57 protein-coding genes, 1 pseudogene and 1 other annotated feature (2 of these 59 only partly in view) are annotated in these 57,671 nt (G+C 38.2%); of the genes and pseudogenes, 15 read left to right on the top strand and 43 right to left on the bottom strand.

What is annotated here, in order from left to right; all coding sequences use genetic code 11:
* From AB1H92_RS06015 to AB1H92_RS06005, 3 genes are all read right to left on the bottom strand, one after another.
* Positions 1 to 1,270, bottom strand: the 5' portion of a protein-coding gene (locus AB1H92_RS06015; protein WP_166739485.1) for a sensor domain-containing diguanylate cyclase. 482 nt of this gene lie to the left of the window's left edge; the window shows 1,270 of its 1,752 coding nt (coding positions 1-1,270); its start codon is at positions 1,268 to 1,270; its stop codon lies beyond the left edge, outside the window.
* A gap of 16 nt (positions 1,271 to 1,286) precedes the next feature.
* Entirely contained in the window at positions 1,287 to 2,990 is a 1,704-nt protein-coding gene (locus AB1H92_RS06010; RefSeq protein WP_134268487.1) for a sensor domain-containing diguanylate cyclase, read from the bottom strand.
* Between the two features lie 114 nt (positions 2,991 to 3,104).
* Positions 3,105 to 4,325 (bottom strand): folylpolyglutamate synthase/dihydrofolate synthase family protein, encoded by a 1,221-nt coding sequence (locus tag AB1H92_RS06005; protein ID WP_166739484.1) that lies wholly within the window; start codon positions 4,323 to 4,325, stop codon positions 3,105 to 3,107.
* Positions 4,326 to 4,385: 60 nt separating this feature from the next.
* Between AB1H92_RS06005 and AB1H92_RS06000 the strand changes: the two genes are divergently transcribed.
* On the top strand, positions 4,386 to 5,252 hold the full coding sequence (locus tag AB1H92_RS06000) for a RimK family alpha-L-glutamate ligase (RefSeq protein WP_115364096.1): 867 nt from the start codon (positions 4,386 to 4,388) through the stop codon (positions 5,250 to 5,252).
* Positions 5,249 to 6,043, top strand: a complete 795-nt coding sequence (locus AB1H92_RS05995; protein ID WP_115361520.1) for a RimK family alpha-L-glutamate ligase — start codon at positions 5,249 to 5,251, stop codon at positions 6,041 to 6,043. The genes AB1H92_RS06000 and AB1H92_RS05995 overlap by 4 nt, the downstream gene beginning before the upstream one ends.
* A 73-nt stretch (positions 6,044 to 6,116) precedes the next feature.
* Here AB1H92_RS05995 and AB1H92_RS05990 read toward each other — a convergent pair whose 3' ends face one another.
* The 28 genes from AB1H92_RS05990 to AB1H92_RS05855 form a co-directional block, all read right to left on the bottom strand.
* Complete coding sequence (locus tag AB1H92_RS05990; protein ID WP_115361522.1) at positions 6,117 to 7,145, bottom strand: type II secretion system protein; 1,029 nt, start codon at positions 7,143 to 7,145, stop codon at positions 6,117 to 6,119.
* A gap of 15 nt (positions 7,146 to 7,160) precedes the next feature.
* Positions 7,161 to 7,571 (bottom strand): type II secretion system protein, encoded by a 411-nt coding sequence (locus tag AB1H92_RS05985; RefSeq protein ID WP_115361523.1) that lies wholly within the window; start codon positions 7,569 to 7,571, stop codon positions 7,161 to 7,163.
* Positions 7,568 to 7,957: a prepilin-type N-terminal cleavage/methylation domain-containing protein gene (locus tag AB1H92_RS05980; RefSeq protein WP_115361525.1), complete on the bottom strand. Its 390-nt coding sequence runs from the start codon at positions 7,955 to 7,957 to the stop codon at positions 7,568 to 7,570. The genes AB1H92_RS05985 and AB1H92_RS05980 overlap by 4 nt, the downstream gene beginning before the upstream one ends.
* 325 nt (positions 7,958 to 8,282) lie before the next feature.
* A complete protein-coding gene (locus tag AB1H92_RS05975) occupies positions 8,283 to 9,146 on the bottom strand; it encodes a glycine betaine ABC transporter substrate-binding protein (RefSeq protein ID WP_243835732.1) in 864 nt (287 codons plus the stop codon).
* 2 nt (positions 9,147 to 9,148) lie between these two features.
* Entirely contained in the window at positions 9,149 to 9,997 is an 849-nt protein-coding gene (locus AB1H92_RS05970) for a proline/glycine betaine ABC transporter permease (RefSeq protein WP_115361527.1), read from the bottom strand.
* The gene (locus AB1H92_RS05965; protein WP_115361529.1) at positions 9,994 to 11,217 is read right to left on the bottom strand and encodes a glycine betaine/L-proline ABC transporter ATP-binding protein; all 1,224 of its coding nucleotides are present in this window, start codon (positions 11,215 to 11,217) and stop codon (positions 9,994 to 9,996) included. Before AB1H92_RS05965 ends, AB1H92_RS05970 begins: the two co-directional genes overlap by 4 nt.
* A gap of 35 nt (positions 11,218 to 11,252) precedes the next feature.
* On the bottom strand, positions 11,253 to 11,723 hold the full coding sequence (locus tag AB1H92_RS05960; RefSeq protein ID WP_115361531.1) for a thioesterase family protein: 471 nt from the start codon (positions 11,721 to 11,723) through the stop codon (positions 11,253 to 11,255).
* A gap of 27 nt (positions 11,724 to 11,750) precedes the next feature.
* Positions 11,751 to 12,716, bottom strand: coding sequence for an L-carnitine dehydrogenase (locus AB1H92_RS05955; protein ID WP_115361533.1), 966 nt, complete (start codon positions 12,714 to 12,716; stop codon positions 11,751 to 11,753).
* The gene (locus tag AB1H92_RS05950) at positions 12,713 to 13,609 is read right to left on the bottom strand and encodes a 3-keto-5-aminohexanoate cleavage protein (protein WP_115361535.1); all 897 of its coding nucleotides are present in this window, start codon (positions 13,607 to 13,609) and stop codon (positions 12,713 to 12,715) included. The genes AB1H92_RS05955 and AB1H92_RS05950 overlap by 4 nt, the downstream gene beginning before the upstream one ends.
* A gap of 177 nt (positions 13,610 to 13,786) precedes the next feature.
* Positions 13,787 to 14,323, bottom strand: coding sequence for a TetR/AcrR family transcriptional regulator (locus AB1H92_RS05945; RefSeq protein WP_115361537.1), 537 nt, complete (start codon positions 14,321 to 14,323; stop codon positions 13,787 to 13,789).
* 164 nt (positions 14,324 to 14,487) lie between these two features.
* Positions 14,488 to 17,133 carry a valine--tRNA ligase gene (locus AB1H92_RS05940; RefSeq protein ID WP_115361539.1) on the bottom strand — a complete coding sequence of 882 codons (2,646 nt, stop codon included), beginning with the start codon at positions 17,131 to 17,133 and terminating at the stop codon, positions 14,488 to 14,490.
* 47 nt (positions 17,134 to 17,180) lie between these two features.
* Positions 17,181 to 17,434 (bottom strand) — a binding site (T-box leader).
* Positions 17,435 to 17,680: 246 nt separating this feature from the next.
* Positions 17,681 to 18,523 carry a hypothetical protein gene (locus AB1H92_RS05935; protein ID WP_115361543.1) on the bottom strand — a complete coding sequence of 281 codons (843 nt, stop codon included), beginning with the start codon at positions 18,521 to 18,523 and terminating at the stop codon, positions 17,681 to 17,683.
* Positions 18,524 to 18,646: 123 nt separating this feature from the next.
* The gene (hemL, locus tag AB1H92_RS05930; RefSeq protein WP_115361545.1) at positions 18,647 to 19,939 is read right to left on the bottom strand and encodes a glutamate-1-semialdehyde 2,1-aminomutase; all 1,293 of its coding nucleotides are present in this window, start codon (positions 19,937 to 19,939) and stop codon (positions 18,647 to 18,649) included.
* Entirely contained in the window at positions 19,940 to 20,920 is a 981-nt protein-coding gene (hemB, locus tag AB1H92_RS05925; RefSeq protein ID WP_115361546.1) for a porphobilinogen synthase, read from the bottom strand.
* A 1-nt stretch (position 20,921) separates the two neighbouring features.
* Entirely contained in the window at positions 20,922 to 21,683 is a 762-nt protein-coding gene (locus tag AB1H92_RS05920) for a uroporphyrinogen-III synthase (protein WP_115361548.1), read from the bottom strand.
* On the bottom strand, positions 21,670 to 22,608 hold the full coding sequence (hemC, locus tag AB1H92_RS05915) for a hydroxymethylbilane synthase (RefSeq protein ID WP_115364098.1): 939 nt from the start codon (positions 22,606 to 22,608) through the stop codon (positions 21,670 to 21,672). Before hemC ends, AB1H92_RS05920 begins: the two co-directional genes overlap by 14 nt.
* A gap of 52 nt (positions 22,609 to 22,660) precedes the next feature.
* Positions 22,661 to 23,491, bottom strand: coding sequence for an inner membrane protein YpjD (locus tag AB1H92_RS05910; RefSeq protein WP_115364099.1), 831 nt, complete (start codon positions 23,489 to 23,491; stop codon positions 22,661 to 22,663).
* A 99-nt stretch (positions 23,492 to 23,590) separates the two neighbouring features.
* Positions 23,591 to 24,961: a glutamyl-tRNA reductase gene (gene hemA / locus AB1H92_RS05905; RefSeq protein ID WP_115361550.1), complete on the bottom strand. Its 1,371-nt coding sequence runs from the start codon at positions 24,959 to 24,961 to the stop codon at positions 23,591 to 23,593.
* A gap of 602 nt (positions 24,962 to 25,563) precedes the next feature.
* Entirely contained in the window at positions 25,564 to 26,145 is a 582-nt protein-coding gene (gene yihA / locus AB1H92_RS05900; RefSeq protein ID WP_115361552.1) for a ribosome biogenesis GTP-binding protein YihA/YsxC, read from the bottom strand.
* A complete protein-coding gene (gene lon / locus AB1H92_RS05895; protein WP_115361554.1) occupies positions 26,142 to 28,466 on the bottom strand; it encodes an endopeptidase La in 2,325 nt (774 codons plus the stop codon). The genes yihA and lon overlap by 4 nt, the downstream gene beginning before the upstream one ends.
* 110 nt (positions 28,467 to 28,576) lie before the next feature.
* The gene (gene clpX, locus AB1H92_RS05890; protein ID WP_115361556.1) at positions 28,577 to 29,839 is read right to left on the bottom strand and encodes an ATP-dependent protease ATP-binding subunit ClpX; all 1,263 of its coding nucleotides are present in this window, start codon (positions 29,837 to 29,839) and stop codon (positions 28,577 to 28,579) included.
* 150 nt (positions 29,840 to 29,989) lie between these two features.
* Positions 29,990 to 31,276, bottom strand: coding sequence for a trigger factor (tig, locus tag AB1H92_RS05885; RefSeq protein ID WP_115361558.1), 1,287 nt, complete (start codon positions 31,274 to 31,276; stop codon positions 29,990 to 29,992).
* Positions 31,277 to 31,376: 100 nt separating this feature from the next.
* A complete protein-coding gene (locus AB1H92_RS05880) occupies positions 31,377 to 32,357 on the bottom strand; it encodes a tetratricopeptide repeat protein (RefSeq protein ID WP_115361560.1) in 981 nt (326 codons plus the stop codon).
* A gap of 591 nt (positions 32,358 to 32,948) precedes the next feature.
* On the bottom strand, positions 32,949 to 33,281 hold the full coding sequence (locus tag AB1H92_RS05875; protein WP_134268486.1) for a hypothetical protein: 333 nt from the start codon (positions 33,279 to 33,281) through the stop codon (positions 32,949 to 32,951).
* A gap of 184 nt (positions 33,282 to 33,465) precedes the next feature.
* The gene (locus AB1H92_RS05870) at positions 33,466 to 34,569 is read right to left on the bottom strand and encodes an N-acetylmuramoyl-L-alanine amidase (RefSeq protein WP_279587537.1); all 1,104 of its coding nucleotides are present in this window, start codon (positions 34,567 to 34,569) and stop codon (positions 33,466 to 33,468) included.
* A 214-nt stretch (positions 34,570 to 34,783) separates the two neighbouring features.
* Positions 34,784 to 36,268, bottom strand: a complete 1,485-nt coding sequence (locus tag AB1H92_RS05865) for an MDR family MFS transporter (RefSeq protein ID WP_115361563.1) — start codon at positions 36,266 to 36,268, stop codon at positions 34,784 to 34,786.
* Between the two features lie 485 nt (positions 36,269 to 36,753).
* Positions 36,754 to 37,167 carry a universal stress protein gene (locus tag AB1H92_RS05860; RefSeq protein ID WP_115361565.1) on the bottom strand — a complete coding sequence of 138 codons (414 nt, stop codon included), beginning with the start codon at positions 37,165 to 37,167 and terminating at the stop codon, positions 36,754 to 36,756.
* A 12-nt stretch (positions 37,168 to 37,179) separates the two neighbouring features.
* A complete protein-coding gene (locus tag AB1H92_RS05855) occupies positions 37,180 to 38,589 on the bottom strand; it encodes a SulP family inorganic anion transporter (RefSeq protein ID WP_115361567.1) in 1,410 nt (469 codons plus the stop codon).
* A gap of 90 nt (positions 38,590 to 38,679) precedes the next feature.
* Here AB1H92_RS05855 and AB1H92_RS05850 point away from each other — a divergent pair, with 90 nt between their 5' ends.
* A complete protein-coding gene (locus AB1H92_RS05850; RefSeq protein WP_115361569.1) occupies positions 38,680 to 39,219 on the top strand; it encodes a recombinase family protein in 540 nt (179 codons plus the stop codon).
* A 48-nt stretch (positions 39,220 to 39,267) separates the two neighbouring features.
* On the opposite strand, the gene AB1H92_RS05845 is transcribed toward AB1H92_RS05850, so the two are convergent.
* From AB1H92_RS05845 to AB1H92_RS05835, 3 genes are all read right to left on the bottom strand, one after another.
* Positions 39,268 to 39,666 carry a hypothetical protein gene (locus tag AB1H92_RS05845; protein WP_115361571.1) on the bottom strand — a complete coding sequence of 133 codons (399 nt, stop codon included), beginning with the start codon at positions 39,664 to 39,666 and terminating at the stop codon, positions 39,268 to 39,270.
* A 138-nt stretch (positions 39,667 to 39,804) separates the two neighbouring features.
* Positions 39,805 to 40,569, bottom strand: coding sequence for a YibE/F family protein (locus AB1H92_RS05840; RefSeq protein WP_115361573.1), 765 nt, complete (start codon positions 40,567 to 40,569; stop codon positions 39,805 to 39,807).
* On the bottom strand, positions 40,566 to 41,690 hold the full coding sequence (locus AB1H92_RS05835; protein WP_115361575.1) for a YibE/F family protein: 1,125 nt from the start codon (positions 41,688 to 41,690) through the stop codon (positions 40,566 to 40,568). The genes AB1H92_RS05840 and AB1H92_RS05835 overlap by 4 nt, the downstream gene beginning before the upstream one ends.
* Before the next feature lie 174 nt (positions 41,691 to 41,864).
* Between AB1H92_RS05835 and AB1H92_RS05830 the strand changes: the two genes are divergently transcribed.
* The 3 genes from AB1H92_RS05830 to thpR all read left to right on the top strand — a co-directional run bounded on the left by AB1H92_RS05830 (position 41,865) and on the right by thpR (position 43,821).
* Complete coding sequence (locus AB1H92_RS05830) at positions 41,865 to 42,272, top strand: iron chaperone (RefSeq protein WP_115361577.1); 408 nt, start codon at positions 41,865 to 41,867, stop codon at positions 42,270 to 42,272.
* Positions 42,273 to 42,336: 64 nt separating this feature from the next.
* Complete coding sequence (locus AB1H92_RS05825; RefSeq protein ID WP_115361579.1) at positions 42,337 to 43,152, top strand: MBL fold metallo-hydrolase; 816 nt, start codon at positions 42,337 to 42,339, stop codon at positions 43,150 to 43,152.
* A gap of 126 nt (positions 43,153 to 43,278) precedes the next feature.
* The gene (gene thpR, locus AB1H92_RS05820) at positions 43,279 to 43,821 is read left to right on the top strand and encodes an RNA 2',3'-cyclic phosphodiesterase (RefSeq protein ID WP_166739483.1); all 543 of its coding nucleotides are present in this window, start codon (positions 43,279 to 43,281) and stop codon (positions 43,819 to 43,821) included.
* Positions 43,822 to 43,851: 30 nt separating this feature from the next.
* On the opposite strand, the gene AB1H92_RS05815 is transcribed toward thpR, so the two are convergent.
* Positions 43,852 to 44,700, bottom strand: coding sequence for a neutral zinc metallopeptidase (locus tag AB1H92_RS05815; protein ID WP_115361583.1), 849 nt, complete (start codon positions 44,698 to 44,700; stop codon positions 43,852 to 43,854).
* 193 nt (positions 44,701 to 44,893) lie between these two features.
* Here AB1H92_RS05815 and AB1H92_RS05810 point away from each other — a divergent pair, with 193 nt between their 5' ends.
* Positions 44,894 to 45,076 carry a gamma-type small acid-soluble spore protein gene (locus tag AB1H92_RS05810; RefSeq protein ID WP_115361585.1) on the top strand — a complete coding sequence of 61 codons (183 nt, stop codon included), beginning with the start codon at positions 44,894 to 44,896 and terminating at the stop codon, positions 45,074 to 45,076.
* 60 nt (positions 45,077 to 45,136) lie between these two features.
* Here AB1H92_RS05810 and AB1H92_RS05805 read toward each other — a convergent pair whose 3' ends face one another.
* Positions 45,137 to 46,096 carry an alpha/beta hydrolase gene (locus AB1H92_RS05805; protein WP_243835730.1) on the bottom strand — a complete coding sequence of 320 codons (960 nt, stop codon included), beginning with the start codon at positions 46,094 to 46,096 and terminating at the stop codon, positions 45,137 to 45,139.
* 156 nt (positions 46,097 to 46,252) lie between these two features.
* On the opposite strand from AB1H92_RS05805, the gene AB1H92_RS05800 reads away from it, so the two are divergent.
* A complete protein-coding gene (locus tag AB1H92_RS05800) occupies positions 46,253 to 46,438 on the top strand; it encodes a hypothetical protein (RefSeq protein WP_115361589.1) in 186 nt (61 codons plus the stop codon).
* A gap of 66 nt (positions 46,439 to 46,504) precedes the next feature.
* Positions 46,505 to 46,639: a small, acid-soluble spore protein L gene (gene sspL, locus AB1H92_RS05795; RefSeq protein ID WP_115361591.1), complete on the top strand. Its 135-nt coding sequence runs from the start codon at positions 46,505 to 46,507 to the stop codon at positions 46,637 to 46,639.
* 52 nt (positions 46,640 to 46,691) lie between these two features.
* Here the strand turns inward: sspL and AB1H92_RS05790 are convergent, their stop codons facing one another.
* Entirely contained in the window at positions 46,692 to 47,702 is a 1,011-nt protein-coding gene (locus AB1H92_RS05790; RefSeq protein ID WP_115361593.1) for an acyltransferase family protein, read from the bottom strand.
* Between the two features lie 263 nt (positions 47,703 to 47,965).
* Between AB1H92_RS05790 and AB1H92_RS05785 the strand changes: the two genes are divergently transcribed.
* Positions 47,966 to 48,271, top strand: a complete 306-nt coding sequence (locus AB1H92_RS05785) for a monooxygenase (protein ID WP_115361595.1) — start codon at positions 47,966 to 47,968, stop codon at positions 48,269 to 48,271.
* Positions 48,272 to 48,356: 85 nt separating this feature from the next.
* On the opposite strand, the gene AB1H92_RS05780 is transcribed toward AB1H92_RS05785, so the two are convergent.
* Entirely contained in the window at positions 48,357 to 49,298 is a 942-nt protein-coding gene (locus AB1H92_RS05780; protein ID WP_115361597.1) for an MBL fold metallo-hydrolase, read from the bottom strand.
* A 255-nt stretch (positions 49,299 to 49,553) separates the two neighbouring features.
* On the opposite strand from AB1H92_RS05780, the gene AB1H92_RS05775 reads away from it, so the two are divergent.
* On the top strand, positions 49,554 to 50,033 hold the full coding sequence (locus tag AB1H92_RS05775; RefSeq protein WP_115361599.1) for a DUF1456 family protein: 480 nt from the start codon (positions 49,554 to 49,556) through the stop codon (positions 50,031 to 50,033).
* A 39-nt stretch (positions 50,034 to 50,072) separates the two neighbouring features.
* Here AB1H92_RS05775 and AB1H92_RS05770 read toward each other — a convergent pair whose 3' ends face one another.
* Positions 50,073 to 50,732: a reverse transcriptase-like protein gene (locus tag AB1H92_RS05770; RefSeq protein ID WP_115361601.1), complete on the bottom strand. Its 660-nt coding sequence runs from the start codon at positions 50,730 to 50,732 to the stop codon at positions 50,073 to 50,075.
* A 195-nt stretch (positions 50,733 to 50,927) separates the two neighbouring features.
* Between AB1H92_RS05770 and corA the strand changes: the two genes are divergently transcribed.
* Together corA and AB1H92_RS05760 are read left to right on the top strand one after the other, a co-directional pair.
* Positions 50,928 to 51,890 (top strand): magnesium/cobalt transporter CorA, encoded by a 963-nt coding sequence (corA, locus tag AB1H92_RS05765; protein ID WP_115361603.1) that lies wholly within the window; start codon positions 50,928 to 50,930, stop codon positions 51,888 to 51,890.
* A gap of 156 nt (positions 51,891 to 52,046) precedes the next feature.
* Complete coding sequence (locus AB1H92_RS05760) at positions 52,047 to 52,628, top strand: protein-L-isoaspartate(D-aspartate) O-methyltransferase (RefSeq protein WP_115361605.1); 582 nt, start codon at positions 52,047 to 52,049, stop codon at positions 52,626 to 52,628.
* A gap of 81 nt (positions 52,629 to 52,709) precedes the next feature.
* On the opposite strand, the gene AB1H92_RS05755 is transcribed toward AB1H92_RS05760, so the two are convergent.
* The 3 genes from AB1H92_RS05755 to AB1H92_RS05745 form a co-directional block, all read right to left on the bottom strand.
* Positions 52,710 to 53,363, bottom strand: coding sequence for a plasmid pRiA4b ORF-3 family protein (locus AB1H92_RS05755; protein WP_115361607.1), 654 nt, complete (start codon positions 53,361 to 53,363; stop codon positions 52,710 to 52,712).
* Positions 53,364 to 53,498: 135 nt separating this feature from the next.
* Complete coding sequence (locus AB1H92_RS05750) at positions 53,499 to 53,870, bottom strand: VOC family protein (RefSeq protein WP_115361609.1); 372 nt, start codon at positions 53,868 to 53,870, stop codon at positions 53,499 to 53,501.
* A 191-nt stretch (positions 53,871 to 54,061) separates the two neighbouring features.
* Positions 54,062 to 54,817, bottom strand: coding sequence for a SurA N-terminal domain-containing protein (locus AB1H92_RS05745; protein ID WP_115361611.1), 756 nt, complete (start codon positions 54,815 to 54,817; stop codon positions 54,062 to 54,064).
* Between the two features lie 304 nt (positions 54,818 to 55,121).
* Here AB1H92_RS05745 and AB1H92_RS05740 point away from each other — a divergent pair.
* Together AB1H92_RS05740 and AB1H92_RS05735 are read left to right on the top strand one after the other, a co-directional pair.
* Positions 55,122 to 56,216, top strand: a pseudogene (locus AB1H92_RS05740) (glycosyltransferase).
* A gap of 86 nt (positions 56,217 to 56,302) precedes the next feature.
* A complete protein-coding gene (locus tag AB1H92_RS05735; RefSeq protein ID WP_166739482.1) occupies positions 56,303 to 56,971 on the top strand; it encodes a collagen-like protein in 669 nt (222 codons plus the stop codon).
* Positions 56,972 to 57,082: 111 nt separating this feature from the next.
* Here AB1H92_RS05735 and AB1H92_RS05730 read toward each other — a convergent pair whose 3' ends face one another.
* Positions 57,083 to 57,671 carry the 3' portion of a 3-oxoacid CoA-transferase subunit B gene (locus AB1H92_RS05730; RefSeq protein WP_115361613.1) on the bottom strand. It continues 68 nt past the right edge of the window, so 589 of the gene's 657 nt are visible here — the last part of the coding sequence; its start codon lies off the right edge, out of view — the gene reads right to left on this strand; it ends in the stop codon at positions 57,083 to 57,085.

The raw sequence follows: 57,671 nt of genomic DNA, 5'->3' as shown, positions 1-57,671 counted from the left end.
TTTGCAAATGAAAAGAGACGACATTTTCATCCAATTTACGGTCTAAATAACGATAATTATGAAGCTTTGTTAATCCGCATCGTTCAGATTTTCGAAGTTTATTTTCAAAATATCTCGCCTTCTCTAATGAAACTGCAAAATAGCCAGTTAATATTTCAATCATGTCTATAAATGATGTACTACAAGCATTTCTGTTCTTCGATGTAATGATTAAAAAGCCTTCAGTTATCTTGTTTCGAATTATAGGCGCAGTCAGGACTGTCTCGACTTCATCCGAAAATTGAATCGTCTGTAAGCCTTGCATCTCTTTTTTATTAGTATAAATGCGTATATGCTCCATATTCAAACCATCATCTTCCGTCTTTTCTTCTAAAAAAACGATTTCTTTTACATGCTTCGTAATTTTCCCATGCTCATAACCCATTAACGGAAATAGTGAGCGTTCGCTTCTAAAATCGACAATATATGCTTGATGGTATGGAACCACGTCTTTTAGTTTTTCTAGAAAAGTTTGAATCACTTCGTCGAATAATAATTGATCGGCAAGTTCATGGCCGATTTCCGCCGCAGATGATAGTTGATCGTACAATGAGTTTGAATTCGTGTACATTCGAATCGTTAAGAGCACGATTAGTATAGGAATACCAATCAGTAACAATGATTGGTTACCAAAATGGTTATCTAAAAAATAATGCGAAATACTAAACGGAATCATGATGAGCGTTAACATATAATCCCAAGTAGCTTCTTTAGAATAGAGTGAATAGGTTCGTTTGTTTAAAGCAAAGTAAATTTTCAGTAAAAGATTATTCACAATGGTGTAAATCACCGCGTATAAAAGCGCATACATAATCGTTTCTTTAAATTTCAAGGCATCAATAGTTCCACCAGATGCATAAAAAATATACGCACTTACGAACGAAGTAATTGAAAAAATGATGGAGTTCACAAAAAATTTATGATTTATCGGCAACGAACTCTTTTCAGCAAATAATAGAAAAAACATTGCAGCTTGAATAAATACAAATTCAACAAACAGTCCGTATTGAAAAAAGATTGTAAACGTAATCCATCTTTCAAAGGAGACGCTTACATTTCGAAACTTTATCGGTAATAACATCATGATAAGCAGCAATGCAAATAACAATATAAGGTTAGTCCAGTTAATCTTATTGATTAGAAATGAGCTATAGGAAATATAGGATACGAGGGGAAAAATGACAACCCAAAGTAAGCCCATGAGTACTTGTTGCTTTTTTGAAACAGCCATTTCCCTTCTCTCCTTCCTACGATTTTCCATACACAGCAACCCGGTTACGCCCCGCCCGTTTTGCACCAAGGTAAAGCGCCCGGTCAGCATAACGCACTAAGTTTTTAACATCATCCGTATCATTCGGAAGTGCTGCAACACCAATACTAACAGTAATGTTTACCTCAATTGATTTTGCTGAATCATTCAAGTTAGAAGCGATTTGAAATCGATGAGATGCGATCACTTCACGCAAATTCTCAGCAAAGCGATTGGCCTCTTTTTTACGCATATCCGGTAATACATAGATGAATTCTTCTCCACCATATCGGCCAACAATTCCATTTTTCGGTACATGATTTTCAAGCAGTATTGCCAATTCACTTAAAATATCATTTCCACTTTGATGTCCATAAGAGTCATTCACTTTTTTGAAATGATCGATATCTAAAATAACGACCGCGAGTTCATGTAAATTGCCTTGTTGCGTTCTCATCCCTTCAAAATCGAGCCGCTCCTTTAAATAAGCATAATTATATAGCTTCGTCAGGCCACAACGCTCGCTTTTCCGCACAGTTTCCTCTATGTTTCTTACCTTCTCAATTGAAACAGTAAAATAGGAACATAATATATCTAATATTTTTAATTGATATTCATTGAAAGCATCTCGTTTTATCGATGCAATAAATAATACCCCGACAATTTCTTGATTCCGAGAAATCGGAATCGTAATGACACTTTGCATCTCATCTGGTGCGTAATCACTTGATGATGTTATCCAATCTTTTCTTTTCGCAAAAATGGCAGGTCGATTATCTTTCAGCACCATCCCTGCTATTCCTTCACCAACGGAAAGCTGATTCATTTGAATATCCATGAACGCCCCATGCTCATAAGAGCGAATAAGTTCTAACCATCCATCATGATGGTCGAATAAGTAGGTGAATTCTGCATTAAACATTTTCGCTACTTTTTCAACAAACTGATTGATTACTTTTTCTTCATTCAGATGATTGGAGAGCCCTTGGCCGATGTCAACTGCTAACTGTAAATCATGATTTATTCTTTCTGTATTGTTATACAGCCTATGAATAGAAATCATAAAGAAAAAAGGAATCCCTAATAAAACAAACGCGCCAATTCCAATAATCTTGATTAAAAAATAAATTGTAAGTGCAAATGGAATGATACAAATGACTAATGCATTCTCTAGTAATACGTCTTTTGTGAATTCATTTAGTTTACCTTTTTTAAAGTAAGTATAAGCTATTTTAACTACAATGTATAAACCTCTATGCACAAGTTGGTAAACGGCAACCGAAAGAACGATTGGCCAAAAATCAACAGAACCGATTTCACCACTTACAAAATAAAAGGCTTGTGCTGAGAGGATTGATAACACAAAAAATAAAAGCGAATTCAAAAAAAATCGATCCGCTGTTTCGGATTGTTCTTTTTTAAAGAATGCGGTTCCGAGAATAGAAATTTGCATCAGTAAGAGTTCAAATAATAAGCCGTATATTAAAAACGCTGGGATTGTGACCCATGAGACTAGATTAAGAGACTTTCCGTTTATTTTAATTGGATACACTAAAGTAAGAACCCCAAAAACTGCAAATAATAACAGATATGGCCATTCAATCACTTGAGAATCATGCGTTAACAACATATAGGTCAAGCTAGTTGGAACAATAAGCAACCAAGAAACAAACAAAATCACAGTATATTTATTGAGTAACATCAACCTTATGCTCCACCCCCTCGACCTATTTTCTCTATTTCTACCAACATCGAGATCCTAATGAATACAAACGATTTTGTCATATAATTATATAAAAAGCTACTAAAAGGATAATTATACCATATACTTTAATCCTGAAAGCAAGTAAAGCGAACCAGTGACTATTTTCTTATTTTCAGATGCACCACCTAGCATTATAGACCCAACATTAATGGTTGTCACGCTTTTCCTTGGATGATGACATTTCGCTAGAAGTCTTTGTCCTGTCGCAGCATCAGAATGATCAAAAGTTAAGAAAGTAAATGATTCTGCAACTGGGATAAGTTCATTCAATGTACCTTCGATATCTTTTCCTTGTAGCATGCCGATAAAAAAATCAACCTTTTCACCAGGAAACTCACTTTGAATTGTTTGCGCCAAAGCCGCAGCAGCAGCTGGATTATGGGCACCATCGAAAATGACCCCTGGGAAGACTTCTTGAAAGCGATAATGCAGTTGTGCTGTAGCAACTGCCACCTGCAATTTTTGTTCGTGAAGCTTTACGCCAGCTATGGATAATGTTTCAATCGCAACCGCCATATTTAGTTTTTGGTGTGCCCCTTTCATTTTACGCTTAGGTATCGAAAAAGATTTCGCTCCTTCAAAGATTTCAACTCGCTTTTCCACTACAGAAAAATGTTCCCCATAAATTTTTAACTGTGCATTCTTTTGTTCCGCTGTTTTACAAACAATTTTCAGTGCTTCCTCCGGCAATGTACCTACGACGACTGGTACGTCCTTTTTAATGATTCCAGCTTTATGTTTCGCCACTTCTTGAATCGATTCCCCAAGAAATGACCCATGATCGAGTGCAACTGATGTAATAACGGATACAGTTGGTTGCACGATATTTGTGCTATCTAATAACCCGCCCATTCCTGTTTCAACTAATACATAATCTGGTGCTTTTTTTTGGAATGTCACAAACGCTGCCACGGTTAGCAACTCAAAATCTGTTAATTTACCGCTCAGCCCTGCTTCTTTCATTGTTTGAAAAGATGTTTCTAATACCTCAGGCGATATCGGACTCCCATTAAGTCGAATTTGATCATGAATATCAATGAGCGCAGGTGAGGAAAAAACGCCTGTAGAATATCCATGCTCTTCTAAGATAGCTTCCATAAATCGAATCGTAGAGCCTTTCCCGTTCGTTCCTGTGACATGAATAACTTTTAATGATTTTTCAGGATTTCCAATTAAAGTCAATGCTTCCTCAATTGCCGTCAACCCGGGTTTGATCGATTGATCGCTTTCGATTTGCCAACGTTCTTTATATTCCTCTAATTTTGGAATCATTTCTGTCCCTCCATATGGTAAACTACACATAGAAAGTATAACATGACCGGGGGAATTTCTTTGTACAGTTGTTGGGTAATTTATAATGGCAGTTTGACAAGCGATAAATTTTATGATCAAGCATTTCTTATAAAAGAAGCGGCAGAACGTACTGGTGTCCATGCAGTTATTAAGAAAAATTATGAAGTGATGATGGATTTAACAAAGGGCTTATCTAAAAAACCAAACTTCGTCGTCTTTCTAGATAAAGATATTTTGTTGGCACGTTTTTTAAAAAATCAAGGCATACCTGTTTTCAATGATCCCGAGGTAATTGAAACATGTGATAATAAAGCAAATCAATACATTCAATTGGCGAAACATGGTGTTCCAATGCCGAAAACCATTATCGCGCCGAAAGTATACCCTTCTTTTACAATTCGAACATCTAGTTATTATGAAATGGTGTTAGAACGATTAGGGTTGCCAATGATTATTAAAGAAGGACGCGGTTCATTTGGCATGAAAGTGTACTTAATTGAAACAGAAGAGGCTTTCTATGAAAAAGTAGAAGAATTACGCGGAGTCGATTATTTATTTCAGCAGTTTATAGCATCTAGCCGTGGTCGCGATCTTCGAGTGAATATTGTGGGCGGTGCAGTAGTCGCGGCCATGTACCGCCACTCTGAAACGGATTTCCGTGCAAATATTACAAATGGTGGAACAGCAGAAGTTGTGGAATTAACTAGCGCCCAAAAATCGTTGGCTATAAAAGCAGCAAAAGCTGTTGGTGCTGAATTTGCTGGGGTAGATTTACTTTTTGGAGAAAATGAAGAACCGCTCGTCTGTGAAGTGAATGCTGCGGCGCATATCCGTAATATACTAAACGTGACTGGCATTAATGTTGCAGATGCAATGATTAAGTACATATTGGAGGAAATTCAATGAAAGGCTATTTGTATTACGAAAGAGAAGATGCACAAAGAAATGAAAAATTTATTGATGAATTACTGGTTGAAGCAAAGAAATGTCGTATTGATTTGCAATTAATTGTAGACGATGAAAGACCAGATGAGGATGCACGATTTGTCATTTTCCGAGGACGTGACTACAGACTTGCACAAAAGTTTGAAGCTGACGGGCTTCGTGTGTTTAACCGCAGTGAAGTTAGTCGCATTGCAAATAATAAGCTGGGCACATTTGAACTCGCTATTATGCTTGGGATACCTACAATTGAAACACATAAGCTTTACACACCAAAGCAAATTGAAAAATATCCAGTTGTTGTCAAAACAGCAGATGGTTATGGCGGACAAGAAGTGCATTTATGTAAAGAAGAAATAGATGTTGTAAAAGTCCAAGAAAAATACGCCGATCGACTACTTGTTGTACAACCTTATATTGAAACCAATGCAACTGACGTACGTATTTTTGTATTGGGCGAAGAAATCCTCGGTGCTGTCAAGCGATCAGGAGTAGACTCGTTTAAATCGAATTATACGTTAGGTGGAAAGGTTGAAAAGTATAAACCTTCTAAAAGAGATCAGTTAATGGTAGAAAAAATTACAAGTGCACTGCATAGCGATTATATCGGCATAGACTTTCTTGTTCTGCCAAATGGACAGTTAGTTTTAAATGAAATTGAAGATCCAGTTGGCGCAAGAAGTTTGTATGGAACGCATGATTTTTCGGTTGCAGAGAAATTGATGGCGTATATCGCAGATAGTTTAACAAAATAAGGTTATTACAAGAGAAAAAGTCAATTTATGGGGTGACTTTCCCCTATAAATTGACTGTTATTTTTACTACTGCTTATTCATAAATAGGATTTAATTCGTCTTCCAACTTCCATTGATATAAAGCTCTTTCTGGTTCGTATGGTTCTTTAAAATCGTCGGGCTCTTTACATTCCTTAAAAATTGGGATAGATTTGTATTCAGTCGTTTTTTCAGCAGGGGACCCCAAAAATGTATTCCCCGCTACATAAATTTGCGCATTTTCGTTTTGAAGTTCTGGTTTAATTTTAAAATAGGCGTTTCCGTAGACAATTACCACTGTTTTATTACCTAAATAACTTTCCCCTTGTATTGTTAAATTCCCCCTAACTAAAATACAGGCATGGTTTTGCGAATCCAAATCTCCTCCAATATAAAAATCTTTATCGACTGTTAGATTATAGCCATTTCCCCCATCTACTCTAAAGGTTGGATCTTTCGCAGCATGATTAATAACTAAAGAGCCTTTAAAATGCTGTGTTTCTTTCTTAGTAAAAATAGGTCCGGTTACTTCTACATCGCCCTCTGAATAGTCTGGTAAATCAGGCAACGGTTCTCCTGGTATATTAGGCTTTGCTGGAATGTCGTCAATCTCTATAACAGTGGGAGGTATAAAAGTAGCTGTTGCCGTTATTCTTTTTAATGTTTCATTGGATTTTCCTTGGCTAGAAAGTTTTAATTTCATTTTCCCTTCAGAGTTTTTTTCACAATTGCCATCCGGTATAGCTTGGGCTATATATTCCTTACTATTATGTAATGGATATTCTATTTCTAAATCCAACATCTCACAAAGTTCTAATTGACTTCTCTTTAATGCATCTTCTGTGGTTTCGTGATCATCTTTTTGAAATGTATATGCTGTTAATTGATCTTTAATTTCTGACTTATAATGTAGTAATCCCATCTCGGCCAGATGCCTTGCCTGTACTTGTTCTTCTTTTTTATTAAACTGCTTTGACGCAGAGATGTTCATTGAAAGTAATCCAACCCCTAGAATGGAAAATACGACGATAAGCATCAATACGATCAATAACGTGCTTCCCTGCTCATTATTTCTAACTTTCATCAACATCCCCCCTCCTTAGCGCAGCTTACTAAACGTCGTTTCAATATTATAGGATAAGTTTTCTATTTTCAGTTCTAATTTAAATTGTTGATTTTCATTTCTGTTAATCATAAACACATGTTCATTGCTGCAATGATTATTATAACAATACGTAAAACCTTTCGAAATAATATCTCCATCCATTTTTAAATATTGATTTTCGTTATCAATGATGAATTCAATCGAGTCGTCTTCTAGCTTCAAATATTCATTGCGAATCATTTCAGTAATATAATTTGCTTCTTGTTGCAGTCTTTGATTTGTCGAACTCCGATCAGATGCTTTCAATCCATTAATTAGAACTGAACCAATTAGGGTTGTAATCAAGCCAATAATTGCAAGCACCGCGAGCAGTTCAATCAAGGTTAGACCTTTTTCATTTTTCATGGCGAAACCTTATCCACTTCAAAATACATTTCTGTTTCAAAAGATGACTTTTTGGTTTTTGCTAATGAATTCACTGTAATCTTAGCTAACTTTAAATTGGAAGGGCCATCAGATATGTGTATGCTAACTTCAAACTTTTCGTCGCCCAAGGAAATATACGCTTTCGTTTCCCCATCCATTGAATAATCACCATTTCTAATCTTGGCTACTATATCCTCGGCCACTTGAACAGCTGTCAATTTCTCTTTATTATATTTTGTATGTTTGGTAGATTGTAATAATAAACTTGAAAAACTAATAAGTACAATAGACAATATTACAATGGATGCCAAAACCTCTATAAGTGTCAAACCACTTTCTTTTCGATTGACGTTTATTCTCTGCATCACTGTCACCCTATTCGTGTCGTATGTATACCTGTTACTCTTTATCCTACTGAAATAAATAGTCTAATATGTATATGCCTATTTTACCACACTAATAATTTAACTGTCATAAAATCTTTACAAGAAGAGCTATATTACCTAATAACACTGATAATCTTATCAAAATGTTTTTCAGATTCCATCAAATATAAAGTATACTTGTTCACTATCAGACCGCGGACTTGGTGGCATAATCATTTTACCTATCATCTATTAAACAATTTCAATAAAAAAGTCTTGTGCTACCGACAAATTATGTCAGCCAACACAAGACTTTTATCGATTTTTACTTACCGATCATTTCATTCACTTTATCCTGATTATTGTCAATCCACTCACGTGCAACAGCTTCTGGGTCGGCATTCTCGTCCTCAATTTTTACAATCATCTCTTCGACCTCATCGAGCGATATGTGCCAATTACTTAAAAACTGATGAACGTCAGGCGCGTTTTCTTTCAGTTCATTATTCGTGATCACATGAACAGCTGCTGTTTCAAAGAAGTTTTGTTCATCAGCTAATACTTTAAGGTCATATTGATTAAACATTGTATGTGGACGCCATCCGAAAAAGCTCACAGGGTCCTCATTTTCCATTAAACGCCTTGCCTGGGCGAGCATGCCGCCTTCGGATGAATTCACTTGTTTTAAATCCAATTCATAACTCTCTAGTAGTTCATTAATAATACCAGTTACATTCGCTCCGCTTTCTATTCCATATACTTCATTACTGAATAAGTCTTCTTTTCCTTTTAAGTCATTGACTGAATTAATGTCTTCCATATATGTAGGTACTACTAATCCTGTCTCAACGTCATCATAGCTAATTGCAGTATCTTCTACTTGATCTGCATATTTTTCTAAAAGATTTTCGTGAGCAGGCAACCACGAATCCATAAACACGTCAATGTCACCACGCGAAAGGCCAATATATACGTTTGTTGCATCCGCACTAATTTCCTCTACATCGTATCCCATATCTTGGATAATTAGACTTGCGATTTTTGTCGGTGGAACAGTACTTGTCCATGGCGTAACGCCAAAAGTAATCTTTTGATTTGCTGTTGTCTCTTTTTCTCCTCCGTCTGAAGCGCAACCAGCGACAAATGCTAATAGTAGAACAATCATCAAACCCAATGAAAATTTCTTCAAGATTATCTTCCTTTTGTTTTAATATTTTTATCCCCTAAATTTTGCGTAATTCGATCCAACATAATGGCTAACACAACAATTCCCAATCCGCCTGTTAATCCGAGTCCAACGTTAACGGTTGAAATTCCTGATAATACAGTAGAACCAAGTCCGGGTGCACCAATCATTGAAGCAATTACCGCCATAGATAATGCTAACATCATTGTTTGGTTTATGCCAGCCATCACAGTTGGCATTGCGAGTGGAAACTGTACTTTAAAGAGCAATTGCCACGGAGTAGAACCGAAAGCTCTAGACGCTTCAATGACATCGCTTGGAACTTGTTTAATTCCTAGGTTTGTCATACGAACGGCTGGTGGGGTTGCAAATACAAAAGTAGCAATCACAGCCGGTACACCGCCAAGTCCAAATAATAGAATCGCAGGGATTAAATATACAAAACTAGGCAACGTTTGCATGAAGTCTAAGATTGGACGTACCATTTTATCTACTGTTTTGTTTAATGCACTCAAAATACCGACAGGAATGCCAAACATAATCGAAATAACAGTTGAAACAATTACAATGGCAACTGTTTGCATAGCTGCCTCCCAAATATCGACTGCACCTAGATAAACACACCCGATAAAAGTGAAGAGGGCTAATCCTTTCCCGCCAACCTTCCATGCTAAAATAATTAGGAGAAGTGCCAAGATTTCTGCAGGAACTGCACTTAGTCCGTTCGTAACAACATCTATAAACCACCGCAACACTTCACTAATTCCATCAAAGAAACCACCCATGTTTGGAATTAACCAACCATCAACAAAACGGTTGGTCCAATCCTCCAATGGAAATTTAAAATAATTCATACCAATACCACCTCGTCCTCTTCAACTTCGTTTTCCTTGTCTTTTTCTTTACCAAGTACAAGTCCCGAAAGAATCGAGGCACGCGAGACGATTCCAAGCAGTTTTCCACCTTCAATTACAGTAATTGGATATCTTGCTTCAACTGCAATTTCAATCAGTTCGCTTAACGGAGTATTCGGAGCTGCGGTATGTATTTCCTTAATTAAAAGTTCTTGCAACGGAATATCTTCTTTGTATGCTTTAATCGCTTCGTCAATTGTGAGTAACCCTTTAAAATTATTCTCTCGGTCTACCACAAAAATACTTGATGCGCCTACTTCATTCATTTTACGAATAGCCATTCGCGGACCATCACGATGCGTCATCAATACTTCAGGACGTTTCATGACATGGGAGGCTTCTAAAACTTTGGAACGATCTACATCTTTTACAAAATTAGACACATAATCGTTTGCCGGATTTTCCAAAATTGCCTCCGATGTTCCGATTTGAACAATTTGGCCGTCCTTCATAATCGCAATGCGATCGCCTAACTTTAAAGCTTCGTCTAAGTCATGGGTGATAAATAATATTGTTTTCCCTAACTTCCTCTGTAAATACATCAGTTCATCTTGCATTTCTTTACGAATAATTGGGTCTAATGCACTAAACGCTTCGTCCATGATTAATATATCTGTATCATTGGCAAGGGCTCTTGCGATTCCAACTCGTTGCTGCATGCCCCCACTGAGCTCGTGAGGATAACTATCCTCGTACCCTTTTAAGCCTACATCTTTTATCGTTTGGAGTGCTTTCGCTTCTCGTTTTTCTTTTTGTACACCTTGAATTTCAAGACCGTACGCAACATTACTCAAAACAGTACGGTGTGGTAGTAAGCCAAAATTTTGAAACACCATACCAAGCTTTTTTCGTCTCGTTTCAATGAGTGCTTTTTGATCCATCTTTGTAAAGTCTTCTCCGTCAATCAGAACTTCTCCGCCTGTAGGCTCGATTAATCGGTTGACCAATCTTATTAATGTAGACTTTCCGCTTCCTGACAAGCCCATGATGACGAAAACCTCTCCTGTTTCAACCGAGAAGGTGGCTTGATTTACGCCAACCGTCATGCCAGTCTTTTGAAGTATTTCATCCTTTTGTTCCCCTCTTTTGAGGCGATCTAAACCTTGTTGTGGGTGGGATCCAAATACTTTTGTCAGGTTATTGACTTCAATCTTATACATGTAAACTCTCCTTTGGTATTCATCAACTATGGCGCTTATCGCCTAATACCGATTTTCCTACCTACTTGCTTTGGAGTTTCTAACTGTTTATGCGCCTTCCATAGTGTTTCGACGATTGATGCAATCGCTTTCGGAAACGCTGCTGCTTTTCCTTGCGCCGTATCAATACCCATAAGCATTTGCTCACTTGTTGAAACGATTTCGCCGTTACCATTTTTCATAACGAAAAATATGTGCAAACGTTTGTCATCTACATCTAATAGTTGTGCTGTTACGGCAAGCATTTCCCCTTCATTTGCTTCGCGTAAGTAACATAAATGCGTTTCTAATGTAAAGATTGTATATTCATGCTTGTTTATGCCCTTTTCATCTAGTCCAATATGCGCCATGAAGGCATCTACTGCTAAGCTAAAAACACGGGCATAAGCCGCATCGTTCATATGCCCGTTATAATCTACCCACTCAGAACGTACATGATCTTCATAGTTAAATGATACGTGTTCCATTTTAATGCTCCCTTTTTATGTTTCTATCTAACTAGAAACTTTATTTGGCTCATGCCAATATTCTTCAACTAAATCTAGTAACTTCACTAAAAACTCGTTACGCTTTACTTCCAATTCAGCAATGGGTACGTCTCCTGCATGAACTTCACATCCTGAAATTACTTTTTCTTTTAAGTCATTTGTCAATTCAGGTGCTTCTAATTTTGTCCATGGTAGCTTAAGTGCAGGGCCAAATTGCTCTAGCATATGACGCATTCCTTTATCGCCGCCGGCTAAATGGAATGTTAAAAATGGTCCCATTTGTGCCCAGCGTAACCCGGCGCCGTATATAATCGCCGCGTCGATTTCTTCAGTCGTTGCAATCCCATCGTTAACTAAATGTAAAGACTCACGCCAAAGCGCTTCCATTAACCGATCTGCGACATGACCTTCAATTTCTTTTTGAATAATTAGTGGTTTCATCTCGATGGATTGGTAAAACTGGTTTGCTCGCTCCATGATTGATGATGTGGTCGCTTCACCGCCTACTAGTTCAACGAGTGGTAAGATATAAACCGGATTAAATGGATGGGCCACGATTAATCGTGCTGGATGTTGTAATCCTTCTTGTAATGTACTCGGCTTAATTCCCGACGTACTAGATGCTATAATTGCTTCCGGTTTTGCGTATTGATCAATGCTTTTTAATACATTTTTCTTTAATTCTTCTCTTTCTGGCACGTTCTCTTGAATTAAATCTGCATTTTTAACTGCTTCTTCAATTGTCGGTACAAAAGTAACCCGCGCAGTTGATGCACCTTCCGCAAGCCCCATTTGCTCTAAGGAAGGCCATGCACGCTCTATAGCTAAACGAGTTCGCTCTGCTGCACCTTCTGCAGGATCAAAGGCAACCACGTCGTATCCCATCGCTAGAAAGCGAGCAATCCAACCATTCCCAATGACACCAGTTCCAATGACAGCCAACTGCTCAATCTTGTTCATCTTGGAATTCATAGTTGATTTCCTCCGTGTGGGTTTCTTAATTCAAAATGAACACGTGCCTCTTCAGGTGTCATCACTTCAATTCCATTCGCGTGTAACATTTCAACTGCCTTATCTACGAGTTGTTCATTCGTTGCAGGTACCCCTCTCGTGAGATATAAATTATCTTCTAAACCTACGCGGATGTTCCCACCTAACATGGCTGTTTGCATCGCAATTGGTAATTGCATACGTCCAATTCCAAACGCAGACCAATGTGCATTTTCGGGTAGGCGATTTTTTAAGTACATAATTGTTTCTACATCTGCTTCTGCTCCCCAAGGGATACCAAGACAGAACTGAAACATCGGATCTCCATCGATCAGTCCTTCATTTATTAATTGCTTCGCGAAACGTAAATGTCCAGTGTCAAAACATTCAAGTTCAGGCTTCACACCACTTTCTTGAATTAGCTTCGCATGTTGTCTAAGCCAATCTGTTGGACTCATATAAATCATGTCGCCAAAGTTGACACTTCCGCAGTCAAGCGTACAGATTTCTGGTAGTAATTGGCCAACCGGAGCATGGCGTTCTTCAGGCGTTTGAATCCACGTTCCATCTCCACCGGCTGCTGGTGTATCCAGACTAGGGATAAAGTCTCCACCGCCTCCTGCTGTAATATTGATGACAACATCGGTTTCAGAATCTCTTATCCGATCAACAATTTCACGGTAATGTTCGATATTGTGGCTAATTCCACCTGTTTCCGGATCACGTGCATGCACATGCGCAACTGTAGCACCCGCTTTTGCAGACGCAATTGCTGATTCCGCAATTTCTTTCGGCGTAACAGGTACATGTTCATTTATTTTTGTTGTATCCCCTGCGCCTGTTACAGCAGCTGTTAATAATACTTTGTTCTTCATTTTATCTCCTCCAAAATGTCCTAATGCATTTACTATACCGTCTGGACGGTTTTGAAACATTAAATAACACTATACTATGTGAGTCGTCTTGATTTCAACCCCTAAAAAAAGAAAAAAGGCATACCAGCATGACTTTTGAATTACAAATTCATCGTCAAAATACTGTTATGCCAAGCTCTATTCGTTCGTCCATTTCCTCAAGGTTTCGTAAATTAATTCTTTTTGCTCATTTTCAATCGGATTAATCCCAAAAAGATCTGCTAGCCATATTCCATCCGTCGCTAAACGAACAATCGTTGCCATAATTGGATCAAGGCCATCGTCTTCAATTTCCTGCTGCCATTCCGAATAAGCTTCATGAATTGGATTGAGTAATGCTGGATTCACTGCCTTTGCTGCAAGTAAACCAGAGTGCATATCTTTATTCTTATATGCTTGTTTAAAAGTGACATCTAAATAAGCACGTGTCCACTTTCCTTTGTCTTCATTGTCTTCAGCTGCACTTTTAGCAATTTTACTTCTGTAATTTGTCGCCAAATGCTCTACCATTTTTTCAACTAATACTTCTTTTGATCGATAATGATACAGTAATCCGCCTTTACTGATACCGGCTTCTTCTGCTACTGCATCTATCGTTAAATCAAAAATTCCTTTTTCTGCCACGATTTTCGATGCAGCATCAAGAATTTCAATCCTTCTAGAGTTTCTATTCATTGCAGTCACCTCAATTTCGCCTATTTTCTTTGACTATACTATCCAGACGATCCTATCTCAATTAGATGAGCATAAATATATGCTTAATAGGCTCTTCTTTGTTTCTTTTCATTTCTCCGATAAACAACCCCCACCAACATTGGCGGGGGCATTAAACGGATCATTTAAATGTCTTTCAATTCCTTCATACGCTTCTCAACCGTCGCGTATTTTTCGAGGTAGTCTCTTTCTTTTTCACGCTCTGCTGCAACGACCGCATCTGGTGCGTTCGCTACGAAGCGATCGTTAGATAATTTACCTTGAACGCGTTTCACTTCGCTGTCCCATTTTTTTAGTTCTTTCTCTAAACGGGCAAGTTCTTCTTCAATATTAATAAGTCCTTCAAGTGGCAAGAATAGCTCAGCACCTGTAATCACAGCAGACATGGACTTGCCTGGTGATTCGATTCCTTTTCCGATTGTTAGTGTTTCCGGGTTACAGAATCGCTCAATATATTTGCGATTCGCTTCTAGAATTTCAGTCGTTTTATCTTCTCGCGTTGAAATATATAGATTCACTGGCTTACTCATCGGCGTATTTACCTCCGCACGAATATTTCGGACAGAACGGATAATATCCATCAATAGTTTCATTTCTGTTGCACGTGCTTCATTAGAAAGTGATGCATCCACAACTGGCCATGAGGCAATTGTAATAGATTCACCTTCATGCGGTAAGTTTTGCCAAATCTCTTCTGTAATAAACGGCATAAATGGATGTAATAGTCGCATTGTATGATCTAACACGTATGCAAGTACAGAACGCGTCATTTTCTTTGCAGCTTCATCATCACCATAAAGTGGTAATTTAGCCATTTCAATATACCAATCACAGAAATCGTCCCAAATGAAGGAGTACAACGCACGGCCAACTTCACCGAACTCATATTTATCAGCAAGTCGTGTCACTTGTTCAATCGTTTCATTTAGACGTGTTAAAATCCACGTATCTGCGACAGATTTCTCACCTGTCAAATCAATTTCATCATAGGTCATGCCATCCATATTCATGAGCGCAAAACGTGATGCGTTCCAAATTTTATTCGCAAAGTTCCAGTTTGACTCAACACGGTCCCATGAGAAGCGAATGTCTTGACCTGGCGAAGCACCCGTTGAAAGTGTGTAGCGAAGCGCGTCTGCACCGTATTTCTCGATAACTTCCATCGGGTCAACGCCGTTATCTAGTGATTTCGACATTTTACGCCCCTCTGCATCACGTACAAGTCCGTGAATTAAGACGTCTTTAAATGGACGCTCTCCCGTAAATTCGATTCCTTGGAAAATCATGCGGGATACCCAGAAGAAAATAATATCATATCCTGTAACGAGCGCATCTGTCGGATAGTAACGTTTAAACTCTTCGTTGTCAACATCTGGCCAACCAAGTGTTGAGAACGGCCACAATGCAGAAGAGAACCAAGTATCTAAAACGTCTTCATCTTGTCTCCAGTTTTCAATATCTGCAGGCGCCTCTTTCCCGACATATACTTCGCCTGTTTCATTATGATACCAAGCCGGGATACGATGGCCCCACCAAAGTTGACGTGAAATACACCAATCATGAATGTTTTCCATCCAATTTAAGTATGTGTTTTCAAAACGTGATGGAACGAAATTTACTTTGCCTTCCCCTTTTTGTAACTCAATTGCAGCTTTCGCTAGTGGTTCCATATTTACGAACCATTGCGTTGATAAATATGGCTCAACAACGGCACCGCTTCGCTCTGAATGTCCAACCGAGTGTAAGTGTTCTTCAATTTCAAATAAAACGCCCATCCCTTGTAAGTCTATTACAATTTGTTTACGGCATTCAAAACGGTCCATCCCTTGATACTTACCAGCTAACTCGTTCATAGAACCATCCTCATTCATGACGAGCACGCGTTCTAAATTATGACGATTTCCGATTTCAAAGTCATTTGGGTCATGGGCAGGCGTAATTTTTACCGCACCGCTTCCAAATTCCATGTCGACGTAGTCATCCCCAACAATTGGAATTTCTCGACCGACGATTGGAAGTGTAACTGTTTTTCCAATTAAATGTTTGTATCGCTCATCTTCCGGATGAACCGCAACTGCTGTATCACCTAGCATAGTTTCTGGGCGAGTTGTCGCAATTTCGATACTTCCAGTACCATCTGTGAGTGGGTAACGCATATGATAGAATGCACCTTGCACATCTTCATGGATTACTTCAATGTCTGATAATGCGGTTTTCGTTGCAGGATCCCAGTTAATAATGTATTCACCGCGGTAAATTAAACCTTTGTTATACAGTTTAACAAAAACTTCTTGTACTGCTTTCGATAAGTTTTCATCTAGTGTGAAACGTTCACGGGAATAATCAAGTCCTAGTCCTAATTTGCCCCATTGTTCACGGATATGGGAAGCATATTCTTCTTTCCAGTTCCAAGTCGCTTCAAGGAATTTTTCACGACCTAAATCATAACGTGATTTTCCTTCTGAACGTAGACGTTGTTCAACACGTGCCTGTGTCGCTATACCTGCGTGGTCCATTCCTGGTAACCATAGTGCATCATAGCCTTGCATACGTTTCATTCGAATAATAATATCTTGCAATGTCGTATCCCAAGCGTGTCCTAAGTGTAAAACGCCCGTCACGTTCGGCGGTGGAATCACAACTGTGTATGGTTCTTTGTCACTATCAGGCTGAGCTTCGAAGTACTTTCCTTTCAACCACCATTCATAACGGCCATCTTCGATTGATTGTGGTTCATATTTTGTCGGCATTGATAATTGATCTTTTGACATATTCGTGTCCTCCTTTAATTTTCAGCAATAAAAAAACTCCATTCGCCTAAAAGGACGAAGGAGCTATTCGCGGTACCACCTTTATTTATGTACACTAAAAAAAGCTGTACATCTCAATCAATCATAACGGCTTCAAACCGGCTTTCGCTACTGTTTTGGAATTAATCATCGACAACCAAAAAACATGTTCACGAAAACTGCTCACGGGTGACATTCAGTAGGTTGTTTACAGGGCTTTTTCACCGGTAGCCCCTCTCTTTAGAAAACAAGTATTACTTACTATCCCGTTCATCGCATCTATATGCAGTTATTCTTAGTATAACGGAATAGCCTTTCATTCGTCAAGGTCAATGGTTGCTTTTCAATACCTTTAAGAAAGGATTTTGTTATGAGAAAAGGATATAACCCGTATCTCCTTCCCCCTTGGCTTCGGAAAACGCGATGTTACTGTAAATCGATTATTATTCCTATCGCGGCATTTCAATTAATTCGAATGATCATCGTTCCCACAACTGGAGACTTTATTTTGCTTTGTATCCTTTGCGCATTAGCTTTCGCCTTGCACAAGGACATCATTTAGGCGGAATCCAGTCGTTGAAATGCCGTCTTCTAATTCAGAAATAAATGAGAGCACTTCATCTTCAGTAAAAGAAGCGGTTTCGACGACTACTTGTGAAGTATTTCTGACTGATTCGCTTTCATGACTAGCTACGGCCACCTCGGTTTCGGTTTGGGGAGTAGTAGATTGTCTTGTTTCAGAAACTTCTTTTTTAGCACTAGCCGCCGCTTGTTTATGTTCATTCGACTCTTTGGTTGCTTTCACTTCGGTGACAGCTTCTTTTTTTTCAGCTTTTGTTTGTTGCTTTTCGGCGACTTCTTTTTTGGTAGTCTGTGTTTGTTTTTCTTCAGCAACAGCTTCTTTTTTCTTAGCTTCGGCACTAGCAGTTTTGGCCGATTGGTTTTCTTTCTGTTCTTCGCGTGTTTGATGAATGCCAACTTCTTTGTATGTGCATTCAACGTCCCAAATAATCGACAGACATCCGTTTTCATCAATTTCATGTGTCGTATTCATTGTTTTAATATCAATAGGGTCATCCGCTTCAGGTGGGAAATCAATATTAAATGGTACTGCATATTCAAAATACCCTGTTTTTCCGTCAATATCTAGATCATCAATTAAAATAGCTTCATTAATCTCACTATTGTCGTTCTTTCTTTCCTCTAAATTAACATTTACAGCAAGATGGTAAATCCCTGTTAACTTGGGCCGTCCTTCTACTTTTTCTAATGTAAACCTTGGTGTCACTTTAAGTTGATCGGCAGATGCTGGAAAACCTATTTCTGGTGAGAAGGCAAAGTTCTCTTTCATTTGCCATTTTACATTTTTCATACGATCTCTCCTCCTATTCCTTCACAGACAATTGTATGCATCGATCTAGTTACTTAGAATAGAGTAGCTGTAAGTTAATCGAAAAGCCTTTCCCCATCAATTGTGGAGAAAGGCTTTGTTTGATTATCTTGCCAGCTTTGCAAATACTTTATGGAAAGCTTCAACTGTTTTTGCAATATGTTCTTCTGTATGCGCTGCAGATAAAAACATCCCTTCGAACTGTGAAGGTGGAAGGAAAATGCCTTCTTCTGCCATTAAGCGATAATACTCTGCAAACAACTCAAGGTCAGATGTTTTCGCTTTATCGTAGTTCACAACTTTTTCATTGGTAAAGAAGAAACCAATCATAGAACCTGCGCGGTTAACAGTATGTGGAATATTATATTTTTCTGCTGCTTCACGGAAACCTGCTTCTAACTGGTCGCCCAGTTTATTGAAGTATTCGTATGATGCTGGTGTTAACTTTTTCAATGTTTCAATTCCCGCAGTCATTGCAAGTGGATTCCCCGATAATGTTCCTGCTTGGTAAACCGTTCCTGCTGGTGCAATATGACTCATAATTTCTTTTGATCCACCATAAGCGCCTACCGGTAAACCGCCACCGATTACTTTACCAAGACAAGTTAAGTCTGGTTGAACCTCGAAGTATCCTTGTGCACACTCATAGCCTACACGGAAGCCTGTCATCACTTCGTCAAAAATTAGGAGTGAACCATTTTCAGTTGTCAGTTCACGTAAACCTTCTAAGAAACCTGGCTGTGGAGGAACAACACCCATATTGCCTGCTACAGGTTCAACAATTAATGCAGCGATATCATATCCGTATTCCTCAAAGGCTAGCTTTACGCTATCTAAATCATTATAAGGCACTGTGATTGTATTGCGTGCAATTGATTCAGGAACGCCTGGACTATCTGGTAGACCTAGTGTCGCAACACCCGAACCTGCTTTAATTAACAAGGAGTCGCCATGTCCATGATAGCATCCTTCAAATTTCATTATAATATTACGACCCGTATAGCCTCGTGCTAAACGAAGTGCACTCATTGTCGCTTCTGTCCCTGAAGAAACCATACGCACCATTTCCATCGATGGTACACGCTCAATCACAAGTTCTGCTAATTCATTTTCAGCTAATGTCGGTGCGCCAAAACTTGATCCTGTTTCTGCTACACGTTGAATGCCTTCTACAACGTCTGGGTCAGCGTGTCCTAAAATAAGTGGTCCCCATGATAAGACGTAGTCAATGTATTCATTGCCATCAATATCTTTAATCATTGCCCCTTTTCCACTTTCCATAAAAATTGGGTCCATGTTTACCGATTTAAATGCACGCACAGGTGAGTTTACACCGCCCGGCATATGGTCTACTGCTTTTTCAAATGCTTGTTTTGAGTTCTTATAATGTTTTTCCAATTATTTACCCTCCAACCAACGTGCTGCATCTTTTGCATGGTACGTCATAATTAAATCAGCACCCGCACGTTTCATACTCGTTAATGTTTCAAGTACAATTTCTTGTTCGTTAATCCAACCGTTTTGTGCAGCGGCTTTGATCATTGAATATTCCCCACTTACGTTATACGCAACGACTGGTAATGTAAAATTATTTTTCACATCCCGCATAATATCTAGATAAGAGAGTGCTGGCTTCACAATTAAAAAGTCTGCACCTTCCTCTACATCTGCTTCCGCTTCACGTAGTGCTTCAAGACGATTTGCAGAATCCATTTGGTACGTTTTACGGTCTCCTGATTGCGGTGAGGAATGGGCTGCATCGCGGAATGGCCCATAATAGGACGACGCATATTTAACTGCATACGACATGATAGGAATGTTGACAAACCCTGCTTCATCCAATCCTTGGCGAATCGCAGCAACAAATCCATCCATCATGTTTGATGGAGCGATAATATCTGCGCCTGCTTTCGCTTGGCTCACTGCCGCTTTCGTTAATAGCTCAAGTGACGCGTCATTCACGACATAACCGTCTTCTACTACTCCACAATGTCCGTGGTCCGTATATTGACATAGGCAAGTATCTGCAATAACAACGAGATTTGGATGACATTCTTTTGCAAGTCGCGTCGCCCTTTGAACGATGCCTTCCTCTGCATAAGCTTGGGAACCTACAGTATCTTTTTCGTTCGGTACACCAAATAAAATAACCGATGGAATCCCTAATGAAACAACTTCGTCAATTTCTTTTTCAAAATGATCAAGTGAAAGTTGATACACGCCAGGCATTGAAGCGACTGGATTTTTAATGTTTTCTCCTTCAACTACGAAAATCGGATAAATGAAATCTTCTTTTCGTAAAACAGTTTCGCGTACCATTTTGCGTAGCGTATCTGTATTTCGTAAACGTCGATTGCGACGAAAATGTAATTGATTCAATCTAAACATCCTTTCGACTTGCCAACTTATCGACAAGATCTTTCAATGTGTATGTATTGGGTCGAACGTGAACATTTGCGCCCACTTTTTCCAACGCTTTTTCAGTGATATGTCCGATAGCACCAATTGTATAGCCTTTCCAACCTACTACGGGAACCACTTCTTCCGCAAATACTTCTACTGCAGATGGACTAGCAAATAAAACAGAGGTTTTTTCTGTCTCTTTTAATAACTGAACAAGCTTTCCCGCGTTATCAGTTACTCTTTCGGTCTTGTAAATCGTCCATTCATCCACTTCAAACGGCAGTTCTTCCCGTATTGTAGGACCTGCGATGGATCCGCGTAAAAATAAAAGCCTGCGTGCTTCATTCTCCGCTGGTTGAAATTGCTTTACAAAAACATCTGCACTGAATACGGTCGGAATAAACTCTACAGTAAAACCAAGCTTTTCGAGTGCCGCAGCTGTTCTTGATCCAATCGCAGCAATATGCGATGGAATCGTTTCAACAGACACATTAAAACGCTCTAGTTTTTCTTTAAATGCGGCAACCGCACTTTGGCTCGTAAAGATGAGCCAATCGTACGTTGCGCAAGCTTCCAAACGAAGTTGGTCTGTCGATTCTACCAATTCCGCCACTTGAATAAGCGGCAATGAAACCGGTGTTCCACCGTATTCTTCAACTAAGCTAAATACATCTGTTGCCCTTGGCGTTCCGGTAAAAATAATCGTTTCACCATTGAGTGGTGGTTCACTTGTTCTCATTGTCTAAATCAGCCAACACTTTCTCGATTACTTCGCTAGCACCTTCTGCACGCAATACTTTTGCTACTTCTTTTCCCGCCTGTACAGGATCCGCATGGACAACCGTATGTTTGAACACTTGTTTTGCGTCTGGTGATGCAATAAAACCTGTAAACTTAACGTTGGATCCTTCTAATTGTGCATAACCTCCGATTGGCACTTGATCCGAGCCATCCATTTCAGATAAGAATGTACGCTCTGCTGTTACTTCATCCCAAGATTTCGGATCATTTACTTTTGCCAGTTCATCGAGTAACTCCTTATCATCCGAACGACATTCAATCCCAAGTGCACCTTGTCCCACTGACGGAATGACATCTTCAGCCGAGAAAAATTCTGTGACAATATCATCATCCCATCCAACACGTTTCATCCCTGCAGCAGCAAGTATGATTGCATCGTACTCACCTTCACGCAATTTTCCTATGCGCGCTTCAATAGTTCCACGAATCCATTTGACTTCAAGGTCAGGACGCATTAATAATAGCTGTGAACTACGACGTAAACTCGAAGTTCCTACAACTGAGCCAGCAGGTAAATCCATTAACTTCACATGGTCAGTAGATATGAGTGCATCTCTTGCATCAACACGTGGTGGGATACATCCAATCATTAATCCTTCAGGCAACTCAGCAGGCATGTCTTTCATGCTGTGTACCGCAAAATCAATTTCTTTATTAAATAAAGCATCTTGAATTTCTTTTACAAATATACCTTGCCCACCTACTTTAGAAAGCTTCACATGAAGGTTTTTATCACCTTTTGTCATAATTTCTTTAATTTCAAACTCAAATGGTGCACCTGCTTCTTTCATTTGCTCAATAAACCACTTTGTTTGAGTCATTGCTAGATTACTTCTTCTTGAACCAACAACAATTTTTCTCAATGCATTCAAACCCTTCCTAATGAACTCTTTCCTCTCTCAGAATCCTTTTGTACTATATCCAAAAATGAAATCCGGATAGAGTACTCCCAAGAAAAAAATTAATAATGACAAATAAAAAAGCAAATATATTTGCCCACATATGATTATTCCCTCGTAATCTTCCAGTTTGAATCCCAAACAAGAGAAAACTATAAACAATTAATATGAAAAATGAGCCGACAATTTTCATATCAAAAAATGACCATTCTGATAGGACGATATGCGCCCATTGCATGCCCAGGACTAAACTAATAAATAAAAAAGGGATCCCAATAATTATCCCCGTTTTCATGCCTGTGGCAGTTTGTTGAAGCGATGGTAATCGACCAAATTGCTTTGTCCATTTTTTCTCTTTCAAATTACGATAGAGGAGTAAATACAATACCGAACAGACAAACGATATCGCAAATGCAACGTAAGACAATATCGCAAAAGTAATATGGATAAATAGTAATTCTGAGATTAACGCATCCCCTATTGTGGACTGCTTAATTTGTACAGGGGCAAACGTATGGATGGTCATAAAGATAAAACCAATTATATTTAAAAAAAACACCGCATAGCCGAGTTTTGTAAAAAGATGAAGGACAATTGATATTGTAATTAATAGCCAAGCATAAAAGTAAATCCCTTCAAACAAGGACAATACAGGGAAACGTTTCGTTTCAATTATAAATAGTACAAGAAAAATCGATTGCATACTAAAGACGAGCATTAATAAGCTAAAAGCATTGCGGTGTGCGATGCGATCTTTATTCAAATAATCTATGAAATAAAATACTAGACTGACCGCGTACAAGACGACCATCCATTCATGCAATCTTGACATTGTAATATCAGTCATCATGCCACTGCCTTTCTAAAACTATCAAGTATAGCGGAAAAACAAAGGAATTTCCGTATTTTTCATATAGCATTCAAATGCGGAAATTCCTTATTCGCTTTAAAATGTCCACTCAGGTTTAGGCACCGGATTATTCTTCGCACGAACTTTTAGTCGTTTTTTCGCTAACTTTGCAATTGCTTCTTTTTCTTTCTCTCTTTCTACTTCTTCCTCAATTCCGAAAATCTTTTGGAATAACTCTAGTTTTTCAGCAGAGTTAGGTTCCATTGCAAGTTCTTTTGCTTCTCGGATAGGTTCTCTAATTAATTGGTTAAGAATCGATTTCGTATGCTTACTTAATACCTTTTTCTCACGTTCTGTTAAGTCAGGAATTTTATTTAATATGCTTTCCATTGTCGTCCGTTGGATTTGCAAGCCTTTTTCACGTAGCGCAGTAATTACAGGAACGACGCCAAGCGTTGCAAGCCATTCGTTAAATTCTATAATTTGACCTTCAATCATATAACCAATTTTTTCGGCAGCTCGTTCACGTTCTGCCAAATTGGCATCCACAATACTTTGTAAATCATCAATATCATATAGAAATACATTGGAGAGTTCACCAATACGTGGGTCTAAATCACGCGGAACAGCAATGTCAATTAAAAACAAAGAATTGCCTTTACGCATACGCTCTACATATTTCATTGTCTGATAATCAATGACATATTCGGTTGCGGCCGTAGAACTAATTAAAATATCCGCCTCTACAAGCGCACATTGTAATTCATTCATTGGCTTTGCGACGCCGCCAAATTTCTGAGCCATCTCTTCAGCCGTCGAAAAGGTTCGGTTCACAACTGTTACTTTTTCTGCACCGCTACCTTGTAAATTTTTAAGTGCCAATTCACCCATTTCGCCGGCACCTAAAATCAACACATGTTTATGATTTAAGTTTCCAAAAATTTGTTTTGCTAATTCAACTGCTGCATAGGAAATAGATACGGCATTCGCACCGATGTCCGTTTCTGAATGCGCTCTTTTCGAAAAAGTAATTGCCTGTCTAAATAGTTGATTGAAGACAGTACCGGTTGTTCCGATAGATTGCGCCTCTAGAAAACTATCCCGAACTTGCCCTAATATTTGAGTTTCTCCAAGGACCATAGAATCCATGCCAGCCGAAACTTTCATTAAATGTTCAATCATGTCATCATTCTCGTGAATGATTAAATGATTTTCAAATACTTTTATCGGAATCGAAAACCATTCCGATAAAAAGCGCTTTATATAATAACGTCCAGTATGTATCTGATCGACAACTGCATAAATCTCTGTTCTGTTACAGGTTGAAATAATAATGTTCTCTAAAATACTTTTTTGTTGTTGAAGTAATCGCATTGCTTGCGGCAGTTCTGATTCAACAAACGACAGTTTTTCTCTTAATTCTACAGGTGCCGTCCGATGGTTAACACCTACTACAATTGTATGCACTTTGGTGCTCACACCTCTCAACGTTCTTATATTTCATTATGATTAGTATAACATATATCAATCCCCATGGGTTCACCAAATGTGAACACCTTATGAAATGCATAGGTTTCTAGCTTGTTTTTATAATTGTTCTAATATAAATATAACCAGTTATATAATGTAGTTCAAAGATTATGTGTTTTTAAACTTAGCCTATCTCATTTTTGTTATATATACAATAAAACGGATGATCTTTTGATGATCAACCGTTTCATTGTTTAGAAAAGCGAATGCCTTTAATTTTATTATATGTGTTAATTTCACAGGTAGAAGACTTTTTCTGTCGAGGCTAAGCAGCGCTTTCCACTTTTGATTACATCCAGTTCCAAGCGCTAGTCTCTCGGGTCGTTTCGGTCTTTCCGAAAAGGCACAAAGTACGTGCCTTTTACGGCAAGCCCTCCAACGCCTGTCGAGGCTAAGCAGCGCTTTCCACTTTTGATTACATCCAGCTTCGGGGGATAGATGCTCGGGTCATAAGTCAAGCTGACACTGCGGCAAAAAAACGCCGCTGTTTCAGCCTGCCTTATGCCTGTCGCATCTAGGCAATCCCCCTCAGCTTTTGTTTACATCCTTTTTTTGATTTCTTTCCAGGTTTCTTCCATGCCTGTTCCTTTTTCAGAGGAGAATAAGATTAATGGATCGTCTGGTCGCATATTTAACTGGTCGCGGACAATTTTTAAATGTTTATTTACTTTCCCTTTAGGAATTTTATCGGCTTTTGTTGCAATAATGATTGCTGGAATTTCAAAATGGTTTAGAAAATCATACATTAACCGATCGTCTGTCGTTGGCGGATGACGAACATCAATGATTTGAATCACTGCACGCAATTCTTCACGTGTCGTTAAATATTCTTCAATCATTTTTCCCCAGGCTTCACGTTCGGTCTTTGAAACTTTTGCATATCCGTATCCAGGTACATCGACAAAAAACAACTGTTCTTCAATTTTATAAAAGTTGAGTGTTTGTGTTTTTCCTGGTTTAGAAGATGTTCTTGCCAAACTCTTTCGTGCAATCATTCGATTAATAAAAGAAGACTTTCCTACGTTGGAACGTCCCGCGAGTGCAAACTCTGGATATCCTTCGTCAGGATATTGCTCAGGTCTTACCGCACTCATAATCATTTCTACGTTATGGACTTTCACTTGTCCTCAGCCTCCAATGCGATGTCTAGGACTTCTTCGACATCTGTTACAAATTTAAAAGTTAGTTGTTTACGGACACTCTCAGGGATATCCTCAATGTCTCGTTCATTGTCAAACGGTAAAATAATTGTTGTTAACCCTGCACGATGTGCACTTAAACTTTTTTCTTTTACCCCGCCAATTGGAAGAACACGTCCACGAAGCGTAATTTCACCAGTCATTCCTACTTCTCTCCGTACTTTTCGCTCCGTTAATGCAGAAACGAGTGCGGTTGCCATTGTAATTCCGGCGGATGGTCCATCTTTCGGAGTAGCTCCCTCGGGAACGTGGATATGAATGTCATTGGTTTCGTGAAATTTCGGGTCGATTTGAAATGCTTCCGTTTTGGATCGTACATACGAAAGTGCTGCTTGTGCAGACTCTTTCATTACGTCACCCAATTTCCCGGTTAACATTAACTCTCCCTTACCAGGTGAAAGAGATACTTCAATTTGCAATGTGTCTCCCCCTACTTGCGTATAAGCAAGCCCTGTTGCTACACCGACTTGATTAACCGTTTCCGCAAGTCCGTACCTAAATTTCTTTTTACCGAGAATATCTTCTAATGTCTTTGATGTAATCACTACACGCTTTTTCTCGCCAGTCACAACTTGTTTTGCCGCTCTTCGGCAAACCGCAGCAATTTTACGTTCTAACCCACGGACGCCTGCTTCTTTTGTGTAATAGCGAATGATATCAAGAATCGCTTCATCATTTATCCGTAAAGCAGCACCTGTTAAACCATGTTCTTTCATCTGCTTTGGAATTAAATGATTTTTAGCAATTGTACTTTTTTCTAATTCTGTATAACTTGTGAGCGAAATTATTTCCATTCTATCACGTAGCGGACCAGGTATCGCACTTAAATCATTTGCAGTTGCAATAAATAATACTTCCGATAAATCAAATGGTTCTTCAATATAATGGTCACTAAACGTTGCATTTTGTTCGGGATCTAATACTTCTAACATGGCCGCAGATGGGTCACCGCGGAAATCGTTGGACATCTTATCAATTTCATCCAATAAGAAGACTGGATTTATTTTCTCAGCTTTTTTCATCCCTTGAATAATTCTTCCAGGCATCGCACCGACATACGTTCGTCTATGACCTCGAATTTCAGATTCATCACGCACACCACCTAGTGATATACGAACAAATTTACGGCCTAATGATTCTGCGATTGAGCGTGCTAAAGATGTCTTACCTACACCCGGTGGGCCTTCAAGACATAATATTGGACCGCGTAGTGAATTTGTTAATTGACGAACGGCTAAATATTCAAGGATCCGTTCTTTCACCTGTTCTAACCCATCGTGGTCTCGATTTAAGATTTCAGCCGAACGGTTAATATCTAACTGATCTTTTGACGCAACGGACCAAGGGAGCGCGACAAGCCAATCAATATAGCTACGTATGATTCCACTTTCAGCTGAGGCTGCAGGAATTCTTTCATATCGATTTAATTCGCGCTCTGCAACTTCTTGAACACCTTCTGGCATGTTTGCTTGTTCAATTTTCTCTTTCAGTTCAGCAATTTCCAACCCTTTTCCATCTTTATCACCGAGTTCTGTTTGAATCGCTTTCATCTGCTCGCGCAAATAAAATTCTTTCTGCGTCCTTTCCATTGCTTGTTGGACACGTGCAGTAATTTTATTTTCCATCAACAGTACTTCTTGCTCATTGTGCAAAGTGTTTATAAGCCATTCAAGTCGTTCATCCACTTTCAATAATTCAAGCACTTCTTGTTTTGCTTCAATTTTGATTGGTAAATTCGAGGTAACCATATCCGCTAATCTTCCTGGCTCACGAATTTCTGCAATCGAATTAAACGTATCTTTTGAAAGCTTTTTAGATGCCTTCACATATTTTTCAAAGTACTTAACGAGTGTTCGCATTAACGCTTCAATTTCAACATCAACTTTTGTTGTGTCTTGATAAGTTGTTACATCGACGACACTAAACAAGTCATCCTCTTCATACTTTGTCCATTCAGCCCGCGCAATCCCTTCAATTAAAACCCGATGCGTACCGTTTTCTAATTCCTTAATCGATTTAACAGCGGCGAACGTACCGATATCGTATAAATCATCTCGTTCTGGGTTTTCAATACTTGCATCTTTTTGGGTTGCTAAAAATATGAGGCTGTCTTGCTCAAGTGCACGTTCAATTGCAAAAATAGATCGTTCACGTCCCACATCTATATGTAAGATCATGGTCGGATAAATGAGGATTCCACGAAGCGGTAATAAAGGAATATTTGTATGTTTGTTTTGTTTCAAGCTAAAAACACCTCCGTTGGAATAAAATATGTATAGATAGAAGGAAAAAGCTGACAACCTACATGCGCAAATATCTATGCACAATCGGTGTCAGCTTTGTCCTTCAGGCATTACGCCGAGTCTTTATCATCTAATATCGTGTATTCAGACCCATCTTCTTTTAACAAAATAGGACTTGTTTTGTTAAGGACTGAATCTTTTGTAATTACACATTCAGTCACTTCTTCAAGAGACGGTAATTCATACATAATATCTAACATGATGTTTTCAATGATTGAACGTAATCCACGGGCACCGGTTTTCCGCTCTATAGCTTCTTTCGCAATCTCCATTAAAGCATCTTCTTCAAAACTTAGGTTAACCCCGTCAATTTCTAACATCTTTTGATACTGCTTGACAATCGCATTTTTTGGTAATGTTAAAATTTGTAACAATGCATCTTCATCAAGCGGCTCAAGGCTTGCAAGTACCGGTAAACGACCAATAAACTCAGGGATTAGACCGTAATTTTGTAGGTCTTCCGGAATTAATTTTGAAAGAAGCGAATCTTCTTCAACTGGCTCTGTCTCTGTACCAAATCCAATGAGCTTTTGACCAATTCTTCTTTTAATAATATCGTTAATGCCATCAAAAGCGCCACCAACGATAAAGAGGATATTCGTTGTATCTAATTGGATAAACTCTTGATGCGGATGCTTACGTCCACCCTGTGGCGGAACACTTGCAACCGTCCCTTCTAAAATTTTCAGTAGCGCTTGTTGAACACCTTCACCTGATACGTCTCGTGTAATCGATGCGTTTTCAGATTTGCGTGCAACTTTATCGATTTCATCGATGTAGATAATGCCTTTTTCAGCTTTTTCAACATCATAATCTGCTGCTTGAATTAATTTTAGTAATATATTTTCGACATCCTCTCCGACGTAGCCGGCCTCTGTTAATGACGTCGCATCTGCAATAGCGAATGGCACATCAAGAATACGGGCTAACGTTTGAGCGAGTAATGTCTTACCACTTCCAGTAGGTCCAATCAGAACGATGTTAGATTTCGCAAGTTCTACATCATCAATTTTACTACCAGAATTGACACGCTTGTAATGATTATATACAGCTACCGCGAGCGATTTCTTTGCTCGGTCCTGCCCAATTAAATAGTCATCAAGAATACTTTGTATTTCTCTCGGTTTTGGGACATCTTTTAACTCGAAACCTTCTTCAAGCTCGATCTCCTCTTTGACGATTTCGGCACAAAGTTCAACGCATTCGTCGCAAATATAGACCCCTTGGCCTGTTACAAGCTTCCGAACTTGTTCTTGGGATTTTCCACAAAAGGAACAGTTTAAATTATCTTTTTCATCGTTAAATTTGAACATTATGCTCACCCCTTTTCAAGTGACAATATTACAAGACTCAATCCGTATAATCAACTAATTTGGACTCAATTAATTACCAATTGACTTGAAAATACTTATTTTATGTAAAACAAGGTACGGTCTACCGTACCTTGTCCATATATCTTTTTCTTATTCAGTAATTTTTGCGTTTTCCACAAGGAATTCAACTGTTTTATTGAAACGAAGGTCGTTTTCAAGTACTGAAGTACCACCTAATGCTGCTTTAATTTGCTCTACGTCCATACCGAATTGATCAGACATTTTCTGTAATTCTTCGTTAATGTCTTCTTCTGCAACTTCGATGTTTTCTTCTTTACCAATTGCTTCAAGTGTTAATGAAACACGTACACGGTTTAATGCATCGTCTTTCATTTGGTTACTCAGCGCCTCTTTATCTTGACCTGAGAATTGGAAATAAAGATCAAGGTTCATACCTTGCTGTTGTAGACGTTGTTCGAATTCACCCATCATGCGCTCAACTTCTGATTCGATCATGACTTCTGGAATATCGATTTCTGAATTGCGTGCTGCTGCTTCAACAAGATCATCGCGAAGCGCTGTTTCAGAAGCATTTTTCTTTTCTTCAGCTGTTTGTTCTTTCATTTTCTTACGTAACTCGTCTAGCGTTTCAACTTCTTCGTCGATTTCTTTTGCAAGTTCGTCATCTAACTCTGGCGTTTCTTTTGCTTTAATTTCATTAACTTTCACTTCGAATACAGCTGGTTTACCTGCAAGTTCTGCTGCATGGTATTCTTCTGGGAAAGATACTTCGATTTCTTTTTCTTCGCCGACTTTCATACCAATCATTTGGTCTTCAAAGCCTGGAATGAAAGAACCTGAACCAATTTCTAAATCGAAGTCTTGTGCTTCTCCACCTTCAAATGCTTCACCGTTAGAGAAACCTTTGAAGTCTAGTTTAACTGTATCACCGTTTTGAACTTCGCCGTCTTCTTTTACAACTAGTTCAGCAAATGCTGTTTGGCGATCTTTTAATTGCTCTTCAATTTCTTCATCTGTTACTTCAGTTTCTTGACGTGTCACTTCTAAACCTTTGTATTCTCCTAGTTTCACTTCAGGTTTTACTGTAACTGTCGCTTTGAAAATAAGTTCTTTGCCTTTTTCCATTTGCTCGATGTCGATTTCAGGACGATCTACTGGCTCAATTCCTGCTTCTTCAACTGCATTCGAATAAGCATCTGGTAAGATGAAGTCTAATGCATCATTGTATAAAGCTTCTACACCGTACATTTTTTCAAACATTTTACGTGGCATTTTTCCTTTACGGAAACCTGGAGCTTGTACATCTTTCACAACTTTTTTAAATGCTTGATTAAGACCTTTTGTAACTTCTTCTGCTGGAACCTCAACTGTTAAAACGCCTTGGTTACCTTCTTGTTTTTCCCATTTAATTGACATGTTAAAAAACCTCCGAATCTTTTGTAAATCTATTTTACACGTATATGCAATTTTGACAACTGTTTCAGTATAGCATAACGTCATGATCTTTCAATATATTTTATACTGGTTTAAAATCTGAATCGTTGTCCAATTGTTTGATGAATGCAAGAAGGGGTGTATTGGGAAGTTCTTCACCTGAAAATAAACTATCTATGTATTCAATATAGGCATTTGCAATTTCCTCTTTAGAATAACTTCCCCAATCGAACGGATAGGCAATAATCATAAATTTCTCGACGAGGCCATAAGCTAACTCCAATCGTGATGGGTCTTGGATTAAAAGCTTTTCCAACTCAGCCAGAACTGCTTGCGTTCGTTTATCCTGACCTGGTAACGCCATTGTGGCTGGTATGACTTCTTTCTCGAAACCGAATTTACGAACCGTGACTTGTCTTGAGTATTGTGCTTGGTGCAATAGCGTCAACGCAAATGTTACGACAATCGGAGAAAGTTCGCTACTTTCCACAATATCCTCTAACACTTCTATGATTGCATGAAGATCCGTTCCGTCTAAAGAAGCAAGCAATTGTTGTTGACCTAATCCATCCATCGCCAGAAACTCTTCTAACGTGAATGGTGCATCTGCCCCTATTGGTTCTTCATTACCATATCGTAACGCCAGCCGTTTGTTTAGATCGCGTAAGTATTTAAATTTACTTAGCATTCCTTGAGGCACAAAACCTTCTTCCAATAAGATATCAATTTTCATTTCAACATCTTCATACTCTTCTAAATGAATGAGTATCGTCAAGTACAACTCCATCGTACCTATGTAATCTTCGGGTCCACGATTTAATAACATTGCCGTTATTTCCTTAGCACGCTGAAACGCTTTTATTTCATAAAGTGCAATTGCATAAGGAAGTAAAAATTCATCCGATTCTGGTTCAAATTGCATCGCTTCTTCAAACGAATGGACAGCTTGTTCAAATTGTTGTTGCTCAACATACTGCATTCCTTCACGAATTAACTTTTCAGCTGTTCCAGGAAATACAATTAAGTTGCCCTTTTTTCGAAGCTTACCATATTTTTTACGCACGTGAACCACCTACTTTCATCCATCATTACTATATCACATGAAGGGTTTGATTCAAATAGTTTTCATATGAATTATGAGGAAGAAACATGGTTTTTATTCTTTTACATTAAAAATCTTCAAAAAAAGATGTAGAAATAAAATTATTCTTCATCATCTTTTTCAAAAGTATTTTTGGAGCTACTATATAAACCACTTGCGGATAACCCTAGCATTGCGCCTACAAGGGCTCCTTGCTTCCAGTAAAAGTCTGTCACATATACGACACCTACAATAATGCCTAAGAGTAACGATATTAATGGTAAGAATTTCTTATGCACTCCTGCGCGTTTAAATATCTCTACGATGCCTACCATTTAAGAATGCAAAATCACATCATACACTTCAAACATCGCATCATCCCCCTTAAGTTTATGTGCAAACTAATTTCGGCAGAACGGCAAACCAATTAAACATATTGTTTTAGATGATTAGGATTGGAACATTTAACATGTTCCTCATAGTGGTGATGATTATAAATAAAAGCGACCACTCTAGAAATAGCCGCTTTTTTCAGTGCTTACCTACTTGGGTCATCATGTTTGGATTTATTTTTTAGAACCAAAAACTACAGAAGTTACAGCGTCTTCTGCGGTCATCTCGCCCTCCACGAACGTCGTTGTGACGATGTTTCCTACGATCATCTCGCTCACCTAAAACATCGTTACGACGATGATTTCTACGATCATCTCGCTCATCCCGAACATCGTTTTCGCGGCAACGATGGTGGTCGTGATGGTGGTGATTCTCATCACGTCCGCCTAACACTTGCTGGCATCGGCAAAACAATGTCTCCGATTGTCTACGATTGTTGTCTTCAAAACATTCACAAATCAACCTAACTGGTCGGCTTTGATCATGGTTATGATGATTACCTCTACAACACATTTGCTCCCCCTCCTTTCTTTATCAATTAGATACGGCCGTTCTATATAATATATGGACAAGGTTAAACTTGAGTTGGACATACTGCCTTTACGATCAACGTTTTCTTCAAAAACATGATTAAATATTTTCCTAACGCCTTATGATCCCTAGAGATAAAGTATCTCCTAACTCATGGATGAACGAATTAGTTATTTTTAATTGCTTTATTCAACGCATCCTGGGTTTTAGGACCAAATATGCCATCTACTTCAGTAGGTGTATATACAGACTGGAAACGCTTTACAGCATCAAGCGTTTTAGGTCCGAAATACCCGTCAACGCCATTATTTTTTGCCCCTTTATCAGGATAAAAACTTATACTAGCCAATGCTGCTTGCATCGCTCGAACATCTTCGCCTTGATCTCCGAACCTTAAGATTTTTTTACGGATAGGCTGCTTAACCGGTTCTGCCTTCAATGCTTTTTGAGTTTTCGGACCCACAATTCCGTCTGCTGTTAATTTTTGAGATGATTGAAACGCTTTCACTGCACGTTCTGTTGCCGGACCAAATGAGCTGTCTACCGTTAGTTTATAACCGAATTTATTTAAATCGGTTTGGAGCCGTTTGACTGCTTCGCCTTTATCTCCATACTTCACTATTTTCACAGAGGAAGCCGTTTGTCTAGCCAATGCTTCTTTTAATGCTTTTTGGGTTTGCGGCCCATAGATTCTGTCTACTGTTAGTTTATAACCGAGTTTGTTTAAATCGGTTTGGAGCTGTTTCACCGCTTCTCCCCGGCTTCCAAAAGATAAATTACTTGTTGCTAGTTCAGCTGTTGTTTGAATGAGTCTTTTAAAAGTAGCCCAATTGATTCCTTTATCCCCTTTACGTAAGTGATGCGGGCAGTCTTTCCCACTCCAGTGATTGTGTTGCACAACGTTGTTGATTGGAATTCCTTCATCTCTCATAATTTTCTTCACTAAAGCCACAGCATTGACGACTGCTTGCCGAAAATCACCATCTACATTCACACAAATCTCTATGGCAATAGATTGATAGTTGCCATTTCCAACACCGTCACCTGCATGCCAACATCTAACCGTATGCGGAAATGATTGTATCGCTACCTTGTCGTCTACTTGCCAATGCCAGGACGCTGAAAATCCACTCGATTGCAAATTTGCATGCATTTGCGCGCCTGCACCTCTAGAATAATTTGCCGTCTCGTGAATGGTAATAAACTTACGTCCATTCGTTCCAGGAAACGTATTCTTACGACTTGTCACGAATTGTTTTTTTATCCTCACCAATTTTAAATCCTCCTTTTTACATATAAAATGTAAGCCCAATGATCGTTGTCCAGGCGCGACACAAAAAAAATCGCATATGAATTGCCCGTAAGTTTTGACAACTCCATATTTATAGAATAAAAACCTTCACCCTCTATATAGTGTGGTACGTTAAAAAAGGATACAAAAATGCCACCCCAAATACTGGAACGGCATTTTTTTCACATATTATTTATCCTTCTTTTTGTACCTGTACATCCTCTTGTGGTTTCGCCCGATAAACAGTAAAGGCTAAAATCACTGCGACAATGGTCATTGCAAAGGCTATGAAATAAACCAACTCAACACCCGCCACCATCGCCTCACTTATTGTAGCCGGATCACTTGGTGTGTTCGATTGTTGTAAAAAACTAAGCTGTCTTGCATTCAATATGCTGATAAATACCGATACACCGATGGCACCACCAACTGGCTGTAGTGTTGACATGACTGCAGTTCCATGAGGATAAAGTCTTTTAGGCAGTTGGTTGAGCCCGTTTGTTTCTGCAGGCATCATAATTGCTGAAACACTTAACATAATTAATATATAACCAACTATAATCACCCATAAAGATGTCTCTGCTGTCAATCTACTCATCATGAACATTGTTCCACTTAAGACAAGTGTAGCGGGAATCATCAATACACGCGGTCCAAATTTATCAAAAAGATGGCCCATAAACGGTGACATAATTCCATTCAAAAGACTACCCGGTAGCAAGACTAATCCCGCTGTTGCCGCTGTTAACGCTAACGGCCCTTGCATAAACATCGGTAAAATAATTTCCGAAGCAAACATGGTCATAATAATGATTAAAAACATAAACACTGCATGGGTATACATCGGATATTTAAAGACCCGTAAATCCATAACAGGCTCCTCCAATTTAAGTTGTCTCAAAACAAATAATACAATCCCTATTACACCAGCAATAATCGCAATTAAAACATTCATACTTAGAAAACCGTCCGCACTTTCTCCAGCGGCACTAAAGCCATATACAGTAGACCCAAAACCTATTGTAGAAAAGACAATAGAAATAATATCAATTTTTGGTTTTGTCACTTCAGATACATTCACTAAAAACTTATAAGCAAACGCGATAGAAAATAAAGCAAAGGGAATGACTGTGATAAATAAATAACGCCACCCTAAATATTCAACGATGACTCCGGAAAGTGTCGGCCCAATTGCAGGCGCAAACATAATGACAAGACCAACCATCCCCATCACTTTTCCTCGTCGCTCGGGCGGGAAGATTAATAAAAAAACATTAAATATAATCGGCATTAACAACCCAGTCCCGACCGCTTGAATTAACCGCCCGATTAATAAAATTGAAAAAGTCGGTGCCGATGCACTAATCATCGTACCAATTGTAAAGATTATCATTGTACTTAAAAATAATTGTCTCGTTGTAAACCATTGTAATAATAAAGCCGAAACAGGAATGACGACACCCATAACAAGCATAAAACCAGTTGCCATCCACTGCACTGTGGTTAATGAAATACCGAACTCTTCCATAAGTGTGATGAGTGCAATATTTAAAAGTGTTTCATTTAAAATCGCGAAAAATGCCCCAATTATAAGGGATAGCATAATTGGTAATACTTTCACATTCGGATTGTCGGCAAGAAATTCGTATTCCTTTGTTCCAGTTGATTGTTCTTTCATATAGGATAGTTCTCCTTTTGTTTATATTTCTTTATCATGTGCTTGCTAGTACAGAAGTAATCGGAAAAGTGCATACCCATCCTATATCTTTTAAGTTATTCTGCTAAAATAAAAGAGAACAACAAAAAAAGAGAGAAGAGCCTCTCTCTCTGTTTACATATGGGCTTATAAAAGGCATACCTATCCCGAATGCTCTAGACAAATAGAGCTTGTGCAACTATTCAATTAGCTCATTGACTTGGATGTCATCCGGATTCTGATAGACTGCATTTTAATAAAGCCTCCGACCGATAATAATAAAATCCATAATATCATCCACATACTCATATTGCAATGTTATTTGGGAAGGTCCTATGCCTGTTTAATTAAGCATTTAATTAAACAAAAAGGAGAAGCTAACCGAACATTTAATGTTCTGTAGCTTCTCCTTTTATTCTATACTTTAATAACTCATTGTCCGTAAGTATCTTGCACGGCTCCCCGCACTACTTAACAATCGTTACAGGGCACTTCACATACTTCATCACCCGATGACTCACACTGCCCACAATCATTTCTTGGAATGAATTGAGACCTCGGCTACCTACGACAAGCTGATCAATCGCATTTTTATTCACATATTGAATAATTTCTTGACTCGGTTTTCCTTTTAATATTGTTGTTTCAACATCAATCTGTTGCTTGCTGGCTAATTCAATTATAGGGTGTACTTTTCGTTCTCGCTTCAACCTTAAACTTTCAGCACTTTGGGTTAATAAATACTCATCCTTCACCTTGTCTAGATCAATCACCATAATGACTTCTAAACTTGTATCTGGTAAATATGTGGCGAGCATAATCGCATGTTTTGCAGCACGCATCGCATTATCCGAACCGTCAACTGCAACTGCAACTTTCATTTAAACCCCTCCCTACATGAGTTGTTTATACAGTTCTTGACTTGAAGAATTTAATCCTGAAATTTGTACATCGATGCCTTTTTGTTCAAGTTTTTGTCGCACTTTCAAAATCGCACCAACTGCCGATTCATCCCAAATTTGACTGTCTTCAAAGTCAATCGTAATTTTATTACCATCTATATGCTCAAACGACTGGATAAATTTCGTCGTTGAGGCGAAAAACAAGGGTCCCTTTACTCTATAATACCCGTTTTCCTCTGAAACTACCACTCTAGAGATACGAGCTACGAAAAATAGAGAACTTAAAATAACGCCTAAAATAACGCCAATTGCTAAGTTGTGGGTATATAAAATAATCGCTACAGTAACGAGCATGACAATCGATTCTGATTTTGGGGCTTGTTTTAGAAACTTAAACGAACTCCAATTAAACGTTGTCGCACTTACCATAATCATCACACCAACTAGTACTGGCATTGGTATATCGATGACAACATCACCTAGCACAATAATCAGGAACATTAGAAACGCACCTGCGACAAATGTTGATAGTCGACCACGACCACCAGATTTTGCATTAATGACAGATTGGCCGATTAATGCACAACCAGCTAATCCACCAAAAAATCCATTGATGAAATTCGCAATCCCTTGTCCACGAGCCTCTTTGTTTTTGTTACTTGGTGTATCTGTCATATCGTCTAGTACTTGCGCGGTTAATAAAGATTCTAACAACCCGACAATCGCTAATGCTAATGAATATGGCAAGATAATTTTCAACGTTTCAAAATTCAATGGAATATCTGGTAAGAAAAACACCGGTAACGTAGACGGCATTGTTCCTAAATCACCGATTGTTTGCAAATTGACTCCACTTAAAAAGGCGATGACCGTCATAATGATAATTGCAAGTAACGGCGCCGGTATTAGTGTAAAAAAGCGCGGTATTGCGTACACTAGAATAAGCGTTACAACCGCAAAAATATACGTCATCATACTTCCACCGATTAAATAAGGCATTTGCGCGAGAAATATCATAATGCCGAGCGCATTTACGAAGCCTAGCATGACGGAATTAGGAATAAATCGCATTAAATTCGCGACCCCGAATATTCCAAGTAGGAATTGGATAATTCCAGTCAAAATTGTTGCGGCCAATAAATACTGTAAACCGTGTTCAGCGACTAAACTAACGACGACTAAGGCCATAGCACCTGTCGCGGCTGAAACCATTCCTGGTCTTCCCCCAACAAATGCAATGATGACAGCAATTGTAAATGATGCATATAGTGTAACGCGTGGGTCAACCCCAGCGATAAATGCAAAAGCCAATGCTTCAGGAATAAGAGCCAGTCCAACTACAATCCCCGCTAAAATATCAGCGCGAATATTCCCAAACCACTCATGTTTAAATGTCTGCATAGAAAATCTCCTTTATAGTGATATAATGTAGTTATCATATCATCTTCCCTCCCAAAACTAAAGGCTTTTGGGAACAAAGGAGTGAAAAAATTGAATTACGGATACATGCGCCCAATCGTTCAAGACCCGCTTATGCAAAAACAATTATTATCTATTGAAATTAATCAATTATTTACGGAATCTCATGCCTTTGCAAAAAAAAGAACTGAACTCGAAAACCTATTCATGTCAATCCAAAAAGGCGATAAACTGTTTGTCCAAAACATTGAAACACTCGCGGACTCATTACATCATTTCTTAGATATTTTACGACTTGCAAAACGTGATGAAATTACAATCCATTTCCTTGATGAACAAATCACGAATCAGTACATCACAGAAGGCTCTATCCTTACATGGGCTGAATTTTTCACCGAATTACAATCAGCTTTTTTAAGTCATACGTCTACATTCGCGATTCAAGCAGCAAAACAGCGCGGAAAAACAATCGGGCGACCGAGAAAATCAGACGATAACTTGAATAGAGCTTTTGCTATGTATCACAGCAAACAATATACACTTCATCAAATTAAAGAAGAAACAGGCATCAGCAAATCAACACTTTATCGATATTTAGATTCAAAAAGATAACACTTGAAATAAAAAACTCTTGGAGCCGGCCTTTCCAGTGTTCATAAGCTATTCTGCACGAACTTTCACTTCAAAAATGGACGGCTCCATTTTATTTTTTATTACCGTTTCATTAAACATGGCTACTATTTCCTTCCTCACTTCATCAGAAGCTTCGGTATTGGTTAATAAAACCTCAATACGAATATCTTCTTTGGAATACACCATACCTTGCATAATATGTTCATACCCTTGTTCGCTTATTTTTTTACTCACCTGATCAAAAAATCCCCCATCTTCGATTAAAGATTCCTCAAACACCTTGAGTTGCCTTTCTTCCGATAAAAAAACTGATGTATGTCTCGTCACCATACTTTTAAAATCGTCGACGTTTGACAGGATAGGAAATAAAGCAAGTACCACGACCAATAACGCAATTATCGTCAAACATCCTTTTTTCATAAACATCCCTTCACCTCTTCATATCTTTTTATAAAGATATGAAAAGGCAATGGTTCTTAATTACAATCATAAATAATTGTTTTCCTGTATTCTAAAAGAAATCCCCCATCTATCGGAGTTGAACGATAAACGGGGGGATTGTTTTCAAGGCTTATAACTTTTACTCGTTAAATACGTAGCATTAATCCATGAAGTAATTGGAATGATGATCGCGATGCCGATACTAGCGCACAAGATTGTAACAATTTCGGCGACAAATATTTTTGAATTAACAATTTCACCAATGGAGTACGATAAATCTTTAAACAATAGGATAAGCGCTAAATAACCGCCAATAAAAGCAAAAAATAACGTATTCGTATCCGTTCCTAAAATATCTCGGCCTATGCGCATGCCCGATGTAAACAAATCTTTCCGACTCATGTTCGGATTATGAACTTTCAATTCACGCATCGGTGAGGAGATAGCGATTGCAACGTCTGTAATGGCTCCAACTGTACTGATGATGACAATGGAGACACTAATTTTCACAAAATCGATGCCAATTAACAACGAAAACGGTGCTAACTCGACAATTTCTTCTTCGCCAAACCCTTGGATCATCGCAGAACTCGTGATGAAATAAATGAACAAAAATAAAACTATGAGCGTGACAATCGTTGAAACGAACGCCATTTTCGTCTTACCGTTCACTTCATTAACATAAAATAGATTGACACAAACGATGCTGATACAAGCCATCAACGTTAATATAATGGGATTTGTATTTGGATCCATCATAAAGAAAACCATCACTAAAATAACCCCGAAATTGATAAACAAAGAAATAAAAGATTTAACCCCTTTTTTACCACCAACAAGCACCATCAATCCAAATAAAATCATTGCCAATACAACTAAAACATTCATAAGCGTGCCCTCTTTCGATTAACGAAAAGTATCGCCGTATAAAGTCCAATTGGTATCGTGAGTACGATGCCAATCCCTCCTGCTAATGCTCTCGCTAGTTCTAAGGAAAGATTCATGGACAACGTAAATCCTAACGGTGCGGCATTTTTCAAATATAAAATTAACATGGGAAGCGAACCACTTATATAAACAAAAAACAAAATACTTGTCATCGTTCCCATAACGTCCTTCCCAATTTCCATCCCCGATTTTTGTAATGCTTTTGAAGTGACATCTGGATTTTTCTCGTATATTTCAAAGATTGAAGCGGACATCGTAATCGCAATGTCCATCACTGCACCAAGTGAACCGACAAACAAACCCGCCATGAAGACCATTTGGTACGGTCTCGAAATAAACTGCATTTCTTCATAACGAAGTCCATTTTCCGCGGTAATCCAAATGACAAAATATGTAATTAAAAGCGAAGCGAATGTACCGATTAATGTGGCGATAATCGCAGCATACGTTTTTTCATTAATACCGTTGACAAGAAACAAAGAAATAACAGTGAATAAAATAGCGGTCACACCACATATCACCACTAAACTAATCGATGAATTATTTACGTATACGTCTAATGCGAAAGATAATAATGCCGCATTGATGATTAAACTGATGACAGAAAATAGCCCCTGCCTCTTACCAACAATGAGTAATGTAAAAATGAAAACCCAACAAATGATAACGAGATACTTGTCCCGTTTCACGTCTTTAATCGTCCCGCTCAGCATATCGTTATTTGACGTACTTTTATCGAGTAATATAAATAATTCATTGCCTACCTTATATTTTTGATCATACGCACCCGAATATGAATATTCATTGATCAGTTCAATTCGCTGTCCTTTTTCCTTCCCATTTCTCATCTCAGCCACGAGATGTTGAGTAAATAGCTTATCTATATTATTTCTAAAATCAGTTACTTGCCTCTCATCGATTATCTCCGCCCCTACTACTTTGGCAATTGGGCGATCGTAAAATGAGGCGTTGTTAAAGACAAATATAAATGAAGCGATACAAACAATCGCTAATCCAACATACAATATGAACTGTTTATATTGATTCTGAAATAATTTCAAAGGACCCCCTCCAAAATTTAGCTAGCATTGTAAACCAAACATTTTTCCTCCTGATAATGGGGTTAGACTATCAATTAATAGGCAAACCGTCAAGAATTCCCATTTTATTATTTCATCCATGTGGTTGTGATACAATCATGTCGACTTATCATTATTTTGTAGGAGGAGATTTGTATGTGGACATGTCCCAGTTGTGAACGTAGTTTCAAAAGGAAAAACCAGCCACATTCTTGTATAGCTGTTCATTCTGTTGACGATTATATTGATCAATTCCCTGAAACGGGACAAGCACGACTTCAAGAGCTTAGGACACTAATTCGTCAAGCGGCACCCAATGCAATGGAGAAAATCAGTTGGAATATGCCGACTTACGTACAGAACGGCAATATTGTTCACTTTGCAATGCAACAAAAACATATCGGGTTACATGTCGGGGTGGCGGCGGTTAAGGCGTTTGAAGACGAACTTGCAAACTTTAATTATGCAAAAGGAACGATTCACCTTCCGCATGCACAACCTTTACCGAAAGAACTTATTCAGAAAATCGTTCACTTCAATATTGACCTTAAATTAAATCAATAATTTCTAAATGAGTGAATACTCAATCACTTTATGTCATGATAAACTACAGTAAGGGGTGTGAATAATGAATACGTTCATTGAAACAAAAGGAGAAATTTCACAAGAAAATGAAGTTTTCATGGCAAATTGTATGGTTACAATCCCGCGTACGACGATGTCTGTATATAGCTATGTGGTAGATGGGGTGCTAATTGATACAGGATCGCAGTCACTTAGAAATGAATTCAGCATTTTCTTTGAAATATGTGATTTTGACCAGGTTGTATTGACTCATTTCCATGAGGATCATACGGGCAACGCCGCATTAATTCAACAACAGTATAAGGTACCTATTTATATCCATCCAATGTCAACGCACTTAACTGAACAACCACTACGTATCCCAGTTTACAGGAAACAAATTTGGGGAGATGTCGAGCCATTTACATCACAGCAGCTTGGCAAAACATTTCAATCACGAAATGACACATGGGAAGTCATTGAAACACCGGGACATGCAAAAGACCATGTCGCTTTTTACAATCAATCAAAAGGGATATTATTCACCGGCGATTTATTTATTACGCCAAAAGTAAAACTCGTCCTAGTAGACGAGAACATTCTTTCAACACTCGATTCATTAAAAAAAGTCCTAACCTACGACTTTGAACAAATGTACTGTTCTCACGCTGGCCTTGTTAAGAATCCCAAAGCGATGATTCAATTAAAAATCGATTATATAGAAGAGGTGGAAGGTAAAGCATTAGCTCTAGCGAAAGAAGGGAAAGATGTTTACGAAGTAACCGCCGAACTTTTCCCCAAAAACTACCCTTTAATCGCAGCTTCCAACTCAGAATGGTCGGCCGTTCATATGGTACGTGCTTTTTTAAATAGAGGTTAATGATGACAGGTTTCCAAATCACCATGAAAGTTTAAAACAGTTTGTTGGTTTAAACTTTCATGATGATTAAATTCCCACACTAATTGGGATACTAAGTTAAGTATATAAATAGAGGAGGCTAAACAGTTGAAACGTCATTATTTCATAGGCATTCCCATCCCGACGCAAGTTGCGAAGATTGCCGAAGAGTTTCAGAAAGAATATTCCTTACATAAAACTTATAAAGTGTTAACTCATGAAGAGGATTTGCATGTGACATTGCTTTATTTAGGTGCAGTTGAAGAGCAGCAACTTCCTGCTGTGAAAAATCAGCTAGCTGAGATAGCCAAAAAGACAGCTTCTCTTTCATTATCCATAAATGGCTTATCTTATTTCGGGGCAAAAAACGGGCCTAGAGTAGTCTATTTAGCTGTTAGCGATAATCATTCACTGACCAAATTACAGCGAGAGATTAATGCAACTATCCCCTCTTTGTTAGGGATGCCAAAAACGGATCGGTTCGTCCCGCATGTCACAATCGCCAAAAAGCGGAAAACGCAGGAAAGTCAAATCATTGAAAAACAACCGTTCAATCCAATAGATATCTCCGTCCCCTCTTTTTCATTATTTACAATTCATCCAGAAAAATCGCCAAAATACGAAGCCATTGCAACGTTTACGCTGCGTTGACGATTAACCCAATGAAAGCGGCTATCACTTTCACAATTCAACGGCATTAAACGTGTCACCTCCTTTAATCGTGCCGTTTTTTAATCCTTTCGTAAACCACCGCTTTCTTTGCTCGGATGTTCCGTGGGTAAAACTGTCAGGTACGACGACGCCTCGTGTTTGAAGTTGTATCGCATCATCCCCAACTGCGCTGGCTGCATTCAACGCTTCCTCAATATCCCCTTCTTCCAATACATTCATATTTTGTTCATGGTGGGCCCATACCCCAGCAAAATAATCTGCTTGTAATTCCAATCGGACTGAAACTTGGTTGAACTCCTTTTCACTTAACCTAGAACGTAGCGCGTTCACTTCCGCATTCGTACCTAATAAAGTTTGCACATGATGTCCGACCTCATGCGCAATGACATACGCTATCGCAAAATCTCCCGGTGCTTGAAAACGGTTTTGAAGTTCTTTAAAAAAACTTAAATCGATATAGAGTTTACGGTCTCCCGGACAATAAAATGGACCTACAGCTGAAGTAGCTGACCCGCAAGCGGACTGGACACTGTCCGTAAATAAAACCATTTTTGGATTTTCATAAACCAATCCTTGTTCGTGAAATATGTTAGACCAAACCTCCTCAGTATCCGCTAGAACAACTGAAACAAACTCAGCAAGTTCCTTTTCTTCCGCTGTTTCCACATAGGGAGTTGGATTCTCTTCTGTTTCAATTTGCGACATATTTAAAACATCACCAAGGTTCCCTCCGCCTAAAAAGGTAAACAACAAAACAATAATAAGTCCGCCGATGCCACCGCCAATTGCGAGTCCACCTTTTCTTTTCCCTCTTTGATCTTCGACGTTCGCGCTTTTTCTTCTACCTTTCCATTCCACTGAATTTCCTCCTTCAAACGATCAGGTAAATATTTATTTCCTATCGTTGGTATACCCAATTCCCAATAGAACTCACCCATTTATAAAAGAACATGTAAATTTTAAATGATTAATAAGTATTGAGCGCCTCCTAACTTAGGTGAATAAAATTACTCAACAATGGAACGCTAAGTTTCCAAAGGAGGAAAATACAATGAAAAGTAAAAACTTTACCGATACAAATATTGAAGAAGTAAAAAAACTAAATGCCAATTCAGGATTATCCTTTAATGAAGTGCTCGCAGAAATTGCTCGAACGGGCGGAAAAGGTACTGCCATTTATAGTGATACGAATCCGGAACAAGTTAGAAAAGCGAATCGTCCAACTACTGATTAATTCCACCTAAAAAGAACGCAAAAAGCCCAAGTTCCAGTTTTGGAACTTGGGCGATAATCATCATTGAATAAAGCGTTTTAAAAAAGCCTCAATTTTCTTTTTGTAATCATCTTTAGCCAACACAAACGCTTCGCCGTGATTAGCACCTGGCACAAGAAGTAAATCCGCGTCACTCGCAGTCGCTCGGACAAGATGTCTCGTCATTTCAGTCGGTACGAAGGTGTCGCTTTCTCCGTGTATATACAATATTGGAACAGGCGTCTTTTTAACTGCATTTAACGCATTCGCTTCTTTAAATGAGTAGCCTGCCCTAATTTTTGTTAACGCGCTCGTGCTATCCAATAAAGGAAAGGCTGGTAAATGAAACATTCTTCTCATTTGATAGGAGAATAATTGATAGACAGATTGATATGGGCTATCCGCAATAATGGCTTGCACTTGAATTGGGAGTTCTTCCTCACCGCTTGCCATTAGCACCGTCGCCGCGCCCATTGATAACCCATGGTAGACCACTTTCGTTTCATCACCAAGTTTATTAACGAGTAAATTTGTCCAATCAATTAAGTCCAGTCGATCTGGCCAACCGAAACCATAATAATCCCCTTCACTTTTACCATGCCCACGCGCATTTGGCATAAAAATGTTATAACCTAATTCTTTATAATAATACTGTCCATATAAACCCATCTGCTTTGCGTGCCCTAAATAGCCATGTGTTAATATAACTAATTTATCAGTTGGCTCGGCAGCAGGTAAATAATAACCAGACAATTTCAATCCATCACGTGATGTCATTGTCACCGTTTCAAATTCTTGTGCATTTACCCAATCTATCCAGTCACCATTTAAAAATTGATTCATTGCTTCATCCGACACTTCTAAGTCCGCATTATTTTGCAAAAACTCTTTCGGACCACGTTTCACTGCCAAGCCGTAAAAAAAGAAACTACCGATAATTTGGCTCCCGATGAAAACAATTGCAAAAAGAATAAGTACTCTTCTCCAGTTCATTCGAAACATACTCATTCTCCTTTAACATAATAGACTCTATAACTATTATAGTAGAAAAAGAGTTGAAAATGAATGAGTTACAACGTTTACATGATTTTACCACCCATTCGCTAGCGAATAAATTATATATGCTTGGACAAAGTACATAGGAGGAGGTGAACGGCATTGAATAAAAACAACAAAACAACAATGAACGTACGTACACATAATCCTTTTGATATTTATAAAGAGAATCAAAACAGCAACAGCAATAATCAAAGTAAAAATGAAGAATTCGGTACGGATTTTAATAGCAAGCAGAAAAATAGGAACGATTCACCTAACAAAAGAAGTAGTAACCAAAACAAATAGCATATGCCGATTTTGTCATTTAAGCTTTGAATCCACCTGAATGAATAGGAAAAGGCGGTGAAATCAGTGCCTAAAAAACCTAACCATAACAAAGGAAAGAAATCGATGAGCGTTACACCACAAGGCTATGGCGATACGGAATTTGCAGAGGAACCTAAAACGAAATTAGAAGAAGCTGCAAAGAAGAAAAACACAAAATAAAATAAGGTAACACAAAGATACCCACCTAAATAAATTGGAGGGCATCTTTGTGTCATTGAATTCTATGTTGCATCCTAGCAATCATTCGATTAAAAGCATTTCTAAGAATTGTCATTCTGCCTTCGATAAATGGCTGCCAGATTCCGAGTACGGGTTTATTCGATAGTAGTAACACAATTCCCGCGGAGATGATTGCAAGCCCGACAACATCGATGAAATGATTCACTTGGAACATGTCTTTTTGACGGAAATATTGAATGAAAAATCCGTGGAGTAAATAAACGTATAATGTTCGCGTACCTAAAGGGGTTAGCAAACTATTCTTTTGTGGGATCCATGCTAAAATACTCATTGCCATCATCGTCGATGTAACGTAAACAAGTAATCGTGCAAGTCCCCCATACGCTGGCATATCTAAATCCCCATAAGATTTCGAAGCTAGTAACCATCCCGAGTTTAAATCTGGTGCGAAATAAATTGCTACGGCCACCACAAATAATACGATAAGTGATGCAATTTTCACACGTTTTTGTTTTAGCCACATGACTTGTTCTTTCGTACACCAATAACCAAAAAGGAAAAACGGGAAAAAGACGAAAGTTCGTGACAAACTATACGTATGCCCAATTTCGCCAAAATAACCGACGACTAATCCAACTAACACCGCAAGCGACACACTTAGTATTGCGGGTAACTTTTTAAACCAAGCTAATAATATATGCCAACTAAATAAACTGAATAAAAACCAAAGTGACCATTGGGGATAAAAGATCCCTTGCCAACCACTCTTTCCTAGCAGAATATAATAACCCGTGTAAAGCAATTGAAAAATTAGATAAGGCACTAATAATTTCTTTGCCAAATTAATAATATATGTTCGATTCCCTGATCCTTTTGCAAAAAAGCCGGCTAGAAAAATAAAGGCTGGCATGTGAAATGTATAAATCCACATATATAAGGTATTCATACCGGCCCCTTCAGTAAAAGGCTGAATCATATGACCAAAGACAACTAAGAAAATTAATACTAATTTCGCATTGTCAAAATATGCGTTTCGCTTCAAACTCATCACCCTTATAATTATGTCTACACTCAGTATATTTGTTATTTACCCTCATTTAAACAGATAAAACGGTATTTTGTATGATTTAATACAGATGTAATAACTGTAAACGAAATGATAAATTATGACGAAGCATGTAATACATAATAGATGAACGGTGATTTAAAAACTTTGATTGAAGTAAGCAAAATAATACGAGCTCAATCATCTAACGTGCTAATATACAATTATCGGTACATATTAGATAGTAGGAGGTTTTTAAAATGGCATATATTTTACAGGTTGATTTCAAACACGAAGGACCTTTTGGCGAAGAAATGGTTGCAGCATTCTCAGATCTTGCAAAAAGCATTAACGAGGAAAAAGGTTTGATTTGGAAAATTTGGACTGAGAACGAGGAAACAAAAGAGGCTGGTGGCATCTATCTATTCGAAATGAAAGAAGATGCAGAAATTTACTTAGACATGCATACAAAACGATTAGAGAGCTTTGGCGTTACAAACGTGAATGCAAAAATCTTTAAAGCGAATGACGCATTGACTGCAATTAATCACGGCAAACTTAAATAAAACATAAAAATGAATCCATGGACATGGCATAAGGACTATCTTATACCTGTACATGGATTTATAATAAATGGCTTCCCTTTCTGCGTTAATATTTCCAATAAATCCATCTACCCTCATGGAATTCCCTTGTACACTCCCCCGTTGACCTTAAATATTCCAAGTGCGCCAACGTTTCGCCAATTGCAAAACGAGTTTCATGGATGGTTAATTCCCATTGAAATAACCGTTTGTATACTTCGTTCACAGTAGATTTCTCGGATAGCGCTGCCAATGTCTCGTTTAATCGATCATCGTGATGCTTTTTAATTTCTTCAATTCGATGATTTGCACCGTAAAAAGGTTTTCCATGTGAAGGAATCACAAAATCAGCATCCAACAGTTTCACTTTATCTAATGAAGCAAGATAGGATTTTAACGGGTTACTATCGCCATGAAACCAATAAGAAATATTTGGTGTAATTCTTGGTAAAATATGATCTGCAGAAAAAAGCACTTGATGTTCAGCATTATAAAAACAAACCATTCCGTCGGCGTGTCCGGGTGTAAAAATCACTTCGTACGCATAGTTACCAATCGGCACTTTTTCCCCTTCAATGAAATAATGGCTAATCATAGGCGCTGGTGTGACAAGCGGTTTGAAGTCAGCCGTGTTTTGCACCATTTTTCTTGCTGTTTTCGGAGAAATGCCCGAAGCCGTATACCAGCCTTCTATTTCATTTATAAATTCATCTGTCCATGCCTTGCGACCATTTTCCGCGTCAATTTTAGACATCGAAACACGCGCACCCGTTTTCTTTTGAAGTGCACCCGCATGTCCATAATGATCTGGATGGTAATGTGTAATGTACAATTCCGCAATGTTTTTATCCTGAATGATGTCGTCCCATAGATTTGATGTTTCCTTATTATTTAACCCCGTGTCAATAATGGTCCAGCCATTCTCCCCTTCAGCCATAAAACAGTTGACATGATTTAATCGAAATGGCAAGTCAACTCGAATTGATGCGATCCCCAATTTCTCTAACATGAAACTCCCCCCTATTCTGTATTTATCATACATGAATCCCGAGTTTTATGTGAAGTCTAATTTGCGAATATAGTTGGATTTGAAGGCCAATTTCTCCAACAATTTAATCCCCTTCGAGACTAAGATCGTTTAGGTTTTATTTTATTCAGTATGGTATTATTAGAAAGAAATTCCTTGAAGAACTAAACAGCTCAATGGAACATTATTTTTTCTTAGTGGACATGCAGTAAATGAACAATTTCAGGAGGTTTATGAATGAATAATAATGATGTGTTAATTAGATTGAGATATGCGCTTGATTTAAAAAATGCGGAAATGGTGGAAGTTTTTAAGTTGGGTGACTGTGAAGTAGCCATTCAAGATATCCCACTACTTCTAGCAAAGGAAGATGAAGAATATCTCGAGTGTACAAATGCAATGCTCGATTCTTTTTTAAATGGACTAATTATCTTCAAGAGAGGTAGACAGGAACCACAACCGGGACAACCAAAAAGGCCTCCACTCCCTGTCTTAAATGACGATAATGTAAATAACATCATCCTAAAGAAATTAAGAATCGCGCTCACATTAACAAGCGATGATATCATTGAAATATTGGATGATGCTGGCGTCAGAATTTCCAAGAGTGAATTGAGTGCTGTATTGAGAAGAGAAGACCACCGCAATTATAATGTATGTGGTGATCGCTACGTGAGAAATTTCTTAAAAGGATTAGCGATGAAATATAGAGGATGACATAAAGGTGCCAGATACAAGACGCTGGCACCTTTATCTTTATGTCACGACTTCGATTGTTGCTTCAATTTCAATCCCTTCCAAAGCTTGAGTTGCAAGACGGTCCGCTTCCTTATTAGCATTTCGATTGACTAAATAATAGTCTGGGTAAATACTCAATTCTTCCATTTTCGCCTCGATTTTATCTGCCCAATCAGACAAATCCTTCTCAATTGCTGGCCACTCTTCAGTTAAATGGTTTATGACGACACGAGAATCACCAATTATCCTAACCGGTAAGTGATGAACATTGAGATATGCCAATTCTTGCACGGCCATGTATAGCGCTGCATATTCGGCTTCGTTATTGGACTTTAAATGCTCAACAAAAGCATTCTTTCTAAGTCTGTATGACTTTCCATTTTGGTCATAATAAATGACACACCCCAAACCTGCTGAATTCGTTGGTCTATCGTATCCGCCGTCGAAATAAACAATAATATTATGGGGTTCTGTCTCGATTCCTTTCAAATAGCCTTTCATTTCTTTAATCGTCCACTTGCTATCAAACTGATCAACAAACACTACACTTTTCGTCCGTCCAGTCCTCACCAAATCTTCAGCAATTCCTACTGCTTGTGATGCTTCTATCTCTTCGGAGTGAAATGTAATTTCTGCGCTTTTTGATTTACTGTAAATCCACTCAATTCGAACTTTCATTGCAACTCCTCCTGCGAGTCAATTAAATTTATTTCTATAATATATAGTTTACCTAAAACATAAGGATTATATCATTTACGCAAGCATTTAAATGACCGTTACAAATATCCTTCCATTAAACATGTCTGAAAATGTTTAGATCCTATACGGTAAGTAAATAATTCACATGAGTCAATAAGCTATAGGAGGAAAATCGTGATACATACAATCGGATTTACAGATGAAAATGAACTTCTTTTTGATTTTCCTTTAAGTGAAATTCATACACAGAACTTTCTATGGTATTGGGTTGATTTTGACAGGCCTACCGGAGAAGAAATCAATTTATTACATTCTTTTTTTCAGTTTCATCCGCTAGCAATCGAGGATTGTTTGCAACGCCTGCAACGGCCAAAATTGAACTACTATGAAGACTACACTTTTTTTGTGCTTCATTCGATTAGCCAAGAAGATTTGGAAGCTGAGGAAGTTAACATGTTTTTTGGCACCAATTACGTCGTAACCTTTCACTTTCATGAACCTCAAGAATTGAAAGATGCAAAAGAGCGCATTATTCAAAATCCAACGAAATGGGAAGAAGGACATGTTTTTACCGCCTATCAAATTATCGATAAAATCGTGGATAGTTACTTCCCGATTCTTTATAAAATCGAAGATCATTTAAATGATATCGAAGAAAAACTTTCTCCGTCTACGGTTCACCTATCAATGGATTTTGTCTTTGATGTGCGTAGCGACTTACTTAGACTTAGAAGAACGATTATTCCGATGCGCGAACTGTTATACCGTATGTTGAATTCAGAAGTACTGTCTTTTTCAATCACTGAACGCGCTTATTTTAGCGACATACATGACCATTTGCTACGTCTTGTGGAAATCTTGGAATTAAATCGAGATTTGACCTCTGATATTCGAGATAGTCAACTTTCCATTAATTCCAACCAAATGAACCGGATTATGATGATGCTGACCATCATCTCATCAGTTTTCATTCCACTCACTTTTATTGCTGGTGTTTACGGTATGAACTTTGAACATATGCCCGAACTTCGATGGCGCTACAGTTATCTTGCTGTTATGGCCATGATGATTTTTATTGGCATTGCGATGCTATTGTGGTTCAAACATAGGGGATGGCTGCGAATATTCAAATCATAAATTTATATCACTCCCTATCCACGTCAGCTTTGACCTTGCCAGAATTGTAGACATTCATGCTGGAAAAAATTCAATTCCCTTATGGCTTCCTAGGGAAAATAGCAGATCGATTGTTTTGGGAGTAATAAATGCTATTGCATAAAAGGAGTTACAATAATGACCAATCAAAACGAAAAAATGATTACCTATTTCAAAAAGTTAGACCGCAGCTTTTTCATGGATTCGCTTAAGGAATTTGCCCATATGGACGAAGCGGTTCCAATTGGACATGAACAAACGATTTCCCAGCCTTCACTTGTGCTCAATATGACACTCTCACTCGATTTGCAGCCTCATTCAAAAGTGTTAGAACTTGGAACGGGTTCAGGTTATCAAACTGCCCTTCTTGCGGCTTTTTCTGAATCAGTTTATACAATAGAACGAATTAAACCTTTATATGAACAGGCCAAAGAAAGGCTAAAAGAGATTGGGTTTTCAAACATTCATTTTAAATTTGATGACGGAAGCATGGGATGGATTGAACATGCGCCTTATGATCGTATCATGGTAACTGCTGCCACTAGTGAAATTCCACGTGAATTATTAGAGCAGCTAGCCCTTAGTGGGAAAATGATTATTCCAGTAGGGACGCCTGTTCTTCAGAAACTGTTACTCATAGAAAAAGATGAATATGGGAAGATTTATCAAGAAGTGTTGGACCATGTAAGGTTTGTTCCGTTGAAAGGAAAATATGAATAAGTATTGGAAATACGAAACGCACAACCAAGAAGGTTATGCGTTTCTTTTCTATAATGAAAACTAAAAATCATTTACTATTTTTCAGATATTTTGAGCACCACGGTATTTATCTGTAATTACACGATAATTTTCATGATGAATATGTTGCCATTCAGTCTTTTTGTAAGCTACATTTTTTAATCCATCGTTTAATTGGTTAATGTTAAACGGCCTATAAAATTGTTTCTCTGCCCACATCCGTATTGATGAGTACTCTGGATGCTCGGGATCGTGATAAATCTTTAAAAACTCTTCATAACCAGGCGGACCGCCAACATCTTCCGGAGGCGCAGTACCTTCCCCATCAAGTACTGTCGGATATCCGAAATAATAATCTTCCACAACTTCTTCAAGTACAATTCGAATCCTCCAGTCATCCCCGAAGTCATACGTATAAATCAATCCGCCATCTATTTCAATATATTGATCGATTTTAATATGGGTTGGTGACTTAACTTTTTTTCCAACATACTTTCTTCCCTTGTATTCTTCCAACAACATCATATTGTTCGTAATGAAATTATCCTCTATATCCACGCTAAAGGAATGGTATGGTTCGAAATAACTTTGAAAATTTGTAACGAATTGAACGGTTTGATGCAACCGGTGAAATGTAGCGCCCGCTGGTAAAATAACGCGTCGCCAAACAAGCGGTGTAATATTTTCGAATGACATCTTGACAATATAAGCTTTCAAAAGTTCCTCCTACTTTCAGATTTATTCTCAAATCGATGCGTTTAACGAAGCATTAAAAAAACCCGCCTAATACGTACAGACGGGTTATTTTTTATAAGCCGAAATAGAATTAAAGACCATTACACATTATTGAATTCATCTATGTTGATCGATTAAGATTGGGTTACCATCTGGATCTTCCATTGTAAAACTTGCCGGCCCTTCGCTTGATTCATCTGCCTCCATCAACATTTGAATGCCTTCAGCCTTTAGCTGCTTTTGAAGGTCTCGAATATCTGTAAATGAATCGAGATTCTCCGCGTTTTCGTTCCAACCGGGATTAAATGTTAACATGTTTTTTTCAAACATTCCTTGGAAAAGGCCAATGATGCAATTTTCATTTTTCATAATGAGCCAATTTTGAGTAATATCCCCACCCAATGTTTCAAATCCCAGTTTTTCATAGAAGGATTTTGATTTGTAAATGTTTTTAACACTTAGACTTATTGAGAAAGCACCTAGTTTCATATTTCCTCCTTTTCAACATTTATTCACTAAATTTTCAGCATAAATTAATTATACACCACTGAAGTAATCATGCACCTTTGAGTTGATAACTACAGATAAATGACCACTCAAATTTATATCTTCCTCTTTTGATGTATTGAAGGTGAAATTCTGAAAACACTAACATGCTTCACTAGCATAGATCCTGCCTTTTATATATTGACTTCGATCTTCGCTGATTTTTTTAACTTTTCAATATGAGCAACTAACTGTTTATATTGTTGTTCTTGTTCAATCAACTCACGGATTTCTTTCTTCACCTCTTCCAATGGCTGTATTATTTTTCCCTGGTCTTTCGCTTCTACGACAAGCTGATGATAGTAGTCTTGGATTTCTTTGTCAGTGATTTCTTTTGTAGACACTACTTTATCTTGATATTTTTTAAACATAATAGATTCAGCAATTTGCTCTTTAATTGTTTCTTCATCTACATTTTTATCTTCAAATTCTTTCAACATCTCTTTTTCATCTGCAAACTGTTTAGCAAACAATGCATAACCTTCTTCAATCTCTGCTGCGGATACTTTAATTTCTGCTTCTTTTGCTTGTTGAAGTAACAATGTTTGATGCACAATTGTTTCAAGTGCTTGCTTCTTTAATTCCTGACCTGATTCTTGGGCAGATGCTTCTCCTTTCTGTTCTATTTGGCTATGAATGGACCTTAATACGGCATTATATTTCTTACCTTTAACTTCCTCGTCATTCACTTTTGCAACAATTGCACGCTCATCCACTTCTTGGGCCTCTTCTTTCGACTGTTGTTCCTCGTCATCCGCAACTTCTACCTGAACTACCTCTGAATTATCGGATTCTTCGCTTGGTCCTGCGTTCCCTACTTTACTATAAGCCACTAAAGTCATCGCCATCATCACTGCTATGAACAAGAATAGATACTTTTTGAATTTCACGTTGTTTAAGCCCCTTTCAGATCTGTGTTTGCTAATTTCTAATTCGTATAGTGCATCTTATTGAGATTTAATCGAACGTAAAACCATTATTTCAGGATGTCATCTAATTGTTACCTAACTGTCATTTACAAAGTTTTAACAATGTTAATTTAACGCAATTCTTAAGCTAATATTTCAATCGTGTTACAAATCTTGATTCCTTAAAAGGTATGAAATGTGATGATCGTTTAATTTAATGCATTTGATTTCAACTAAGAATAAGCATAGTTATAGATAGTAGAATAGTTAGGAGGGATAAAATGTAATGATCACAATCAGTTTATGTATGATTGTAAAAAATGAGGAGAGAGTCATTGGAAGATGTTTAGACTCTGTTCACTAATTAGTAGACGAGATTAATATTATTGATACAGGTTCTACAGATAAAACGAAAGAAGTTGCTCAAAAATATACGAAACGTATTTATGACTTTAAATGGATTGAAGACTTTTCTGCAGCTCGGAATATTTCATTTCAAAAAGCCACTAAGCAATACATTCTTTGGTTAGATGCAGATGATGTGCTCACAAAGAAGAATCAGGAAAAACTAAAGGTTTTAAAACAAACCTTACAAACCGAAATCGATGCCGTTTCAATGATTTATCATTTAAGTTTTGATGACGATGGAAACGTCACTTCCCTTTTAAGAAGATACCGACTTGTAAAAAATGATAAAAACTTCAAATGGATTGGGGCGGTACATGAATACCTTGCTGTGAGTGGGATTTTATACGACAATGATATTGCCGTTTCCCACCTACCAGTTAGTCATGATCGCCAACGAAACTTAAATATTTATCAAAAACGTATCAATGCAGGAGAAATATTGTCATCGCGCGATATATTTTATTACGCTAACGAACTAGTGGACCATTGTAAATTTGAAGATGCCATTCATTATTACGAAGCATTTCTAGCTTCTAATTTGGGATGGATTGAAGACAATATTAGAGCTTGTTTAAAACTTGCAGACTGCTATGCCCAATTAAATCAAAAAGAAAAAATGATTGCTGCTACTTTAAGCACTTTCACATATGACACTCCCCGCCCAGAAGCGTGTTGCATCCTCGGATATTATTTTATGGAAAAGCATAAAAATCATGAAGCCATCTATTGGTATAAGCAGGCACTTCAATACAAAAACAATGACTTGATGAGCTTTCAAAACACGTCATTTTCTACTTGGTTACCTCATCTACAACTTTGTGTCCTATACGACCGCTTTAAACAATTTCACAAAGCATATGACCATAATGAATGCGCACGTAAGTACAAACCGAAAGACCCTATCATTCTGGAGAACAAAGAATATTTTGATCGTTTTCTAGAGAACAAAGGTCGTAACGCAGAAAATGTATAGAAGACCGACAGATTAACCGCCTCTTTTATCTAGAATGGCAAATCCTTTTTTATTCGAATAGGATGTTAGAGTAAGGAGGTGATTAAATGGGCTCTAACAACCACTTAAATTGGAGATGTGGTGTCTGTAAAAAAGACCCATGTAATTGCAAAAAAGGTAGAAGAGGACCAAGAGGATTAGAAGGAGAAAGTGGAGCAACAGGCGCTACTGGCCCGACTGGACCAAGAGGACCTAGAGGATATCTTGGGGCGACTGGCCCGACTGGAGCGACTGGTGCGAAGGGGGCTACTGGTGACACCGGGGCGACTGGAGCGACGGGTGCAGCAGGAAAAGCAGGAGGTATTTCCCAATATGCGTATATTTATAAACTAGATAGTCAACGAGTCCTTCACGAGCAAGAGATTCGATTTACGAACAATGGCCCAATAACTTCAGGAATAACCCATCAACCGGATTCCAGTACGATTACATTCAATACAGGCGGGATATATGAATTCAACTATACCGTCTATTCGAGACAAGGTAATCAATGGACACTCTTCCTAAATAACACACCACTTCCTTCGTCCACTTACGGAAATGATAGCGGCAATTCACAAACAGTCGGGATTCTCATTGTACGCGTTAATCAAGGGGATGTACTTACATTGCGGAACCATACGTCTACACCGAATCATGTCGACGTTGTACCAAGTGCAGGCGGTACGCAACCAGGAATTTCCGCTTCAATCGTTATTAAAAAACTAGCGGATTGACCTAAAATAAATTTATTTTAGCGGGCAAATTTATCACCTAAAAGAACCTCCCTCACTTAAAACAAAACATGCTATTTTTAAAGTGGAAGAGGTTCTTCATTAATTGTATGGCTATTTGCTAGCTTCTATAAGATGTGGAGCGACAGTAAACGACGCTTCTGTTTTAGATTTGACCTCCTCGATAGAAACACCTGGCATTGTTTCGATTAATTCCATACCCGTTTCAGTAAAATCAAACACCGCCAAATCTGTAATCAATCGGCTCACTACACCTTGCCCTGTGATTGGCAATGAACATGTTTTCTTCACTTTTGACTCACCGTATTTATTCACGTGCTCCATAATAATAACAACACTTTTTGCCCCAGTGACAAGGTCCATCGCGCCGCCCATCCCTTTCACCATTTTACCAGGGATCATCCAATTGGCAAGGTCTCCATTTTCCGCAACTTCCATTGCACCAAGAATCGCCAAATCAATATGACCTCCGCGAATCATTGCAAACGATTCTGCACTATCGAAAAAGGAAGCGCCGGGCACAGTCGTAATTGTTTCTTTTCCAGCGTTAATTAAATCCGGATCTTCTTCCCCTTCTACCGGAAATGGTCCAATGCCAAGCAAACCGTTTTCAGATTGAAGCAAGACATTAAAGTCAGAAGGGATTTCATTCGCAACTAGCGTAGGCATCCCAATTCCTAGG

It is taken from the genome of Sporosarcina pasteurii (assembly GCF_041295575.1).
Taxonomy (GTDB): domain Bacteria; phylum Bacillota; class Bacilli; order Bacillales_A; family Planococcaceae; genus Sporosarcina; species Sporosarcina pasteurii.
Note: the sequence above shows the minus strand (reverse complement) of the source record. Positions and strands in the feature narration are given on the sequence as shown.

Bases quoted from the DNA above. Each gene is read 5' to 3' on its own strand.
- AB1H92_RS06010 (WP_134268487.1), bottom strand. From the start codon at position 2,990: ATGTTACTCAATAAATATACTGTGATTTTGTTTGTTTCTTGGTTGCTT.
- AB1H92_RS06005 (WP_166739484.1), bottom strand. From the start codon at position 4,325: ATGATTCCAAAATTAGAGGAATATAAAGAACGTTGGCAAATCGAAAGC.
- AB1H92_RS05995 (WP_115361520.1), top strand. From the start codon at position 5,249: ATGAAAGGCTATTTGTATTACGAAAGAGAAGATGCACAAAGAAATGAA.
- AB1H92_RS05990 (WP_115361522.1), bottom strand. From the start codon at position 7,145: ATGAAAGTTAGAAATAATGAGCAGGGAAGCACGTTATTGATCGTATTG.
- AB1H92_RS05985 (WP_115361523.1), bottom strand. From the start codon at position 7,571: ATGAAAAATGAAAAAGGTCTAACCTTGATTGAACTGCTCGCGGTGCTT.
- AB1H92_RS05980 (WP_115361525.1), bottom strand. From the start codon at position 7,957: ATGCAGAGAATAAACGTCAATCGAAAAGAAAGTGGTTTGACACTTATA.
- AB1H92_RS05970 (WP_115361527.1), bottom strand. From the start codon at position 9,997: ATGAATTATTTTAAATTTCCATTGGAGGATTGGACCAACCGTTTTGTT.
- AB1H92_RS05965 (WP_115361529.1), bottom strand. From the start codon at position 11,217: ATGTATAAGATTGAAGTCAATAACCTGACAAAAGTATTTGGATCCCAC.
- AB1H92_RS05960 (WP_115361531.1), bottom strand. From the start codon at position 11,723: ATGGAACACGTATCATTTAACTATGAAGATCATGTACGTTCTGAGTGG.
- AB1H92_RS05955 (WP_115361533.1), bottom strand. From the start codon at position 12,716: ATGAATTCCAAGATGAACAAGATTGAGCAGTTGGCTGTCATTGGAACT.
- AB1H92_RS05950 (WP_115361535.1), bottom strand. From the start codon at position 13,609: ATGAAGAACAAAGTATTATTAACAGCTGCTGTAACAGGCGCAGGGGAT.
- AB1H92_RS05945 (WP_115361537.1), bottom strand. From the start codon at position 14,323: ATGAATAGAAACTCTAGAAGGATTGAAATTCTTGATGCTGCATCGAAA.
- AB1H92_RS05940 (WP_115361539.1), bottom strand. From the start codon at position 17,133: ATGTCAAAAGATCAATTATCAATGCCGACAAAATATGAACCACAATCA.
- AB1H92_RS05935 (WP_115361543.1), bottom strand. From the start codon at position 18,523: ATGAAAAATGTAAAATGGCAAATGAAAGAGAACTTTGCCTTCTCACCA.
- AB1H92_RS05920 (WP_115361548.1), bottom strand. From the start codon at position 21,683: ATGAGAACAAGTGAACCACCACTCAATGGTGAAACGATTATTTTTACC.
- AB1H92_RS05910 (WP_115364099.1), bottom strand. From the start codon at position 23,491: ATGACTGATATTACAATGTCAAGATTGCATGAATGGATGGTCGTCTTG.
- clpX (WP_115361556.1), bottom strand. From the start codon at position 29,839: ATGTTCAAATTTAACGATGAAAAAGATAATTTAAACTGTTCCTTTTGT.
- tig (WP_115361558.1), bottom strand. From the start codon at position 31,276: ATGTCAATTAAATGGGAAAAACAAGAAGGTAACCAAGGCGTTTTAACA.
- AB1H92_RS05875 (WP_134268486.1), bottom strand. From the start codon at position 33,281: ATGTGTTGTAGAGGTAATCATCATAACCATGATCAAAGCCGACCAGTT.
- AB1H92_RS05865 (WP_115361563.1), bottom strand. From the start codon at position 36,268: ATGAAAGAACAATCAACTGGAACAAAGGAATACGAATTTCTTGCCGAC.
- AB1H92_RS05860 (WP_115361565.1), bottom strand. From the start codon at position 37,167: ATGAAAGTTGCAGTTGCAGTTGACGGTTCGGATAATGCGATGCGTGCT.
- AB1H92_RS05855 (WP_115361567.1), bottom strand. From the start codon at position 38,589: ATGCAGACATTTAAACATGAGTGGTTTGGGAATATTCGCGCTGATATT.
- AB1H92_RS05845 (WP_115361571.1), bottom strand. From the start codon at position 39,666: ATGTTTATGAAAAAAGGATGTTTGACGATAATTGCGTTATTGGTCGTG.
- AB1H92_RS05840 (WP_115361573.1), bottom strand. From the start codon at position 40,569: ATGAATGTTTTAGTTGTATTGGCAATGATTTTATTTGGATTGATGGTG.
- AB1H92_RS05830 (WP_115361577.1), top strand. From the start codon at position 41,865: ATGTGGACATGTCCCAGTTGTGAACGTAGTTTCAAAAGGAAAAACCAG.
- AB1H92_RS05825 (WP_115361579.1), top strand. From the start codon at position 42,337: ATGAATACGTTCATTGAAACAAAAGGAGAAATTTCACAAGAAAATGAA.
- AB1H92_RS05810 (WP_115361585.1), top strand. From the start codon at position 44,894: ATGAAAAGTAAAAACTTTACCGATACAAATATTGAAGAAGTAAAAAAA.
- AB1H92_RS05805 (WP_243835730.1), bottom strand. From the start codon at position 46,096: ATGTTTCGAATGAACTGGAGAAGAGTACTTATTCTTTTTGCAATTGTT.
- AB1H92_RS05785 (WP_115361595.1), top strand. From the start codon at position 47,966: ATGGCATATATTTTACAGGTTGATTTCAAACACGAAGGACCTTTTGGC.
- AB1H92_RS05780 (WP_115361597.1), bottom strand. From the start codon at position 49,298: ATGTTAGAGAAATTGGGGATCGCATCAATTCGAGTTGACTTGCCATTT.
- AB1H92_RS05775 (WP_115361599.1), top strand. From the start codon at position 49,554: ATGAATAATAATGATGTGTTAATTAGATTGAGATATGCGCTTGATTTA.
- AB1H92_RS05770 (WP_115361601.1), bottom strand. From the start codon at position 50,732: ATGAAAGTTCGAATTGAGTGGATTTACAGTAAATCAAAAAGCGCAGAA.
- AB1H92_RS05760 (WP_115361605.1), top strand. From the start codon at position 52,047: ATGACCAATCAAAACGAAAAAATGATTACCTATTTCAAAAAGTTAGAC.
- AB1H92_RS05750 (WP_115361609.1), bottom strand. From the start codon at position 53,870: ATGAAACTAGGTGCTTTCTCAATAAGTCTAAGTGTTAAAAACATTTAC.
- AB1H92_RS05735 (WP_166739482.1), top strand. From the start codon at position 56,303: ATGGGCTCTAACAACCACTTAAATTGGAGATGTGGTGTCTGTAAAAAA.